Consider the following 57,671-nt stretch of genomic DNA (forward strand, 5'->3'; position numbering starts at 1 on the left):
CGTTTGTTTCTTGAAGAATCGAGTAAAGGAATCAGCAAGGTTTTTCAGGGAGGATTGAAGGGCAATGCTGTCCACTTCTTTTAGCCATACGAATTCCTTTTTTAGTTGCGTTAATTCAGCCGAACAAGAAGAATACGTTAACCCTTTGCCTGTTTCTTGGTAGGTATCGTTCCATTGTCCTAAAAAGCGATTGAATACAAAACGAGAACAGCCGATGGTTTTAGCAATCAGGGTTTCTTGTTCTTTGCTTGGATAGAGACGGAATTTGTATGCTTTGTTGATGAGCATTGTTTTCACCTCAGATAGGAATGTATGTTCTTATTATACCCTAACAAGAATCTCTTTGGCTACCGCCAACCGCCATTCATCTCCCCCTTATCGTTGGGCTTCTCCCTTCACACGATTGAAGAGGGAGTCTTCTGTCGGGAAATGATAAAATGGACTTTATAAGCGTCAACTTGCACTGCATTATTATTTGTATATTTTGAGAAGTCACTCATCATATTGATAATCATAAATATAGTCTACAAACTGATTAAATTGTTCATCATAAATAAATTTAAATGACCATTTGAACATTTTTGTCATCATACTCACAAACCAATTTTTAGGTATCAGGAAAACTTCCACTTGAAAATGAGTCCCGTATTCATTTTTACTGAGCGTATATTTTGTTCTACTTATTCCTTCTTTTGATTTGGATTTAACTTCCGCTAAATAAGGAGGCTGAAATATGTTATATTGCGCTTCCAATATGATAATCTTTTTACCTATTTGTTGTTTTGTTTTATAAGTAGAACCTTCTTTTAATTCCGATTCCTCACCATCATAAATATGCTCCAAAATTTGTGAGTTCCATTCCAGTACATGCCTATCTTCATTTAAACATTCAAAAACGACTTCAATCGGAGCATCAATATCTTTTTCAAATTCATAACATAATATTTCTTTCATTATCATTTCTCCTACTAATCTATTAAATTGAAAATATTAACAATTCATTATACATAATGGTTTATTAATTTACTAGTTTTTTTATTAACAATCGGATGCCTTTACAGAATTTATAAAAGACTTAACAGTATATATGAGAAATTGAGCTCCCCTTCATGATAAAGTCCACACGTTCCTACTGATTTTTGGACGATTTTCTCTCTCCATATAAATTTATTGACACTAAAATTAAATTTATGATATTATAAAAAATTAGACAAGAACACACATATATGATACTCTAAAGAAGGTTACCATATATGGAGGTGGATTATATGTTTCAAATTGGCGATAGCATTATTTATCCAATGCACGGAGCAGGTATAATTGAAGCCATAGAAGAGAAAGAATTCTCAGGGGAAAAACAACAATATTATGTTATAAAAATGTCTATCAGTAATATGCAAGTGATGGTTCCTACGAATAAAACATTAAATTTAGGGGTACGACCAGTAATTGATTTACTTGCATTGAAACACATTATACACATTTTCCAAAATGGGGAATCGGATAGTTCAATGCCATGGAAAGAAAGGTATAAAGTGAACATGGCCAAAATAAAAACAGGTGAAATATTAGAAGGTGCTGAGGTTGTACGTGATTTAATGCGTATGAAGAAAGAAAAAGCACTAAATGCAAGCGAAAAAGAAATGTTGGATAATGCCTATAAATTTTTGATTAGTGAAGTCGGTTTAATTAAAGGAATTACCGAAAAACAAACTAAAAGTTTTAATTAAGGCTCATCATCGATAATGGATTACATTCCGAAAAATACCCTCCATTTTTCGGGAAGACTATGATTAAAAATAATCATTTCAAACACCCAACTTCTACAACTCATTTTTTGAGTGATAACCTCCTTTGTTATTTCTACAATTCTCTCCATTTTTATTTTTAAATTTCTTTTACGAACGTTCGTAGTTTCATCAGATACTTGATTTATGCAATCCTGATTCACACTGGCGCGGCCAAGGAGCCGTAAGGATGAAAGAGAGGTAGGGCTTTCATTGTTTTAGGTACATCTTATTTAAGTCATTATTTCTAGAAGAAAAACCGATTCATCTCACCTCTATCTTGAAGATTTTTTCACTCGTACTACTTCTGTGAAAAATCATTATTTTGCCTCTTTATGTCTAAGAGATGCACATAATAGCAATAGCATATGGTCAACTACAAAAAAGGTTTCTTGCCTAGAAATTATAACAGGTTGTCTCATAACGTCAGCATCTGACCTTATCGAGGGAGCCTTTTTTTGTGTTTTAAGCGGTAAACCCATATACAAACTATTTTAATGAAGTTGAAATCACTTCGATGTTTGACTTTAAAAGATTGAACTGTCTATCAAAGGAGCTTTTAAAAGAGTGATAAAAAGGTATATCTACCCTCTTATCACTCTCTCTTTAGTTACTTTTACGAAACCTCGGTTCCGTTACCATTTTCTTATTTCAGGAAATGGACAGCCCTTCTCCATAATCATTGCTCGATAAGTTACTAGCTCACCCGAAAAGCGGCATGTCTCATTATTTAATAAAGCTGAACATTCCATACAAATAGCGACTCTCTTTTCATAAAGTTCATCAGAAACCACTCTATCATTTTCTATATAAAAATCGATATCTATTTGTCCTTTAGGCACTTGACAGCCTTTACAATATCTTTGCTTCATTTTAACCAATCGTTAACACAGCGACAGACATTGGTGGTAGCTTGACCTCCATTTGACCAGCATTGAAGGAATAATCTCTGAAAGCGACCGGCTTTACATTATCAGGATCTTCGAACGTATTATGTGCATTTGTTTCATTAGCCGTTAAAATTCTTCCGCTTATATCTTTTACTTGCTCTATTAACCCACGAAGTTCTATTGTTAGCCTAGATTCGTCTTGATGGTGAAGATTACATAAACTCACATTCACTTTTCCAGCCTTATCCTTTGAAGCGGATACGCTTACATTAGGAAGCTGCTCTCTGTTCCGAGCATAAATATGACTAAATTCTTCAACATCTAATTTTTTCGCATCTTGATGAACTTTAAACATTTCAAAAACATGATAGGTCGGTGTTAAGAGCATTTTCTCACCTTCTGTTAAAATCATCGCTTGAAGGACGTTGACTGTTTGAGCTATGTTCGCCATTTGGACACGTTCATTATGCTTATGAAAAATATGGAAATGCAGTCCAGCCACAAGTGCATCACGAATTGTATTTTGCTGGTAAAGAAAACCAGGATTCGTTCCAGGTTCAACATCAAACCAGGTCCCCCATTCATCAATAATCATACCAACCCTTTTATCCGGATCATATTTATCCATAATAATAGAATGTTTTGTAATAAGCTCATCGATATGCAAGGCTTTTTGCATCGTTATAAACCATTCATCTACACTCGGGTCTAAGGCAGCTCCTTTCCCCTTCCAAAAATCACCTGGAATCGTGTAATAATGCAAGCTTAAACCATCCATTAGATGACCAGCCTCACGCATGAGCACCTCAGTCCAGTTATAATCATCTACATTCGCTCCACCAGCAATTTTATATAGTTTATTATCTCCATAATTTCGAACATAGGTTTGATATTGTCGGTATAAATCGGCATAGTATTGGGGTCTCATATTCCCCCCGCAGCCCCAATTTTCATTTCCTACTCCAAAATATGTAAGCTGCCACGGCTTATTACGACCATTCTCTTGTCTCCAGTTAGCCATTGGTGATTCTCCATCAAATGTCATATATTCAACCCATTCAGACATTTCTTGGACCGTTCCACTCCCCACATTCCCACAAATATAAGGCTCTGCTTCGAGCAATTCACATAGCCTCATAAACTCATGAGTGCCGAAGTGATTATTTTCTACTACACCGCCCCAATGCGTATTTACCATTCGCTTTCGCTCTTCCTTTGGGCCGATTCCATCCTTCCAATGATACTCATCAGCAAAACATCCACCTGGCCAACGTAGTACAGGGATGTTTAAGTTTTTTAATGCTTCCACAACATCATTACGAATTCCATTTGTATGGTCGATTGTTGAATCTTCTCCCACCCAAAACCCTTCATAAATACAACGCCCTAAATGTTCTGCAAAATGTCCATAAATGTTTTTATTTATCGTCCCTTTTTCAATATCTACATTTATCACAATTCGATTACTCATTTACTCCGCCTCCCATTAAGTTAATTAACGTCAAACTTAACTAGATTCCTTCCGTTTATTCCCACTTTTTAAAATCCTCAGCTTAAATCTTTTCTAATTGAAATTACAAGCATTCTCTCCCTTTCTCTCAAATGATTTGCTAACATGCCAATTGTACGATTCATTCACACAATCACATATCGAAAACAACAACTTGTACGTACATATATAGTTTAAAACGAAAATGGTATTATTTCAAGAAATATCTAAAAAATCAAACAAAAAAATCCTTTATTGCATTTCTTCTGCAATAAAGGACATTCCATTGTGAAATTGCTTATTTATTTTTCTGTTGAAATTTCCTTTGTTGAGCTACGAATGATTAACTCAGGCTGGTATATATAGGACTCTACTTTTTTTCTTTTTTATGATTTTCAACTAAACCAATAATCATCTTTGCAGCCCTCTCACCCATTTCCGTTTTAGGATGGGCAACGGTTGTTAATTTCACCTCTGATGCTGTAGCGAGAAAAGAATCATCAAAGCCGACCATCGAAATATCCTCTGGTACTTGTAATTTCTTCTCCCTTAGCACATCTAGCAGCTGTAAAGCTAACTCATCGTTATAACAAACAATGGCAGTAGGCATCTCATTATGATTATTTAGTAACTTGGTTAATTCTTCCATCGGTTTTGTTTTCTTTTGCTCAGAATTATAATTGATTAAATGATTCGGGTTTATCGGAACTTGGTTCTTACGATGAGCCTTTATATACCCTTTCATCCGTTTAACCCCTTGAATATCATCGGTTTTAAAAAAGCCAACAATATTCCGATGTCCTTTCTGGATTAAATGCTCTGTCTGAACAAAACCACCCTTTTCATCATCGACAATTAAACAAACAGGCTCTAATTCATCATAAAAAGCATTTATCATCATATAAGGAATTTTCATTCGTTCAAAGTTAAAATAGTAGTTTATATTCGGATTAGAAAAGGCACTTTTAGTTGGTTCGACAATAACCCCATCAATATTTTGCGTGATTAAATTTTCCAAAATTCTCTTTTCATTCTCAATATCATTATTTGTACTGTATAAACTAACTTGATAACCATGCTGACTCAAGTATGATTCGGCCCCACGTATAATAGAAGGAAAAATATAATCAGAAATATAAGTCGTCATAATGGCTATATTTTTTTTGACTGATGGGTTTCTGTTTTGATTTTCAGTTCTATCCGCACAGAAAGTTCCTGCTCCTTGTTCACGGTAGAGCCAACCTTCACTCACCAATTCCCCAATCGCGATTCGAATCGTATGACGACTCACTGAAAATTCCTTCATTAATTCGTTTTCCGAACTAATCCGTTGGTTCGGCACATAAGTCCCATCTAAAATTCTTGATTTTATAACTTGTTTTACCTTACTATACTTTGTTTGCATAACAATACCTCAATTCAATGCTTGTCTGGACGAATTTAAGAATAATTCCCATTCACTATATCTTTTTTAAATCATTCAAAGTTTCATTATCGACTTCACTTGTAATATGTATTCCCTTCATTGTACTATAACTCATGTACAAATAGAAAGAAGCTTCTCTTCCTTAAAGCTATTATAATAGTGAATAATAAAGATTTTTACCACTCTATTATTGCTAATAATTCCAAAGTTATTTTTTTGTAAAAAATAACTTTTAATCAAAACATTAGCATTGAAGTATCTAAAATAGAAAAAGTGACTAAACCACCCAAAGTTCTTTAGTCACTTCTTAAAACTAACCTTTAATTTTTTTATCGACCTCGGAGATACAAAAGTCTTTATCAACGACCATCTTCGCTCTTAATAAAGCTATAATGACGATCCTTCTTACAATTTTAATTGAAAATTCTCTTATTTATTGTCAGGTAGTGGTGCTCCAAAGAACGGACGACCTTCCTTGTCCCAAGAAAATACTTGTGCACGTGTATGTCTATTCGGATCATACAATGGGTCTCCTACTATTTTTTTATAGTTACGTGCATGATAGATTAGTACATCCTCTTTCCCATTTTCTGAAACCGTGAAGCTATTATGACCTGGTCCAAACTGCTGATTTTCTTCATTTGTCGTAAAGATAGGCTCCGGATGCTTCACCCAAGAACTCGGGTCTAATAAGGAACTATTTTCATCAGCAGTTAATAAGCCCATACAATAATGATGGTTCGTTGCACTTGCTGAAAATGTGATGAAGATTTTTCCATTTCGTTTAATGACAGCAGGCCCTTCGTTCACATAAAACCCTATTTTCTCCCACTCATACTCTGGTGTGGCAATCATCACTTGTTCACCCTTTAAAGTCCAAGGGTTTTCTAGCTCTGAAATGTACAAGTTAGAATTGCCTTCTATGCTCGGATCCTTTTGTGGCCAGACTAAATAATGAACGCCTAAGTGTTCAAAGTGTGTAGCATCCAGTGCAAAGGTTTCCCATTTTGTTTTAATCTGACCTTTCTCAACCCAGTTCCCCTGCATCGGATCCTCTGATTCATTTTCTAAAACAAACATACGGTGATCAAATAAACCATCCTTTGTTTCTGAGGACTTCGCTGCTGCAAAATAGACATACCATTTATGATTAATATAATGAATTTCTGGTGCCCATATATTGGCACTCATCGGTCCATTTTCATACTTCTCCCAAATAATAATCGAATCCGTTTCATTAAGACCTTGAATTGTTTTTGACTTTCTGAGCTCTATTCGATCATATTCAGGTACAGACGCCGTAAAATAATAAAAGCCATCCGAATGCTTGTACACCCAAGGATCAGCTCGCTGTTCAATGAGTGGGTTTTGATATTGATTGTTCTGTTCCATGTTATTAACCTCATTTCAGTTGATATATTATAAAATGATAAAACTATCCATCTACTTGACCTAATGCCCAACCGGACTAGCTGTTTCTCCGTTTTTAATAAGACGGACTGCTCTATTTTTAGCCAAATAGATAACAAAAGCGATTAAAAATAAAATAAAGCCAAGGATGTCCATAGAGACTAGCTGAATGAGACCCCATATCGCGATCCAAACTATAACACCGTACTGGATCTCGTTATCTTTTAATTTCACAGCAATCAAAAAGGTAACGATCGCTCCTACAAGCATAAAGATCCCAAACATTAAAATCACCTGGAGCACATTATTAACCATTTGAGAGCCGGCTATCATCGTATTCCAATCTTGATTTTCTAATCGTTTAGCTCCTTCTTGGTCAAACCAACTATAGTAACTAAAAATCGTTAATAGTGACGTAATTAAATTCCACGCAGAACCAATGATTAATATTTTTCGTTCCAGTCCTCTTTTGATTGTCACCATCTTAACCATTCCTTATCATGTCTTTTTGATCTCAAACTCTTAAATTATTAACCTTTAATCCCTGCATTTAATTTGATCGCTTGAACAAAATATTTTTGGGCAAAGAAGAATAGTAGCAACGTTGGAATAATCGCTAATATTGCTGACCCCATCAATTGGCCAATCATTCGGTAATTTCCATATACATCTTGCAACAATAGCAACCCAGCGGTAACTGGCATTTTTTGAACATCCGTATAAACGATAACTGGCCAGAGGAAGTCATTCCAGGAACCAACAAAAGAAAACAAACCACAAACAATTAACACCGGCTTTATTAATGGTAAGACAATTCTAAAGAAAATGACAAAATCACTCGCACCATCAACCTTAGCCGATTCATCTAGCTCCTTTGGGATCCCTTTCATAAATTGTCTCACAAGAAAGATATTTCCCATTCCAGCTAACCCAGGTACGATCATCGCCCAAGGCGTGTTCACCCAGCCCAATGTATCAATAATTTTATAAGAAGGAATTAAATTGACCACATTAGGGAAAAACGAGATAGCTAACAACGTAAAAAACAGAACATCTCTACCTTTAAATTTCATACGAGTATACCCATAGCCTGTTATTGAAATCACGACAATAACCAAAAGCGTATGTGTCGTGGCAATAAAAATAGAGTTCCATATCCATTGCAATATCGGAGCACTCGATGTGTTTTCTAATATAGCCATATAATTATCGACGATCCAGTTCACAGGTAAAAGTCGAAACCCTTCATTTACAACCTCTGTCTGTGAACGAAATGAAGTCGTAATCCCAAAGATGACAGGAACCATCCAGATTGCACTTACGATAATCAGAAAGAGATAAGCTAAGTATTTCGAAATTTTAATACGTCCACTCCCTCTTTCCTTAACTGGCTTAGTCGACTTTGTTAATGATGTAGAATCTGAGATTTCCACTCGGTTGTTCATTTCCACCCTCCTCTTCTTTTCTCCATTACACAGCATTACGGTTCATTAAGTAATATTGAATTGCTGATATTACTAAAATGACTAAGCCTAATAATACGGCCATCGCCGAGGCGACACCTGCTATCGACTCTCCGTGACTAAAAGCTAAATCACGAATATACATCATTAACACGGTCGTACTTTGTGTCGGACCTCCGTTTGTCATCATCAACGGCTGAGCAAAGACGTTAAAGGCACCGGCAGTTGTCATCACTAACGTAAAAATTAAAGGGAATCGTATCGATGGTAACGTAATACTAAAAAATTTCCTTACAGGTCCAGCCCCATCAATTTCTGCTGATTCATACAAATCCGGTGAAACCCCATTTATGGAAGCCCGATAAATAATCATATTTCCACCAATTCCAGCCCAAATGGTAATAGTGAGTATCGTAATCCAAGCGTAAGGTTGAGTAGCTGCCCAGACTGGATCCGAACCAAATACATTGCTGACCACACCAAGCTGTTTATTAAAAATCAGGGACCAAATCAGAGCTGCAGCTGATATAGAGATCAAACCTGGAATATATAAAAGGGTCTGAAATAGATTTTTAAACTTAACATCTTTATGTTCTAATGAAACAGCTATTAATAAGGGAATGATAATCATTAATGGAACACTAGCAAAAACAAAAATAAACGTATTTTTCATCCCATTATAAAATTGGTGATAAAAAGTCGAATCTTCATTGAACAAAATCGTTCGATAATTATCTAAGCCAACCCAAACGGGATCTCCAACAAGATTCCATCTCGTAAAAGACGCATAAATCCCATATATAGTTGGTATCAAAATAAAAACGATAAACAGGATAATATGGGGACCAACAAAGAAAAGAGGACCTAAGTTTATTTTCTTAAACAATACTCTTCAAACTCCTTTGGGTAAGAGGGATGTGCCACTTTATCAATGGCACATTCCCCTCCTTTTTCTAATTATCGTTTTCTTCTTCTTCATTTATTACATTCTCTAAATCTAATGCTCCTTCAGAAACCTTATCTTCTACAAATCGTTGCATCTCTTCTAATCCTTGATCAATATCTAGTTCTCCATGAACCATATCAGCTGAATAAGTATCTAAAGCCTCTGCTATATAAGGGTAATGTCTGTACGTATAAATATATAGTGAATCTGTTTGCTCTTCTGTTGATGTAAAAAATGATTGAAGATAACTGTCGTAGTTGGAATCCTCAATGACGTCAATACTTGCGACAATTTGTCCAGCTTCAGCCCATTCCATTGAATTTGCTCTCAAATATTCTAAAAACCTGGCAATCCCTTCTTCTTTTTCATCCGTTCTTTCATCACTTGTTAGCATCGCAAATAAATGAGAGGATGCTCTATTATGAAAGATCTCTGGTTCAAAAGCGTAAACATTCGTTACACCAAAATCTAAACTTTCAACTTGTGCATGCCCAATAGAGCTCCACGTCCCATCAGTCGAGAATAAAACGTTTCCAGATTGGAACATCAAATAGCCATCTTCTCCATATGGAGTCATTAATCCAGCATCCTTAATTTCTTTAATCGCTTCGATCGCTTGCTTCATTTCAGGTGTATTAACGGCAGGGTTTCCATTCTCGTCTTGAATGTCTCCCCCTAAATTTTGAATCTGAGCGAAAATAACCCAACTTAACAAAGCATCATTCACAACATAATCACCTTCATCTAATTGACCTTGCAATGAAAGTATTTCTTCAAAAGTGACAACGTTGTCATCTAAAAAGTGCTCGACATTATACTTCGCTAACAATTCCTTGTTGTAATACATCGCACTTCCATGAATATCTAAAGGAATTGTATACTGGGTTCCATCGACATTTCCTGAAGTCCAAGCTTCTGTTAAATAATTCTCTTCCTTTAATTCTGGTTCAATTGCCATAATCTCAGTCATTGGCTCAAGTAAATTTTGATCAACAAAATTCGGGACTCGATCCGCATGAATGATCGATAAATCTGGAATACCTCTTCCTGAATTTAAAACTGTATACATTTTTGTGTACATATCTGATGTAATAACGTGATTGACTTTATATTCCGGCTCAGTCTCATTATACTCCTTGACAATCTGATCCATATTCGCCCCATCATCCCCAGTTAAAGGAGTCCAGAACTCGATCGTGAATTCATCATTCCCTCCACACCCAACTAACAGAAACGAGAACAACAAAAGCATCATTAACCTATTTAATTTACTCATCCATATCCCCCTCATTAAAAATTAATAGTTTAATAACTTCAAAGCAAAGTAGAATTTGATCACAAGATTTGACAACGGTTACAAATCAGAAAAATTAAAATTTTTAATTCAGTTCCTCCTTTTTAATGTTCGAAGCCCCACCTTTGTACGAACATGATAAAAAAAATTACCAATAATATTAAATTTGTACGTATAAGATGATTCATGTAAATTATAACTAACTTCCCTTTTATTTTCAACATTTTTTTCAGCTTTATTGACCATTCTTAGCTACTATTCCTTCGCTTTATAAAGCGAAAACTAAAGATCAACAGCAACTGATCCGTACGATTTTTCACTCTCGAATTTTATTAAAATTTAATTATGATTAAATAAGTGTTTAATCTCGTTTTCAGAAAGTGCCCCCTCATAAATTCTCAAATCATCCATTAATCCTACAAAAGGAGCGTCCCACCAATTCACTGCTAAGCTGAAATCTGCCTTCATCGTCGTAAAAACATTCGGAAAATCCTCTCCACTAAAATGACTACTTCCATTAATGAACACTTCAACTTTTCCTTTATTATAAGTAAACGCAAGATGCGACCACTTTCCCTTTTTGATTGAAAAACCAGTTGTCGCTTCATACCATTGTGCACTACCTGACCAGAGCATCGTTTGCTCTTGAATCGGCCCCCTCGGAAGCAAACTAATCCAATTATTCTCATCTCTTGCTCCAAAAAAAGTCGTCGTAAAAGTCGTCAACTCATCAGGCTTAACCCATAAAGACACCGAGTACTGATCAGACGCGATTAAACCTTTAGGCAATCGCACGCCTGAGCCCCCATCAAAGACGACCGCTTCCTGATTGACTCCTGTTTCATATGAAAGACTACCACCTGTATAAGTAATTCTTTCTCCTGTTATCGTACCTTCTCCGAAATTCCCTGTCCGATCCGTTAAATCACGATCAAATGGATAATGAGCAATTAAGCCCTTTTCCCGATATGGTAAAACCCGAATTTCAAATGTTTTTTTAGCCGTTTCTTTTCCATGTGTAATTGTTGCCGTTAATGTTGCCAATTCCTCATCTTCACCAGCAGCTGGTCTTGTCACTTGACCTGTACTTGTAATAATAGCCGGGTCTGAGCTTTCCCATGAAATGACCGCATTACGCGTTCCCTCAGTCGGGAGTGTCAAATCTGAAATGACTTGCTCGGTATCGCCTAATGTCAAATCCTTTAAAACATCCTCAGTCACTTCTTTACTAGAACGCTCCCCTAGCTGACTGCCCCAAATCATTTCACCATCTTTTGACATCAAGGTAAAAGTGACGACATCCCTTTCTAAGCCAGGATTATATTGCTTTAAAAACACTCCTTCATAAACTTTGCCCTCAATTGTCAATTCAGCCAAGTTATGAGCAGTCCTCTTCCATGAACCTTTCACATCACCAGTGACTTTATTATTTTTCGTTAACGTAATATATTTCTGTTTTTCAATCTCTGACGTAATTTCTTTGCCGTGTTCAATCAGATAATAGTCACCAATGACCTCTTTCCGGTGAATCTTCTCTAATGTTTCGCCTGTATGCCGGTAAGGAGCAACGACTGGCCAGCCATTTTTATTCATAAACATTTGATGAACCCTAACTTCATGCATTTCTCCTCTGTCCGGAAAACGTGTATGGAAAACAAGAAACCGCTCACCTGTTTCCTCGCTCATATACACAGAGTTATGTCCAGGAGAGACATACCCATAATCTTCTCCAGTCCCTTCGTCACCGACTTTATGCTCAAAAAGGAAATTGCCGATCATTTTATTACCAAATTCCGCATGCTCATAACTATCGACCTTATTCCGAACGGTTCCATCATCAAGTGAATCCGGAAATACGGCCATTTTTCCTGCTGCATCTTCATAAGGACCGTCCGGATTTTTTGAGCGAAACGTTCGCATTTGATAACCTCCACTCGAGCTTAATCCGCCGTATGTGGCAAATAAATAATAATACCCCTCAACATCATCATAATAAACATAAGGTCCTTCTATTGAATGTCCATAACCACCCGCAATTTTAGTTCCAAAATAACGATCGATTAATCGACCATCCTCTGTCAAACCATCCTCACCTGGGTAGAGAGGTTGTCCAGTTTCCGGATCAACTTCCATAATAAAAATTCCACCAGCCCATGAACCATAGGTCATCCAAAGCTTTCCTTTTTCATCAAAGAAAAGATTGGCATCGATTGAATTCGTGTATATCCGATAATTATAACCTCCTTGCTCTGTAAACCAATTTGGATTCGGTTCATCTATTATCCCATCCTCAATTAAACTCGGAATGTTCGTATGGATCCAATTCTTATTGACATCACTATTTGGATCGTACGCGTCATGATCATAAAAGCCCGAATACATAATCGTGTCTACATACTCAAACGGTCCTTCTATCTCTTTTGAAACGGCATAACCAACGGCTGACCGGATATAAGTAGAAGAAACACTATAATAAATCATATACGCCCCTTTACTTCCATCCTCATTAAGATAATGCTCATTCCAAATGACTTCCGGTGCCCAAACCGCATAACCTCCTTGACTATCTGCATCATTCTCTCCTGCCCATTCAAAAGATTCTGCTAGATTAGTAGAAAGGTCACCAAAAATGGTATTACCAGGAGTTGTATATCCATTCGTATAATTTTCCCAATTGATTAAGTCCGTCGACTTTGCCCCATCAATATGTGACCCAATGACATAATAAATATTATCTGCTTTTACGATCGACGGGTCATGTACCGAAGCATTATAAAAACCTTGGATGGACTCATTTTCTTTTATTGACATCGTCACTTCAGCCTCCTGCTCAATAGAAGCTCCACTTCCGTCTTTCACTCCAACAAGGACTACAAGTACTAGCAATAACATAAAGGCCGAAACTTTCCATATTCGTGCCATACAAAAAACCTCCCTCATTTAATTAGTTACTAGCATTAATCGTTCAAATTCTCTCGGAGCATTTTAATTCCATAAACACCTCCCGCCACCTTTCCATAAGAAGAACTAAACTTCACTTCAACGATTTGTTTATCTTCTGTTAAATAATAGGGGATCTCATAAATGTCTTGAACTAGCTCGTGTTCGTACCCATCCGCTTCAAGCCGTTTTTCCGCAATAGGTACCTCATCAATCGCAATCGTAAAATGACGGATATATTGACTACCATCAATAAAAATTTCGCGATCTCCATTAAAAAAATCAATAGACAAATACATCTGTTTTTCTGGTTCCACCTTCATCTTATAACTAAAAAACCATCATCCCGACAATCTCTCCAGCCTCTTCTAACCGTATTTAAATACCCTGAACGAGAGTTTTTTTTCTGAATAAAATGTTCGATTTCTTCCTGTTGTTCATTCGGTTGAACGACATCAATTGTTATTTGTTTTAATCTCGTTTCTTTCTCTTTTTCTAAACTCTTTAAAGCCTTAAATGAATTCTCATCCATGACAGACCAATAAAGACTGTAACGTTCATGATGTAATTGATAAAAGGGAATAAGGGTCACCCTTTGATTACCCGGTTGCCCAACTGGTTCCGTTTCAAATTGAATCGGTAAGCCATCCACCCGTTTTATCCAGTTCCACGGCCTGTCCTTATCCGCAATAAAGACGGGTACATCGATTAAAGGATGGGCATTTAAGCTCAAGTGATTTGCTTGAATGTCTGTTTCAGGGAAATTTTCTCTCCCTAAGGCACCAGCTAGCACAATAGGTCCATACATAAAACCAACTTTGTTTGGATCGTCTTTTGCTATATATGAATGAAGTCCAAGTGGAAAATCCACCTCAACTCTATCTCCCGCCTTCCACCTCCTTGATAGAGTCACATAGCCTTTTTTATCGGTTAAAAAGGTTTGCTTTTTATTTACAAAAATCGATACCTTTCCATTGATCCAATAAGGTATTCGAAGATGGATAGATAAAAACCGTCCATCACCCTCTTCTACCTTTAATTGAACTCGGCCAGAATGAGGAAAATCAGTCTCTAATTTTAATCTTAATTCCTTTTCTTCTAACTGTAGCTGTGAAGCAATAAACAAATTAACGAACAATTCATCGTCTCTTTGGTAATAGATATGTTCAGAATAACGAGTTGGATTTTCCATCCCGGTTCCTGTACAGCACCAAAAAGAATCTTCCGGTGAATGATACACTTTAAAATGACCTGGCTCTGTTGAAACAAAATAGGCTTTCATACCTGAATCAGGATCTTGCGAGGCTAAAATATGATTATAAAGAGCCCTCTCGTAAAAATCGTAATATTCTGACTTCTGTTCCCATAAAAACAAATGAGCTGTCAACTTGAGCATATTATACGTATTGCATGTTTCCGTTGTTTGAACCCCTAATGTTTCATCTGAGACTCGGCCAAAATGCTCATTGATGCTATTTCCTCCAATAATGTAAGAACGCACCCTCGTTACTTCCTGCCAAAAAAAAGTGGCCGCCGTCTTATACTTTTCCTCTTTTGTAATATCATATAATTTCGCAGCACCTATCACTTTTGGTATTTGTGTATTTGCATGCTTTCCCTCTAAAAGATCCCTTCTGTTTGATAACGGCTCTAATATTTGCTGCTCACAAAACCTAATCGCTAATTGTAAATACGTTTGATTTTGAGTTAACAAATAGAGCTCAGCCATCACATCATTCATACCACCATGCTCACAAATGAGCATTTTTTGAAACTGTGCCTCCGTTAAACGCACCGTCCCGCTCTCCACCCAATCAGCTAGCTTTGTCACAACCGATAAAGCCTTTTCATTTTTCACTAATTTATATACATCAATTAGCCCCGCAAAAAGTTTATGCATGCTATACCAAGGGACCCAATGACCTGCCAATGTAAAATGATCAACCTCGAAATTGCCTGTAAATACCTTTTCAAAGCAGGTACTTGGAAACCCACCGATAAAGTTACGGTCATGAACGCTCTGAATGTATTCAAGCTCGTCAATTGCTTTATTAATTTTATCTTTTAATGCCCGATTCATCGTATTTCGATACATATAAGCAGCTGCCGATAACCAATGCCCTAAAGAATGACCAGAAATGCCTGTTTCCTCCCACCCCCCATATCGCTGTTTCTTTGGAGCTAAACTGGCCGCTTCATAAAATGGAGCTACTAATCGATCGATATCTAAAAACAATAAATAGTCCATTCCTTTATCCGCTGATTCTTTAAAAATACCATCTAGCAATTGAACCTGAACCAATGCTTACCATCCCTTCCCTTCGATGACTTTTACACACTTTCGTTCACTCAAAATCTAAAATAAAATGACAAAAGAGACGATACCTCAAATGCAATGATGATCGTCTCTATTAAAGTCACAAAAAACTTACCCTTTTCGAACAAACTCATTCCACTTTAATTCATTCCGAAACGTTACTAAATCTGTTCGTTTATTGATTATTACACACTCAATATCTGTCATTTCCGCCCAATCATAAAGTTGTTCAGGTGTAACAACATAGGAGAAGACCGTATGATGTGCTCCTCCAGCATGAATCCAGGCTTCAGCTGACTCACTTAAAGATGGTTCCGGCTTCCATAACACTTGAGCGACAGGTAGCTTTGGCATTTCTTTTTCGGTCTCCACCGCATCAACTTCATTGACGACTAATCTAAATCGGTTTCCCATATCAATCAATGATGCATTTAGAGCCTTTCCAGCCGCTCCGTTAAATACCAACCGAGCTGGATCCTCTTTACCACCAATCCCTAAAGGATGAACCTCTACCTTAGGCCTCGTCGCAGCAATCGAAGGACAGATCTCTAACATATGAGAGCCGAGCACTAATTCATTGCCTTTCTCAAAATGATACGTATAATCTTCCATAAAGCTCGTGCCTTTTCCATCAGCAAGGATTTTCATCATTCGAGTTAAGCCAGCCGTCTTCCAATCGCCTTCTCCACCAAATCCATAGCCTTGAGCCATTAATCTTTGCACAGCGAGACCAGGTAGTTGCTGCATTCCATGAAGAGTCTCAAAATTAGTCGTAAAAGCACTATATCCACCATCTTGCAAAAATGCCTTCATCCCTAGCTCAACTTTTGCTTGATAAAGGATCGAATCGCGATAATCGTTAGAAGAAAAAGCTTTTGCATCTATTTCATATAAATCATGATATTCGTTAAATAACTCATTCACTTTTGCTTCTGTTACGTCATTTATATAAGTTGTTAAATCACCAATTCCATAACCATTTGTTGTCCATCCAAACTTAATTTGAGCCTCTATTTTATCTCCTTCTGTAACCGCAACATTTCGCATATTGTCACCAAAGCGAGCGATTTTTAAAGATAATCCATCTGTTACGGCAACAGCCGTCCTCATCCAAGAGGCTATGCGGTCTCGAATAAGCTCATCTTGCCAATGTCCAACAATGACCTTTCGCGCCAGGTTAAGTCGTGCTCCAATATAGCCAAATTCTCGATCGCCATGGGCCGATTGATTCGTATTCATAAAATCCATATCAATCGTTTCCCAAGGAATTTCTCGATTATATTGTGTATGCAGATGCAATATAGGTTTCCTTAACTCTGTCAACCCAGCAATCCACATCTTTGCTGGAGAGAAGGTATGCATCCATGTGATAATCCCTGCACAACTTTCATCAGTATTCGCTTCTAAACAAAGCTTTCGAATCGAATCTGCCGTTGTCAAAACAGGCTTTATCACAATTTCAAACGGAATTGCTGAATCGTGATTTAGCTCTCTCACTATTCCTTTTGAATGCTCCCAAACCTCTTCAATTGTTTCTGGTCCATATAAATGTTGACTGCCAGTCGCAAACCAAAAGTTATACTTTTTTACTTCCAACATCTAGTTTCCTCCTAAAAATAATTAAAGTGATCAAGATAAACAAATCTATTTATATGATTTCAGTCGTTTCATCACGTCATTGGCACCACGACCAAAATAATCGTGAAGCGTGTTATATTCTTCAAATAACTTATCATAAATGGCAACGTTTTCAGGTTTCGGCTTATACGTCCTCTTTTTCACTCGTCCCATTTTTTGGGCGGCTTCATGAATCGTATCAAATCCACCGTTTTGACTTCCAGCTGCTACTGCTGCGAACATTGCTGCACCTAAAGCAGGTGTTTGTTTCGAATCAGCTATTTTAATTTCACGATTTGTCACATCCGCATATATTTGCATAAGCAAGTTGTTTTTTTGCGGTAATCCACCACAAGCGTACAACTCATTAACAGGTACACCATTGTTATGAAAAGCGTCTATAATCTTTCGCGTTCCAAACGCTGTAGCTTCTAAAAGAGCCCGATAGATTTCTTCAGGTTTTGTAAGTAGGGTAAATCCAAGGATAAGTCCTGTTAAATCCGTATCCACTAAGACTGAACGATTTCCATTCCACCAATCTAAGGCAAGTAATCCTGTTTCACCAGGCTTATAATTAGATGCCTTTTCTTCAAGGAGTTGATGAATGTCTTTCCCTAAACGGTCCGCTTCAACTTTTAATCCCTCCGGTACACCGTGTTCAACATACCAAGCAAAAATGTCTCCGACGGCGGATTGGCCAGCTTCATAGCCTAAAAATCCAGGAATGATGCCATCTTCTACCACTCCACACATCCCTTCTACATTCCTTTCTTCTGTCCCAAGCAACATATGACAGATTGAGGTCCCCATCGCCATCACAAGCTTTCCAGGCTCAACAACTCCAACAGCCGGTACAGCCGCATGAGCATCGACATTCCCTACCGCAACCGCAATTCCTTCCTTTAACCCCATTAAATTCGCCATTTCTTTTGTTAACTCACCTGCTTTTGAACCTAATGGAAGGACATTACCGCGAAGTTTTGTCTCGACTAAATCTCCTAATCTACTATCTAAAGATTCAAAAAATTCTTTCGGAGGATAGCCGTTTTGTTTATGCCAAATCGCCTTATAACCAGCCGTACAACTATTTTTAGTGAGTTGACCAGTCATTTGCGAAACAACCCAATCAGTTGCTTCCACAAAACGATCCGTGAGCTGATAGATTTCTTCGTCCTCATTTAGAATTTGCCATATTTTTGCGATCATCCATTCAGAAGATATCTTCCCCCCATATCTTTGTAAAAAAGACTCTCCTCGTAACGCAGCTATTTCATTAATTCGGTTCGCCTCATCCTGTGCGGCATGATGTTTCCACAGTTTTACCCAGCTATGAGGCCGTTCCTTTAAATCATTCTTTAAACAAAGTGGTTCTCCATGTGAATCAATCGGCAACATCGTACAAGCAGTAAAATCAATCGCAATCCCAATAATGTCTCGAGGGTCAACGCCAGACATTTTTACAACGGTAGGGACAGATTTTGTTAAAACCTCAATATAATCAAGTGGGTGTTGAAGAGCCCATTCATGCTCAAGCATAACCTTCGAGCAAGGTAAGACCTCATCTATTACTCCATGTGAATATTTCGTCACATGATCAGCTATTTCAGTTCCATCTGTAAGGTCAATTAGAACAGCTCTTCCCGATTCAGTCCCATAATCAACACCAATTGTATAGCTCTTATTCATCTAATCCCACTTCCCTTTTCACCTTGACCATAATAGGCATTTTCTCCATGTTTTCTTAAATAATGTCTGTCTAAAAGAACTTGCTCCATCGGACTCGTCCTTGGATTGATTGTCAGCGTTCTCCAAGCCATTTCTGCGACCTCTTCTAACACGACCGCATTATGAATCGCGTCTTTTGGACTTTTCCCCCAAGCGAATGGTGCATGAGAATGAACTAAAACACCGGGTACTTGAATTGGATCTAAAGCTTTTTTTCGAAAAGTTTCAATGATAACCTTTCCTGTTTCAAGTTCATAGTTCCCATTAATCTCTTCTCTCGTCATTTTACGTGTACATGGAATTTCTCCATAAAAATAATCCGCTTGAGTTGTTCCAAAAGAAGGGATTGGTCTACCCGCTTGGGCCCAACTTGTTGCACAAGTAGAATGTGTATGGACAACCCCTCCGATTTCAGGAAAAGATTGATAGAGAGCAATATGGGTAGCTGTATCTGAAGAAGGCTTGAAATTCCCCTCCAATACTTGACCTTCGAAATCAACGACAACCATATCATGGCTCGTCATCTCAGAATACTCAACCCCACTAGGCTTAATGACTACAAGACCCTTTTCACGATCAATTCCACTTACATTGCCCCAAGTAAAAGTGACAAGTTCATACTTCGTCAGAGCTAAATTCGCCTTAAACACTTCCTCTTTGAGTGTTTCTAACATCTCGGCTCTCCTCCTCTTCAAAACTATAATCTCTATCTTTATTATACACATGTACGTACAAATTTCTATATTTTTTTGAGTGAAATTATAAGTTTTTTTGAAATCGAGATTATTATCTATATTCATTCGTACAAATCACATCTTAAATCAGGCTTTTTGGTTGCGAATAAATTGATTATAAAAGGATAAAAAAGTAGACCTTTCCCTTAATAAATGGGCATTTTGTAAACTACTTTCGATAAGTTCTTCAGAAATCCCTAATGATTGTGGGTTCAATTCGCCTCCTAACCCTCGAACCATTTCCTGTATTTGTATAGAAGCGGGCATCTTCATTAAAATATCTAAAATTTTTTCTTCGTTTATTTTCAAACGCTCCATTCTTTTATCACTAAACTGAATTGAACCCTTTTTTAATTCAATAAGTGCTGTTTTTATCGTCGTTTGATAAAATTTTGAAATAAGGCAGGTTGAAATACTAACTTTTTCCCCATGTAGCACTTGCCTTTTCTGTTTTTTTATAAAATCCATTTCCCAATAATGGGATAGATGATGCTCAGCTCCTGAAGCTGGGTGAGACTGACCAAAACGAAGCATAGCCAGACCAGATAAAATTAAAGACTGCATCAAAATCTTTATTCCCTCTTCCTCTCTATTTGCAATCTTTTGAAAATGAATCAAGCACTTTTCTAATGCTTGTTCAGTCATTTGAAAAACTAATGGACAAAAAGGCTCTTCATCGATTAAATGTCCAAATTGCCAATCGGCTAAAGAGGTGGTTTTTCCTAACATATCTCCAAAGCCTGCCGCTATCATTTTTTTAGGTGCCTCCATTAGGATATCTAACTCGGCAAATACAGCTATCGGAGCTTGAGTTTGATACGTTTTTTTATTTCCATTTACAATAATCGGAGCACCCATAGAAGTAAAACCATCAACAGAAGGGGCTGTTGGTATCGAGAGAAAAGGTTTCCCCATCTTATAGCTAACAAAGCGGACAATGTCATGAATCGTGCCGGCACCAATCGCGATAATAATCTCGGTATTTGCTGAGACTGAAGTCATCACTTGTACGATAGACTTCTCATCTGCTATTACTTCAGAATCGTTTTCATAACCTACTAGACAAGTCTCCGTTAAGATTTTTAGTTGCTTAACCGCCTGTAAAAACGAACGTCCTGCCACTTCATACGTATTACGGTCTGCCACAATCGTGAGCTTTTGATAGTTTTTTGTTTCTAAAAAAAGGACCGCTTCTTTTAAGGCACTCCTCTCAATAACTATTTGCTCAATCGTCATATCAAAATGGGGGTTCCCACATTGACAATCCCTTGAAATCCATTCATCTAGATTCAACTCTTCCATTATGCCCAACACAACCTTTCCAATTTTTCTTCTCAGTAAAAGTGAGTAAATTTGTACTAAACTTATAAAATCATATCATCAAACTTGTACGGATAACTGAATTATATGGCTCGAACCTTACAAATATCAAGTGTAGATTCGTACATTTTGAAAATGGAGCTTATTAGTTTTAAGGAGACAAAATTGGGTTAAGACCACCACGACGGGAATCTGGGGATTGTTAGGGAGCAAATATCAGGGAGGTGAGCAAGAAGTGGACTCTTTCTTCTCTTTCTCAGCCTTTTGCCCCTGATTGATCTTTCACGACTTACAAATGATATTAACCATTTATTCATTTAAGTCATTTTGACATTCTTTGATTTTTTTTACATAAATATAGTGTAAAATATTTAATAAGGGGGGCTGGGGAATGGATCCTTTAGAATTTTACGGTTTAATCTTTTTTATTGTTTTATGTTTAATTGGACTTACCCTTTTTGCTTTAACAAAAGGGAAAAAGAGATTCATTACAATCATTTTAACGAGCTCATTTCTTTTCATTGCTATTCTATTTATATTTGGAGAACCTATTAATATAGATGCTGATATAGAGAAAAGAATCGAAATTCTCGAACCTTACTTACAAAAAAATTTCCCTACTGAAACATGGGAGTATGCAATCATTCCATATAAAGAAGAAGGTTATAACTTAAACCCCAAATATATTGGCGTCATTTTTGAAAGTGAGCCAAATGTGATCTATTATTATTTTTCAGATAAAGAGGGAAATATTACTCTAGAGGCAACTTACGACCATGCACCTGAAGATAAATAAAAACAAATGAAAGCTCGACATCCATTTTCATCTATGTTACTCCTCTACAGCCAGTCGAGTTAATAAATCTCTTAACGAAAATCAAAATTAAATAGAACATTATTGTAAACAATTTAATTTCCCCATTTCCTGTAATGATAACAACTTAATGATTGTTTTCCAGTAATTGGAGCAAAAATAACTCCTTTTTCTTTCATTATCTTTTTAACATCCTTATACAGTTCTCTGTTAAAATCACCATTATTATTCAAAAACGTTCCATCCATATCAGATACCACTAATTTAATCATAAGAATTCTCCTCACATCTTATTATAGTTCACTAAGTCGATATACGTTTTTAATTAGATACGACAGCTCTTCTTCTTAGTACGGCATTTAGTTGTTCTGAGCATAGGAGCATCACCACTATATAAACAACGATAAAAAATGGGAAAATTCCGATTGTTGTATTTGATGCAAGGAAACCAAGAAGAGGTGGCATAAAGGCACTACCTGTATATGCAACAGCCATTTGATAACCCATAATAGTCTGTGAATGCGTTTTACCGAAACGAGCAGGTGTTTCATGTAACATACATGGAAAAATCGGTGCTAATCCAAATCCCACCATGATAAAACCTACAAGTGAAACGATAGCTGGCAATGGTAGGACCAGAAGTATGGCACCAATAAGTGCTATGAGTTGTCCTGTTCGAATGAGCATGCGGTTACTCATTTTAAACGTAACAAAACCAGTTAGAAATCTACCAATCGTTAGTCCACCCCAGTAGAATGAAACCCACTGTGCGGCTACTGATGCTGGTAACTCCTTAACATTTACGAGAAAGCTACTCCCCCAAAGCCCGACTGTTGCCTCAACCCCACAATAAAACAAGAAGGCAAACATCGATAACTTCACCCCTTTAATTTGCAAAGGCTTTATAGGCTTTATATCTTCACAAGAAGTTTCAGCATGGATGGGTTCTGAATTTTCATTTAACGCTATGTTACTGTTTTTCGATATTCTATTCCATAATGGTAAAGAGAATAGCAGGATAGCTGCTAACGTAAACTGAATGACCGAGATTGTGAGATAACCACTTCTCCAAGCATGTTGACCTGAAATAAACTGGGCCATGATGAGTGGACCCAAGGTGGCTCCTACACCCCAAAAACTATGTAACCAGCTCATATGATGTGCCTTATAATTGTTAGCAACATAATTATTAAGTGCTGCATCCACAGCTCCTGCACCTAGCCCAAGAAGGATTGACCATGCAACCAACCACATGATCGATGGAGCAAAATAAAAACCTAATAAAGCACTAGCCGTCATTAAACCACTAAAAAAAGTGACCTTTCCAGTACCAAATCGCATAATTATTCTTCCACTAACTAAACTTGAAACAATAGTGCCTCCTGCAATCGTCATAAAAAGGAATCCAGCTGCTTCGAGCGGTAACCCCAATTCCTGTTGCATTACGGGCCATGCAGCTCCTAATAAGGGATCAGGCAACCCTAAGCTAATAAATGCCAAATAAATAATAACCAAAAGTAATAGTGTCATGTTTACATGTTTTCTCCTAACTGTATTTTTTCTAAAACAACTTATTAAAATGATTTAATAAGTCAATAAAAATTTCAGCATTCATACTCCTATAGATGAATGCCTACAGCAATTGTACGTTTATCATTAGTTGTCACTTATCTCATCAATCATTACATCCAGGCAAAGAGTTTGTAATCCAAATAAATAGTCTTGTTCCCAATCACTAGCTTCAAACTCTGGAAGATGCTCTGGAGGAATATATTTTGAGCTTACAACTTTAATTTTGTCTATTATTGTTCCATCCACTTCATCCTCACAAAAAATGAAAACGTGAGGATTAATAATCGCAACAAACGAGGCTACTAATCTACTAATGGCATCAACCTCATACTCCTCACTAATCATTTCTTTTCTCGTTCCATTTCCCCTATTTAAAGCCTGTTGAAAATTTTGGTCATTATATTGAGGAATAAACTGAACCTCGCCGGAGAAAAACGTACTTCCACGAACGACATGTCCGTTTAACATAATCCCTGTACCTGGGCCATTTTGTCCAGAATATAAATATACAAGCGATTGCTCCTTCATGTTCCTATTTTTGTAATAGCCGAGAATAGCGGCATTCATATCATTTTCCACTGCAACAGGTATAGAAAAATGCCTCTCATAGTACCCTTTTAAATCTATATTTTGAAAATGCTCGTATCCTGGAATATGAAAAATCCGACCATTATCAACCGCACCAGGAACGCCAATCGCGATCGAATTGATTTTTGGATTTGCGTTTCTGATGTTTTCAATATAGGTAGTTAATATATTTAACCCACCATCCGTTAGTACACTTGGAAGTTTTCCTTGATCCTTTATTTCTCCCAAACAATTAAATATTGTATAGTTTGTCTCTAACCTCTCTAAGAAAATAGCAAGACCTAGCATATACTCAGGATTGTACCTATACCTTTTTGCTCTTCTGCCACCACTAGATTCATCAAGACCAACTGAAATAATTTCTCCATTGTTCTCCATCTGTGTTAGGCTCTTACTTATTGTTGGAAAACTAATTTTCAATTTATTACATAGTTCTACTTTTGTTGCACTTCCAAATTCCAAAAGAGTTGTACGAATCCCCCCGTAGGATCATCTTCTTCATAGATTTTGGATTAGTCAATTTTTCATCCACTATAGATCACCCACCTAAAGCACTTATTAAATCTCTTTAATAAGTTATGGTGAAAATATACCATACTTATTTTTTTATAACAATGAAAAATTAGTTCCCTTTTTCAAGATTAACGCTCTTTACATTCAGACTTTAACAAGTCCTCTAAATGAAGATTTTTTGCTTCGCAGTGTGAGTCTATTGCTTAGCAAAAAATCTATTTATAAATGGACTACATTTCCAACTAAACTAGCGAATACTTTTGCATAATGCTTACAAACTTAACTAATTTACTCAACTTTCGCATCAAGAAAATCCGTTCAACTAGTTGGCAGAGCGAATAGAAGCTCTTAAACAAATGCCATTGACACGTTTGAAAAGCGAGAACGTACTATCACACCAAACGGATAAACTGTGCATTAAGAAAAAAATAGACAATGTACAATGCCCTTCGGCTATCGCTCCCAAACAGACACTCCGCTCCTTGCCAAGAACCTCATGAGCCTCCTCAGCACGCTTGCAGGGTCTCATTGGACGGTTTATTCCTGCGGGAGTCTCCGTGTCTGTTTGTCCGCTAGATTGATACTATGTCAAGAAAATAGACACAGATTTTTCTTGACATAGTATCATTCTTTTTGTTTCTTCCCACTGTATCTACATAGAAACCTCGACACCAAAACTTCCTGTTCCCATAGCGATACTTTAGATTGGCATGTCGATCAAAATATCATGAGACTGCTTTTTCCTTTTAAATACCCCATAAATTGAGACACACTTAACTTAGGCGGAATACTCACTAACATATGGATGTGATCCGGACAAGCATTTGCTTCGTGAATCACCACACCTTTTCTTTCACATAAATCTCTTATGATCTGTCCGATACTTTTTTATATTTTCCATAGATGATTTGTCTTCTGTATTTTGGTGCAAAAACGATATGATACTTACAATTCCACGTTGTGTGTGCTAAACTATTCATGTCCTTCACAGGGCATACCTCCTTCTTTGGTGAGATGAAGCGGTCGGGAAACCAACTTTATCCTACCATGAAGTGAGGTTTTTTTAATACCACGCTTGAAGCTCTTTTGAACCCCCGGCATAGCCAGGGGTTTTCGAAACCACAAACCAACAAAAACCCTCAACGTCAGTAACGTCAAGGGTTTGATCTTCTTAATAGTTCTGCATATACTGGTCACGTTCCCAAGGGTGAACTTGTGTGCGGAACATATCCCATTCGATTTCTTTTGCTTCGATGAAGTGCTCGATAGCGTGCTCACCTAATGCTTTCACTAGAACTTCGTCTTTGACTAATGTGTCAATTGCGTCTTTTAGTGTTGCTGGTAAGTCATTGATTCCTTCTTCGATGCGCTCTTCTTTGCTCATGATGTAGATGTTACGATCTGTTGCTGCTGGTGGAGTGATTTTTCTCTTAATTCCATCAAGACCAGCGGCAAGCATTGCGGCCATAGCTAAGTATGGGTTCGCTGCTGGATCTGGGCTACGAACTTCGATACGGGTACTTACACCACGAGAAGATGGGATACGTACAAGTGGGCTACGGTTACGCATAGACCATGCTACATATACAGGTGCTTCATAACCAGGAACTAAACGCTTATAAGAGTTAACAATCGGGTTTGTGATAGCTGTAAAAGCTTCTGCATGCTCTAAAATTCCACCTAGGAATTGCATTGCTGTTTCACTTAATTGTGATTCTGTTGATTCATCAAAGAAAACATTTCCTTCTTTATCAAATAAAGACATGTTACAGTGCATCCCAGAACCGTTTACACCAAATAGTGGTTTCGGCATGAAAGTTGCGTGTAACCCGTGCTTACGAGCAATTGTTTTTACAACTAGTTTAAATGTTTGAATATGGTCACAAGCTGTAACCGCATCAGCATATTTAAAATCAATCTCGTGCTGACCTGGTGCTACCTCGTGGTGAGATGCTTCGATATCAAAGCCCATATCTTCAAGCTCTAATACGATATCACGACGGCAGTTTTCTCCTAGATCTGTTGGTGCTAAATCAAAATAGCCACCTTTATCGTTTAATTCTAAAGTCGGTTCGCCATTTTCATCATTTTTGAATAAGAAGAATTCTGGCTCTGGTCCAATGTTAAAAGCTGTGAAACCAAGATCTTCTGCTTCTTTAAGCACTCGCTTCAAAATACCACGTGGGTCTCCTTCAAATGGAGTTGGTTCTTCGCCAGGCTTTCCTGGAAAATAAATATCACAAATTAAACGGGCTACCTTACCTTTTTCAGGAGTCCATGGGAAAATAACCCATGTGTCAAGATCTGGATATAAATACATATCAGATTCCTCGATACGAACAAAACCTTCAATTGATGAACCGTCAAACATCATTTTGTTATCTAATGCTTTTGTTAATTGGTCAATTGGAATCTCGACGTTTTTAATCGTTCCTAATAAATCTGAAAACTGCAAGCGAATAAAACGGACGTTGTTTTCTTGTGCATTTTGAATAATGTCTTCTTTTGTAAACTTAGCCATTCTATGTAAGCCCCTTTCAATCCTAATTATATTGAAAAGATTTCCTCAAGAATCAGAAATCTATTCCATCCATATTTTACGTATTAAAAAAACGAGAAAGTTGTCCTTGTATAAGCGACGTTTTGCCGAGCTTTCCGGCATCTTGTAATTCCTTCTTTAATAATCTGCGTAACTCTTGATCCGATAGTTCTTTTTTCGGTGTAGAGCTGTTCTTTTTTTCGTTTTCTTTTTCTTCTAAAAAATGTTTGATTGCGGAAATATTAAAGCCTTTTTCCAACATCTCTTTAATTTCCAATAGGCGATCAACATCATTAAAAGAAAATAAACGCTGATTACCTTTTGTACGAATTGGATGAACCAATTTATTTTCCTCATAGTAACGAATCTGTCTTGCGGTCAAATCGGTTAGCTGCATCACAATTCCAATTGGAAACAATGGCATATTACGACGATCTTCTATTTTCATACCGTCACCTCCGATTCCATACTATTAGACTACTAGATGTAAGAATCAATGTCAACTAATGTTACATTACCTAACATCAATTTTCTTCATTGACAATTTTTAACGAATCAATTGCTTGAATAACTGCGATTTTTACATGTTCATATGTTAACCCACCTTGGACATAAGCGACATACGGTGGCCTAATCGGGCCATCTGCTGTTAATTCAATACTTGCTCCTTGAATAAATGTTCCCGCTGCCATAATAACATCATCTTCATAACCTGGCATTGGGCTTGGATGAGGAGTGACATGGGCATTAACTGGTGAAGCGGCTTGAATCGCTTGGCAAAACTTAATCATCGCTTCTGCTGTTGGAAAACGAACAGACTGAATTAAATCCGTTCTTTTATCATTCCAACTAGGCGAAGTGCTCATTCCTAAGTCCTCTAAACAAGCAGCTGTAAAAGTCGCACCCTTTAATGCTTGAGCGACAACATGTGGCGCTAGGAAAAAACCTTGATACATCTCTTGTAAACTATATAGGCTAGCCCCTCCTTCACGTCCAATACCCGGAGCCGCTAACCGATACGAAGCTAACTCAATTAATTCTTCCTTACCGACAATATATCCACCCGTTTTAACAATTCCACCACCTGGATTTTTGATAAGCGAACCAGCCATCAGATCGGCTCCAACCTGACACGGTTCCATCTCCTCAACGAATTCCCCATAACAATTATCAACAAAAATAATGACGTCTTCTTTAATCGTACGTATAAATTCGATCATTTTTTTGATTTCTGAAATGGTAAAGGACGGGCGAGCGTCATAACCTTTAGAACGTTGAATTCCGATCACTTTAGTCTTTGAAGTAATCGCTTGAGTGATTTCCCTCTCATTAATCCAACCATTTTCTAAAAGGGGAATCGCTCGATAATCAATCTGAAATTCTTTTAACGAACCATGCCCATTGCCTCTTATACCGACAATTTCCTCAAGTGTATCATACGGTTTTCCCGTAATATAAATTAATTCATCACCTGGCCTTAAAACCCCAAATAAGCAAGTCGCAATTGCGTGAGTTCCGGAAATGATTTGCGGGCGTACTAACGCTGCTTCCCCACCAAAAACATCCGCATAAATCGCTTCCAATGTATCGCGGCCGACATCATCATAGCCATATCCAGTCGAGGGTGTAAAATGAAAATCTGCCACCTGATGTTTTTTATAAGACTCCAACACTTTTGCTTGATTGACCATCGCTACATAATCAAATTGTTTATGAACGGAATCTATTTTATCCTCTACCCGCTGAATTAGAGCTTGAAACTTTTCATTTTGTAACAGTTGCATAAATTTCTCCTTTTTTCATAACAAATTCAGATCATTTTATTATAACATTTAGCCCTCTCAAGCAAAAGCAACCCAAACTAAAAAGGACCCCTACAGCAAGGTCCTTTTACCGTGTATTCACTCTTGATGAATGAAAATTAAAGTCTTCCGCTTCTAACGTTTCAAGATGCTTTCGTTCAAAGTTCCCTAAACGTAATAGTCTAACCGCCTGTAAGCGGATTGCTTCTTCAATCAAATTCCGGATATATCGCCCATTACTAAACGCACGCTCTTGTTCAATCCGTATTTGCTTAAGATGTTCACGGATATGGCGAATCGCTTCCGTTGTTAACTTATATTCCCTTTCATGGGCCATGCCAATTAAAATTTCAATGAGCTCCTCTAACGTGTAATTAGGAAAATCCATCGCAATCGGAAAACGTGAGGGCAATCCTGGATTTAACGATAAAAAATAATCCATTTCGCGTGAATAGCCTGCTAGGATAAGCACAAATGAATGTTGTTGATCCTCCATCGCCTTCACTAATGTATCAATCGCTTCCTTGCCAAAATCCTTCTCCCCACCTCTTGCCAACGAATAAGCCTCATCGACAAATAACACACCACCATGAGCTTTTTTAATAACCTCTCTTGTTTTCTGAGCCGTGTGGCCAATATATTCTCCGACTAAATCGGCCCGCTCCACTTCTAGTAAATGCCCTTTTTCTAAAACATTCATTTCATGAAAAAACTCTGCAATAATTCGGGCGACCGTTGTTTTTCCTGTGCCAGGGTTACCTTTAAAAATCATATGCAACACTTGCTTTGACACTTTTAAACCATTTTGCTCACGACATCGATTGACATATAGCCACGCATAAATTTCGTTAATTAATTTTTTAACATCCTTTAGTCCGATAAAATCCTCCATACGTTTTTCAAATCGTTTTAAAATTTCATGTTTTTCTTTATCTTCCTCGGAATAATAAACGAGTGACTGGGGTTCCTTCAATTCATACCTCGTTTGGTTTAACACCACATTAATACGTCCATTTTTCCTCGTGTTAATCGGGTTACTCATGCTGCTCACCCTTCCATCCATTACTCCCTTATGTTAATCATACGCTACAAATTAAAAATTGTGACAAATGCCTATAAAAACATTCAAATACCTACACTTAAATGTATAATATGAGAAAAGCGGAGGTGATGTTTATATGACCGATTCCTCTTTTCCGACATTCGTCCATTCCTATTTAGATAATTTGTATATAAAAGGAAGAAAAGCTTCAACGATTAAACGATACGAGCATGATTTTAGCTTATTCTTTCGATGGCTTTCTCAGCAAACGAAAGGCCGAACAATCGAGAGTGAATGGATGAATATTACAAAAGAACAGGTCCAGCAATTTATAACCTATCTGTTTGAAGAAAAAGAACACCAAATTCGAACCGTCAGAAGAATCCATTCAGCACTCAAACAGCTAGCTAAATATTGTATAGAAGAAAATTTCTGCAAAGAGCATCCCTTTGCTTTTTCAGGCGCACCTGAGCTGATTCTCACCCCTTTAAAACCGTCAGAATGGGTCTCATCACAGGAAGTTTCACAATTTATCCAAACACTACGGTCAAACAAAAATTTAAGTGAACAGCAGCTAGAAGTTCGTCCCTTATTAAAAGCACGTAATGAATTCATTGTGAAATTATTTTTGCATTATGGACTTACCTTACAAGAAGCTGTTGATCTAACCATGACACAAATGAAGTTTGAATCGGGCACGATTGAAATAAATGGAGAAGCAGATAAGCGTTCCATCCATTTAAGTCAGCCTGACCGACAACTTGCTTTTTCTTATTATCAAAAGATCCCTGAACCGGTCAGACCGAGATTACATGAGAATGACCCTTTTCTCGTAGCCTTTGATTTTCAAAGAAAAACATATCGCTGGTCTTACGAAGAGGACAAGCCAAAACAGTTAACGAACATCGCCATCCAAAAAATGATCCGACTCGAAGTGGCAAGAGGCGAGCTTCGCAAAGGGATATCGGCTCAACATTTGCGGAATCGCTATATTTTACATGCTCTACTGCAAGGCGAATTAACTGAAAATGTCCAAAAGAAATTAGGTTTAAAATCACCCTTATCATTCCACCGATACGTGCTCACCATTGATAAATTAACCGAAGAACAAAGGCACGATCTACTACAGCAATACGGTCGAAAAGATTAAGTCAGCCATTTATTCGTATTGATTCACTAGATTTTATTTGGCAACATTAGGTTAAAGTCTGCTACTAAGGAGCTTTTACTCATAACTTTTCACTGCAAAAATCAAAAAAAGACTCTTCTATGATTCAACGAGAAGAGTCTTTTTTTTCAAGCTATTATCGGTACCCTAAAACAACTAGTATATTGTCATTACTATTCGGGAAAACCGTTATGTAAGGTCTGATTCACTTTTTAGCTGAACATTACGTTGTGGTGCAAAGGTTGAAATCGCGTGTTTATACACCAACTGTTGCTTACCTTCTGTTTCTAAAATAATTGTAAAGTTATCAAAACCTTTTACGAGTCCACGTAATTGGAATCCATTTAAAAGGAAAACAGTTACGGAAATGTTGTCTTTTCTTAACTGGTTTAAAAATTGGTCCTGAATATTAATAGTTTTCATGATTCTGTCCCCCTCATTTTAGCTATCTCTTTATTTCGATATATTTTTTAGATTTCCTTCCACAAACTCAGATATTTGCAGAAAAACTTTTTCTGTTAACCCTTCTGATACATCAAACCATGTAGTATTCGTTTTATTTCGAAACCAAGTATACTGTCTTTTCGCATATCGTCTAGAGTTTTGTTTCAATTTTTCAATCGCTTCTTCTAATGAATACAACCCGTCAAAATAACTGTATAACTCTTTATATCCAATCGCTTGCACACTTTGAACATCCTTAATGCCTTGGTTATACAGGTGTTCGACTTCTTCAATTAAACCGTTTTTGACCATCATATCGACACGACTATTAATTCGCTCATACAGTTGTTCACGAGGCATCGTTAATCCAATCATCGCTAAGTGATAACGTTCTTCCTCTGGCATGTTCTTTTGCTGCTTAGTAAAAGAAATTCCTGTTACTTTAAACACTTCAAGAGCCCGAATGACACGGCGGATATTATTCGGATGAATGACCTCTTTTGCATCTGGATCAACTGAAAGAAGTTGAGTATATAATGCCTCAACACCATGAACAGACACAAATTGTTCTAGTTCTTTTCGATACGTCAAGTCTTCTTCCGTCTCTGAAAACTGATAACCTTTAATAATCGAATTCACATAAAGCCCTGTTCCACCCGTTAAAATCGGCACCTTCTTTTTTTGATTGAGCCTTGTTATTAAAGGTACCACAAGTTCTTGGAAGTCTGCTACTGAAAAGGCTTCATTTGGGTCTTTAATATCAATTAAATGATGAGGAATCCCTTGCATCTCTTCCTCATTTACCTTCGCGGTCCCAATATCCATTCCACGATAGATTTGCATGGAATCACCACTAATGATTTCTCCACCATACTTTTTTGCAAGTTCAATACTAAGTGCCGTTTTTCCGACGCCTGTCGGACCTACTATCGAGATTAAATCTTCCTTCATCATCTTCTCCCTTTTTTGAGCTTTCCAAACCTAATCATTAAGATCTTTTTTATTCATATCCAAAAAACCGTAATGAAAGGTTGCATGACCTCGTTTTAATACAGAAAATTGAAATTGCGAAAAGCGACTACTTTGCCAATGATCTTTTAAAACAACTCGATGTTTCGCCACTCGTTTCGCTTCTTGGATCGCCTCTTCACTAATCGTGCCATAATGAGCCAGACTTCTTAAGCCACTTATGCCCTTTGATTCAAGTATCGCTTGTTCAAACATCGGGTCAAAATAGACAACGTCAAATGAGTTATCCGGTTGTTCTTTTAAATAATCGAGGTGATGAGCATGCCCTACTGTGATTTTTTTCATTAAATCAAGTAAGTCCGCTCGTCCGTCTGTCCAAGAGTTCAAACCGATTCGAACGAGTGTTGCGATTACAAAATTTTCTTCTACCCCGATAACTCGACCACTCTCTCCTACTAAATATTGCGCCACTAAACTATCAGAAGCTAGTCCAAGCGTACAATCGAGAAAACTCATACCTGTTTGAAGCTCTGAGGCTGCTTTTAATGGTTCAAGCTGATTTTTTTCGATTTGTTTAATTCGGACAAATGCAGAATTAGGATGATAAAAAAATGGCTCTGCTGAATCTTTAGGGAAAAATTGAATCTTTTCGCTCCCAACGACAATCATGTCCTGTAAAAATCGTTGTTGCAGTGTTCGAACAGATTCACCACCGCGTTCGACAAATTTCCCCTTCAGTATTTCCGCAAGTTCATTTGCTTTTTGTTCTAATCTTTTAGCGTTTTTTCGCACCGTTGTTACAATCACACTGTTCTCTCCTCATTAACCAATCCATTACATAACCCGTTTGAACATCTTTTCTAATTCATATGTTGAAAAATGGATCAATATGGGACGCCCATGTGGACATGTAAATGGATCACTGCTTTTTCTTAACGTCTCTAACAGTGCAAAAATCTCATCATGTCGTAAATGTCGATTCGCTTTAATCGCTGCTTTACACGACATTAAAATAGCTGCCTCTTCGCGCAAAGTTCCGATATCCACTTTATTTGTTGATAAAAGCTGTTCAATAATTTCACGAATCGTTTCTTCTTCTAAACCTTTAGGTAACCAAGTCGGGTGAGAACGCACTATAAACGTATGAGGGCCGAATTCTTCTAAAAACACTCCAACCTGCCTTAATTTATCGATATGTTCTACTATCATTGCCATCTCTTGCTGAGTGCATTCAATTGTAAAAGGCACGAGTAAATCCTGAACATTCGGTTCGGTCTCTTTCACCTTTTCACGAAAAAATTCATACTTAATTCGTTCTTGGGCAGCATGTTGGTCAATTAAATACATTCCATGTTCATTTTGGGCGATAATATACGTCCCATGCATTTGACCGACCGGATAAAGAATTGGCACTCTTGAAGGCTCAAGCTCTTGTTGAACTTCAACTTGTTCAGCCACTGATTCCTGTTCTATTAAGTTTGAGCGCTCTGACTCTTTTACACTCTGTTCAAACTCCGTCACGCCCCGTTCTTCTTCGTCACTTAACTCTGATGCAGTAAAGGGGCTTGATTCTAGCTGCGGTGCTTTTTCATTTACAACTTCTGGCTCCAAACATTTTTCTTCACTTTTTGTTTCAGAAAAGGATGGCGTTTGGTAGCTATCAACTTGTGGAAAGGGTTCATAAACTTGTTTGCTCTGAGCTTCTTTCCCTATTTCGTTTATTTGGGCTTGCTGCTTTGTTTCAAAATCAAGCGATAACTGTTCACTCGCTAGTTTTGTCGCCTTTTTAACATTCGCTTCTGGAATTAACGTTTGTTTTTTGAAGATAGAAACTACGGACTCCGTTATCAGCTGACTAAGCTCAGCTTCTTTGCTTAAACGAACTTCTAATTTAGCCGGATGAACATTGACATCGATTAAAAGTGGGTCCATCTCAATCGAGAGCACCACAATCGGAAAACGACCAATTGGCAACAGCGTATGGTAACCCGCTTGAATTGCCTTGGCGAGGACAAAATTTCGAATATAGCGCCCATTGACGATAATCGAAATATACTGTCTTGAAGCTCTCGTTATTTCTGGCCTGCACACAAAGCCATGTAAAGAATAATCGAGGGTTTCTCCTTTTATTTCGAGCATTTCTTTCGCAATGTTACGTCCATAAATCGCCGCGATGACTTGTTTTCGATCGCCATTCCCTAATGTTTTTAAGAGCAATTTACCATCATGAAACAATTCAAACGCAATATTAGGATGAGCCATCGCCAAACGATTCATAATATCACTAACATTTCCCGCTTCTGTTGTAACTGTTTTTAAATATTTTAAACGAGCCGGTGTATTAAAAAATAAGTGAGTAACTTTAATTTCGGTTCCTTTTCGTGTCGCAGCTGCTGTTTTTTCAACAATTTCGCCGCCTTCTAATTTAATTTCTGTACCAGCCCCAATACCTGTACTCGTTTTTAAAGTTAAGTGAGCAACGGAGGCGATACTTGGCAAAGCTTCCCCACGAAAACCGAGCGTTTTAATATGAAACAAATCGCGGTCGGTTTGAATTTTACTCGTGGCATGCCGCAAAAATGCTGTCTCAACATCGTCATTTTCCATTCCGTCACCATTATCGACAATCCGGATCGAACTTAAGCCACCCTCTTCAATTTCAACGAGGATATGAGAACTGTTCGCATCAATCGCATTTTCTACTAGCTCTTTGACAATTGAAGCAGGACGTTCAACAACCTCACCTGCCGCAATTTTATTCGATAAACTATCGTGTAGCTGTTTAATTTTCCCCATTGTATGCCTCCTCTCCACTTATTTTAAACTCTTTTGCCATTCATACACTTTTTGCATCGCTTCAAATGGTGTCAAATGAAGAACATCCACTTCTTTTATTTTTTTCATTAATTGTTTTTCTGCTTTTGTTAACGACTCTTCTTTTTTTATTTCTACAGCTGGTTCCGGGAATAAAGAAAGCTGTGTTGGCTCTTCTTTTGCCACGGCCACTTCTTCTTTGACCGTTTCAACAAAAGGAGTCGACGCAGCAACAGGCATTTGTTTCATCCCTTGCTCCAACTGGAATAAAAGCTCCTCGGCTCGACTCGTCACAGCTGTTGGCATCTTCGCAAGCTCGGCAACATAGATTCCATAACTTCTATCCGCTTGTCCATCAATCACTTTGTGTAAAAAGACGACATGACCATCCTCTTCTGTTGCAGAGACGTGAACATTTTTTAAATGATCTAAGCTTTCTTCTAAGCTCGTTAATTCATGATAATGGGTCGAAAATAAGGTCTTCGCCTTTACCTCATCATGAATATATTCAATGATTGATTGGGCTAAAGCAATTCCATCATAGGTTGACGTTCCTCGGCCAATTTCATCTAATAAAATTAAACTATTTTGTGAAGCTTTAGTTAGTGCATATTGAGTTTCAAGCATTTCAACCATAAATGTACTTTGACCACTTGCTAAATCATCGGCCGCCCCAATTCTCGTAAAAATTTGATCAAAAATCGGCAACTCGACCGCTTCTGCCGGAACATACGAACCGATTTGTGCCATCACCACAATTAAGGCGAGCTGACGCATATACGTACTTTTACCTGCCATATTTGGACCCGTAATAAGAAGCATTTCTCTTTCTGCTTGCATCTGTACATCATTGGCGACATAATCCCCTTTTGGAATAACACTTTCCACAACAGGGTGCCTCCCCCCAACAATATTGACTTTATTTTCAGTTGAAAAGTGTGGTTTCGTATAGCGATTATTTTCTGCAACCGTTGCAAATCCAATCAAAACATCGATCTCACTAATCGATTTGGCGAGTTCCTGAATCGAAACGACATATTTTTTCGCTTCATCACGAATCGTCAGGAACAGCTCATATTCAAGTTGCTCCATTTTCTCTTCTGCTCCAAGAATAATCGCTTCTTTTTCCTTTAATTCCGGTGTAATATAACGCTCAGCATTCGTCAACGTTTGTTTTCGTTCATAACGTCCTTCTGGTAACAGTTGAACATTCGCTCTAGTCACTTCGATAAAATAACCGAACACTTTGTTATACCCAACCTTTAACGTCTTAATCCCCGTTAATTGACGTTCCTTCTGTTCAAGCTCAGCAATCCAACGCTTCCCGTTCACACTAGCATCACGATACGTGTCTAGCTCTTCATGAAAACCAGCTTTAATTAACCCACCCTCTTTGACTGAAATCGGTGGGTCCTCCACTAAACTTTTATCTAGTAACGCAATTAGCGGTTCATAGCTCGTAGACTGAGAAAACCAGCGCTCACTATAGTTTTTACTCATTTTTTCAAGGATCGATTTTACGGCCGGTAATTTCTCTAACGAACGCTTTAACTGCAGGAGCTCTCTCGCATTCACATTCCCATAAGCGATTCGACCTACTAATCTTTCTAAATCATAAACCTCTTTTAATTCATCTCGTAACTCTTCCCTTTCAAAATAAAAAGAGGAAAAGTTTTCGACAATATTTAAACGTTCTTCAATCACTTCTTGTTGAATTAACGGCTGCTCGACCCACTTTTTTAACATTCTTCCGCCCATTGCCGTAACGGTTTGATCAATTACGCCAATTAAAGAGCCTTGTTTCTTTTTATCTCGTAATGTTTCGGTTAGCTCTAAGTTTCGTTTGGAATGGCGATCAATTTTCAAATAAGAATTTGCCGGATAATAAACGACTGGCTGTAAGTGATTAAGTGCTCGCTTCTGAGTTCGAACTAAATACTGACACATCCGCCAAAAAGTCGTTTGTAGTTTCTTTTGCTCCAACGGTTCAGTCAATGTCACGTAATCCGAAATGATATCGGCATTCTCTTCATAGGACACCGTCACATGGATCGCTTGTTTAATTTGAGCAAGCTTCTCCTCGGCAAACTGTGGATCAACAACAAGCTCTTTGGAACGAGAAGATGTTAACTCTTGGATAATCTCTTGAACGTCATCATTTAATAACGTCACTTCATTTTCGCCCGTTGACAAGTCCGTCCGAATAAAACCAATTGTCCCATCCGCAAAATCCGTAATTGAAGTAATAAAGTTGTTTTCTTTTTCTTGGATCATACGTTTATCGACAACCGTTCCAGGAGTCAAGATCCGAACAACCTCTCGTTTAACGACCCCTTTAGCGACAGCTGGGTCTTCTACTTGTTCACAAATCGCAATTTTATAGCCTTTTTCAATTAGCCTGACCATATATTGTTCTGCAGAATGATGGGGAACCCCGCACATTGGGATCCGCTCATCGCCTTTTCCACGACCTGTCAAGGTAATTTCAAGTTCCTGTGCCGCTTTTATCGCATCCTCATGGAATAATTCATAAAAATCCCCTAAACGAAAAAATAAAAAGGCATCTGCATGTTGTGCCTTAATCTCTAAATATTGTTTCATCATTGGTGTTTGTTCAGCCATCATAAACCTCCGCCGTACGTATTTCAGATGATCAATATTATACCATATAGCTAGGATACAGCCTAATAGATTCATCGCAATTTTATAGCAAAACAGCAGTCAGGTCGTATTACCGTATACGACTCGGATTATGCTCTCAAACACAATTAGTGCGCTATTAAAAAGTCATTAACTGAATTCCTTCCCTAAACCCCTCCTAATTTTTATTTCATTCTATTTTCACCTATCCATTTCCAGCAATTAGCCATTGATAAACCCAAGCCGCGAAAAAAAGATAAAAAAAAGAACCAGAAAAAATCCGGTTCGTATTATTTCTTATGCATTTCTTGATGTAAAAAGTTTGGATCTAAGCGTTCAAACTCTTCATCACTCACATCATCTTCTACGTCATCTGCAGAAAAATCACGAATGACACCGTCTGGATTAACCGCAACAGCAATTTTGGTTTCCCCGATACATTCAACAACAAACTCTCTTTCGACTTGGACGGCTACACGATCACCAGCCTCTGTTATTGTTGCTTCTAATGTGTTTGGTTGTTGGACCGCTCGAGCGATCACTTCCATCTCCTCGGAAAGCACATTTTGATCTCGAACAGTTAATTCGACAATATCCGTATAAGGTACCGTTTGCGATGCCACTTCTGTTTTTGTATTGTCGTCATAAGAAAACCAAACGTTAATGTCATAGCTTCCTGTTACTTCAACATTCTCGCCTTTTTTTGCTGCATCAAATTTGTGATTAATAACCCAGCAACCGAGGATGCTTGAAGGTTTGTTAGAAGGTTTAATATGATGGGTGTTTTCTGAGAATTTTTGTCCCTTCCCACATACGGCCTTCGTTATGATCTCGCGAAAATTAAAATCATTTTGAGCCATGAAACATTACCCTCCTCTTTCTCATTTCAATCTAAGTAGTTGGTCGCTTTGATGGCTTCCGCCTCGTTCGCTCCGCCAAACTATTCACTCCCATCCTATGCAGGACAAATGACTAGTGTGCAAATAGTTCCAAACTAGCTTAAATCCTTATCTCTTACACGATATGAGAAAGTGCGTTGAAATAGTACGTGTTTTCCAATGAAAAAATATTTTTAATTACTTTTTTATTACTAACTCAACTTTCGCATCAAGAAAATCGGTTCAACTAGTTGGCAGAGCGAATAGAAGCTCTTAAACAAATGCCCTTGATACGTAAGAAAAGCGAGAACGCAAATCACACCAAACGGATAAACTGTGCATTAAGAAAATATTATAGACCCTCCGGCTGTCGCTCCCAAAACCATACTCCGCGTTCTGCGGGAACCTGGCGAGCCTCCTCGGCAAGCCTTGCGGGGTCTCGCTCCACGGTTTATTCCCGCGGGAGTCTCCGTATGGTTTTGTCCGCTAAGTGTGGTGGAGAGGTTTGATGATATCGCCATTCTCAATTAGCTATTTCTAAGGCAGAAGAACCTTCTTCTTCACTTCATTTTACTGAATAGTTTCCTTCAACAGCCTACGAAGAGATGTGTTCAGACTGTCAACGATTGAACCGATCGTGTAAAGTCAATTGGAGTATTGTATCGCCCTAAAGTCAATCTCTATCAACGGTTAACGGTTAACGGTTAACGGTTAACGGTCAATCATACACTGCGAAAGTTGAGTTACTAAAATAAAAACTCTGTCCCAACAAAGCTTCCTTTGCTTAAGACAGAGTTCCTTTTTCCTCATTAACAATGGTCTTGGATTAATGGATTTTTTGTTGTTGTTCCTCTTAACACATCTCCACCCATTGAAGTAATGATTTCTTCCGTGATTTTTTTTGTAATCGTATTAGACACCATTTGCAAAAGATCATTTACATCAACTTGACTTTGTTGAAATTCTTGCACTAATGGGATTTGTTCAATTTCATCTTGAAGCTCATCAATTTTTGCTTCTGTTTGTTTTAATGCCTCTGATTTATTATAGTGTTTTAAGTTTACTGCTTCTTTTTGCAGCTTTTTAATTTGGGCAATTAATTCTTGTACACGTAAATGCTCATTAATTTGCTTTTCGGCTTTTTTGAAAAAATCTACTTCTTCCGTTTCTGCCATCATCGACGCTAGCTCTTTTGCTTTTGTAAGGACTTCTTGTCTTGTATATTTTGCTTCCATTATTTTATAACCTCCGCTGATTCAACTAATTCTCCATTTAATGACCATGTTTTGGCATCATTTATTTTAACATAAACGATCGTTCCGATGGCTGATTTAGGACCTCTAAAATTAACAAGACGATTCGTTCTAGTTCGTCCAGCTAATACTTCTGGATTCTTTTTACTTTCGCCTTCTACTAATACTTCAACGACTTTCCCTTGATACTCAAGATTTTTCTTCGCTGAAATTTCATTAACGAGGGCATTTAGTCGAGCAAGACGCTCACGCTTTACTTTATCTGGTACATTATCTTTCATTTTCGCTGCTGGTGTTCCTTCACGTGGTGAATAAATATACGTAAAGGCACTATCAAATTCGATTTCACGCATTAATGATAATGTATCCTCAAATTGCTCTTCTGTTTCGTTTGGGAAACCAACAATAATATCGGTTGTAAACGACGCATTTGGAATCGTATTTTTTATTTTATTCGCAAGCTCAATATATCTTTCACGCGTATATTTACGTGCCATGAGCTTAAGAATTTGTGAGTTTCCGTGCTGGACTGGCAAATGAATATGCTCAACCAGATTCCCACCTTTTGCTAACACTTCTATTAGATGGTCATCAAAATCTCGTGGGTGACTCGTTGTAAAACGGACACGCGGAATATCAATTTTGTGAATTTCATCCATCAAATGACCGAGTCCGTAATCGATGTCATCAAAATCTTTGCCGTACGCATTTACATTTTGCCCGAGTAAGGTTACTTCTTGATAACCTTGGCGAGCTAAGTCTCTTACTTCAGCAATGATATCTTCAGGACGTCGACTTCTTTCTTTCCCACGTGTATATGGCACAATACAGTACGTGCAAAATTTGTCACAGCCATACATAATATTAACCCAAGCTTGTGTTTTCCCTTTTCGCGCACGAGGCATATTTTCAATAATATCGCCTTCTTTAGACCAAACTTCAATTACCATTTCCTTGCCAAAGATGGCTTCTTTTAAAAGGTGTGGAAGACGATGAATATTATGGGTTCCAAAGATTAAATCCATATGCTGGTGTTTTTTCATAATGCGATTGACGACATTTTCTTCTTGTGACATACAGCCACAAATGCCTAAAATCAATTCAGGCTTTTCTTGTTTTAACGTTTTTAAATGACCAATTTCACCAAATACTTTATTCTCCGCGTTTTCACGAATCGCACAGGTGTTTAATAAAATGACATCCGCTTCAGTTGTATCTTCTGTTTCTGAAAAACCCATTTCAAGCAAAAGACCTGTCATGTTTTCAGAATCGTGAACATTCATTTGGCAGCCATATGTCCGAATTAAAAATTTCTTCCCTTGGCCAATCGTTTTCATGTCATCAGGAATTAACGTGTCTGGTCGGATGACTTGCACATCTTCTTTGCCGCGACGTTTTCCTTGTTTATAATCAGGCTGATCTAAAATCGAAATCTCTCGCCCTTCGATTCGAATCACCTTTTTATTTCCTTCTTCGGAAATGACCTTTGCATTAGAAAAATCGAAATACTTACTATAATCTTTGCTTTTTCCGTTCAAGGATTTTACGTCCTTTTCGGAAGCTTCGTTTGTATTCCCTTGTTTCCCTAATCTTTGCTCTTCATTCATCGAAAAAACTCCTTTACCGAAAATAAAACATTCAATATTATATTATACTTGTCTTCCCATTTAAAAACAATGAAACTTCCATGGCGATACGGCAAACATTCTAAAGAATTCACTTCTTAAAAATAAGACTAGCTAAAATGAGGAAAGTGTTTGAATCTATCTTTCGTTTCTTTAATGACCTAAAATCATTGCACATGAAAAAACTGCCTAACCATAAAAGATTAGACAGTTCTTATTCGTTATCTAGGCTCAATGATTAATTTAATCGCTGTTCTTTCTTCGCCATCGATTTCAATATCTGTGAAGGCAGGGATACAAACTAAGTCAATTCCACTAGGTGCGACAAACCCTCTTGCAATGGCAATCGCTTTAATCGATTGATTAAGTGCTCCAGCTCCAATTGCTTGGATTTCGGCAGCACCCCGTTCTCGAATCACACCTGCTAGAGCACCAGCGACAGAATTTGGCGTAGATTTTGCTGAAACTTTTAAAACTTCCATTTCTTGTACCTCCTTTTATTACGACTAATATTGGTTCTAGCTAAGACGTGGAAAAAAGGTGATCACTCTTAACCTATGACTCCTGATGTCAATGTACAAGAGATGCTAATAGTTAATAGTATTTCGCAAAATCAATTCATATTCCTGCTTTCAAAAATAATTTCTAAAGAATCATTCTTTAGTCGGATTATAGATGAAAGAAAGGGTGGTCATCATTAATGAGAATGCGTTGAATTGATTTTGCTAGACCCGTTTTTGGATCGACATCAATGATCACTCCATTTAATTGTTCCCTTCCTTGTGTCACTTCAAACCTCGCTGGCAAACTTGTTAAAAATCTTTGAATAATGACTTCTTTCTCAACCCCTAAAATGCCATCATATGGCCCAGTCATCCCAACATCTGTTATATACGCCGTTCCGTCTGGCAAAATTCGCTCATCTGCCGTTTGAACATGGGTATGTGTCCCGACAACTGCCGTCACTCTACCATCTAAATACCAACCCATCGCCTGCTTTTCACTTGTCGCTTCTGCATGAAAGTCTACAAAAATATAAGGCGTTCTTTCCATAATTTCCTCTAAAATCTCATCGATCTTTCGAAACGGACAATCAATAGCCGGTAAAAAAGTCCGTCCCATTAAATTAACAACAGCCACTTCGATTTGATTGATTTTTACAAATGTGTATCCTTTCCCTGGAACACCTTCTGGATAATTAGCCGGTCGTACCAACGATTTTGCTCGATCAATAAACTCAAAAATATCTTTTTTGTCAAAACTATGGTTACCAAGTGTGACTGCTTGAGCCCCGGCATCCATAAAACCTTTATATATTTTTTCAGTTATGCCTTTTCCAGACGCTGCATTTTCACCATTAATAATCGTAATCGTCGGTTTATAGGTCTTTTTCAGCTTTGGTAAGTACTCATCCACCATATTTCTACCAGGTGATCCAACAACATCACCAACAAATAAAATTCTCATATTATCCTCATTTCTATTCATACAGTCTTGTTTATCTTTATTAGTATAAAGGAATAGACTAGCCGCTGTCACCCTTTGTTCTAAACTCCCTGCTTCCTATTGACCCTTTTAATCAAAATAAAAAAGCAGCCGAAGCTACTTTTTTATTTTGCATACTCAACTGCCCGTGTTTCACGAATGACGGTCACGCGGATATGACCTGGGTAGTCAAGTTCATCTTCAATTTTCTTCGTAATATCTCTTGCTAATTTATGGGCAAGAACATCATCTACGACATCAGGGCGAACCATAATTCTCACTTCGCGACCTGCTTGAATCGCATACGTCTTTTCAACGCCTTCAAACGACTCAGAAATCTCTTCAAGCTTTTCAAGACGTCTAATATACGTTTCTAGCGTTTCACGACGAGCACCCGGACGTGCTGCTGATAAAGCATCAGCTGCTGCGACAACAGTCGAAATAACTGAAGTTGACTCCACATCACCATGATGAGAAGCAATCGCATTGATAACCACTGGGTGTTCCTTGTACTTTGTCGCAAGTTCCACACCGATTTCAACATGACTTCCTTCCACTTCATGGTCAATCGCTTTACCGATATCATGTAATAGACCCGCTCTTCTAGCAAGCTTAACATCTTCACCTAGTTCAGAAGCCATTAATCCTGCTAAATAAGCGACTTCCATTGAATGCTTCAAGACGTTTTGACCATAGCTCGTTCTAAACTTCAAACGACCTAAAATCTTGATTAAATCAGGATGCAAACCATGGATACCCATTTCAAATGTAGCTTGCTCACCGTACTCACGAATTGATTCGTCTACTTCTCTTCTAGATTTATCGACCATCTCTTCGATTCTCGCTGGGTGAATCCGTCCATCTTGAACGAGTTTTTCAAGAGCCGAACGAGCAATTTCACGACGAATTGGATCAAAGCCTGATAAAATAACCGCTTCAGGAGTATCATCAATAATTAAATCAATTCCTGTTAATGTTTCTAAAGCGCGGATATTTCGTCCTTCACGCCCGATAATTCGGCCTTTCATCTCATCATTTGGAAGAGTGACAACAGAGACCGTTGTTTCTGCCACATGATCAGCTGAGCAACGTTGAAGAGCTAATGATAAAATTTCTCTTGCCTTTTTATCAGCTTCTTCTTTAGCTTGCATTGTGCGTTCTTTAATTAAGACCGCTGATTCATGTGCAAGCTCTTGCTCTAATTCTTCACGGATTGATGCTCGTGCTTCTTCACGAGAATATCCGGAAATGCGTTCAAGTTCTTCTTTTTGTTGTTGTACGATTTCCTCAACTTTACTTTCCATCTCTTCAACTTGTCGTTGTTTTTTGGTGAGAGAATCCTCCCTTTTTTCCAAAGCTTCTTCTTTCTTGTCCAAAGTTTCACTCTTACGGTCTAGGATCTCTTCTTTTTGTACCAAACGATTCTCTTGTTTTTGAATCTCATTTCTTCTTTCACGAACATCACGTTCAGCCTCGGTACGAATTTTGTGAATCTCATCCTTTGCTTCAAGGATCGCTTCTTTACGACTTGACTCTGCGTCGCGTTTCGCGTCTTCAATAATTTGTTTCGCGGCTTGTTCCGCACTAGAAATTTTCGCTTCTGCAATGGATTTTCGAACAAGATATCCAACAACTGCACCAATGATTGCAGCGACAACAAGCAAAGCAGCGAAGAGGAAACCATTACTTAAAATATCCACTCTTTCACCTCCTCTTGCTATCTAATTGTTGGTTCCATACATGCATTTTTGTCATGTTAATCATGTTTCAAACAATTTTTGGTTCGAATGCGGAAAGAATTAAATTAATACCGCATACCATATAATTGTAAAGCTCGTATACATGATTGTCAAGAGTTGTCAAGAACGATCAACTCACTGATGCCATCACGAATCGAGACTTGATACGCCTTATCACCTGATTCAGCTAGATGCTGATTGTGAGTAATCATAATAACTTGCCGTTCAAACATCATACTTAACGACTTCAAAAAATCGTATAAATAATGCACATAATCGCCTGAAACATGTTTACCTGGCTCGTCTAAAAGGAGAGGTCCGTTCATTTTTGGTTGGATCGTTTCGATTAAAGCAACACGTAAAGCAAGTGTCACAATATCGACGACACCGCCCCCCCTTGAATCTTGAGGTTTTGTTTTAATTTGAACCCCTTCATATTCGGTTACAACATAAAATTCAGCGACCGCTTTGTTCCCATGCTCTTCAATTTCAATCACAAAAGAAAAAAGCGGGCCGAATACATATTGTAAGGCATTGGTGACAAGTGTTTCCATTTGCTGCTTCGCCTGTTCCCTTGCATATTCAGCTGATTGCTGTAAAAGCACACGGGCTTTTTCATAAACATCAATTGTTTCTTGATATTCATTCAGTTCGTTTTGCTTTTTTGCGAGCTGTTCTTCTAACAGGACTCGTTTCGCATCAAGTCGAATCCATTCATTTTTAGTTTCCGTTAGTTGACGTTCTAGCTCAGCTATTTTGCCTCGATTATCTAGCATCTTTCATAAGTTCCTTTGGAATTAACGACCAAGCTTCATTTATGGCTTGCTCTATATGCTTTTCAAGTGCTTCAATCTCTTGATCCAACTCCTCTGGTTTTACACCAAGTTCATTAAGCTCTGCTAATAGACGTTTCTCTTGATTTTCTAATTCTTCTAATTTCGCTTCAGCCCGGTAACGCATATCCTTTGCTTGCTCAATCGTTTTTTTCATTTTGGCCAAATCTTGTTCAATATGTTCATGGTTCATTTTTTTCTTCCTCCTATTCATGTAAAAAAGTCATTACTTTTTCTTGATTCACTTCATGGCCACATAGAGGGCATGTTCCTTCGTTCACTAAAGCTTGTTCGTATTCCTTTTCAAGTTTAGATAAATCGACTAATGTTTTTTCTATAAAGGTTTTTCCCTTATCAATACGGTTTTTTAAATCCTCATATTGAACTCGTTTTTGTTTCAAAGTCTCCATTGTTGCAACCTTTTTATCAACAAAACCTAACTGTTCATTTAATGGATCAATTTTTTCTAACGACTGTAATTGTTTTTTTAGACTACTTAGTTCTATATGCAAACCCTTTTTTTGAATAGATAAATTCGATAACTGGCGTAAACGTCTCGTTTGTTCATGAACTTGCCCAAGTTGTTGAATTGGCTCATTTAATACAAATTCCGTTTGTTGTAACCGGTCTTTCAAATCTTGTTGTTCCTTTTTAAGCTGCTGATAACTCGATGAAAGTTTCCCTAATTGTTCTCTTTTTTGTTCATTGGCAACGATTTTTTCAAAAATATCTTGAACGGTTTGGACGTGCTTTGTTTTTTCAATCCATTGTTTACACACAATGATTGCGGTTTTAGTCTCCTGTACATATTGCTGCTTTCGCTTCAATTCTTTCAAGCGATACATCGCGTTTTGGATATTTTCCAGCTTGACTTCCCAGTTTAATGCTCCTGAAACTAATTGTTTCGTCCGTAACATTTTCGCTTTTTCCTGTTGTTGCTCTTTGTATTCAGCTTGCAAGCTTTTCCACTTTTCAAGTCGTTCTTGTTTGGCTTTTAATTGTGCCATAAAAGCTTCTGCTTTGTTAATTTTTTCTTTAGAATCATTGAGAGCTTGATATGGTTCAAGCTGATGCTGTAATTGTTCGACCTCTTCTTGGCCGTGCTTTTTTCTTTGTTGCAATTGAGATAAATCCTTTGACGTATCACGAATCGCCATGTCTAAATAATGAGCCCCACTTATCCGACCAATTGTTTTCGCTCGCACCGACCCTGTTTGCTCTAATAAAAATGGGCCATCTAATTGCTGAGCAAGGTGGAGGTGCAATTCATTATCTCGATCGACTCGTAACGGAAACATACCATGGGCTTCGAGCACTTCTTTCGGAACTTGGGTACCAAATCCTTCTAAAACGAGCTCTTCATCATTTGCTTTTTTTATTATATAGCGGTTTTTGGAGCTTTTTCGCTCCCTAATAATTGTGGCTCCATTTTCAAACTGGATCGTTACTCGTACAAAGTTCGCCCCAACTCTGACAAAGTCCGTTCCTCTTGGCAAGTTAAATAGGACCCAACGAATCGCTCTAATAATCGCCGTTTTACCGCTGTCTGATTGACCAACAATGACATTTAACCCTTTATCAAAATCAACCCATGTATCTAAATGAGATTGAAAGTTTTCGAGTCTAACAGAGAGTATGTTATTCATACTCCTCCCCCTCCCAGCTTTCTTCTACAACGGTAATCCTTCGTAACGCCTCTTGTTTGACCTCGTCCTCAACATTCGATAAAGAAGCGAGTTCTTGGATAATATCAGACATTTGTAAGCTTTGAAAATCAGATTGTTCTTTTACTTGTTGAATAAATTGATGGAGTTTTTCTTCTTGATGGACCGCTTTTTCTAAAAAACTACGATCGAGTACTTCTTCCCCTTTTTGAGCGGTTTTTAATACTTGTTCGACTAAATCTATTTTTTCTTTCGATAGTTGACCGATGATAACTTTTGGGAGGCGATTAAGCTCTGACCAATGATTGTTAACACGAGCTATTGCTCCTGGATTACAAATAAACTTTCCTTCTCGTTCTTTAATTCCAAAACCACCATGATAATGTCCTGTAAATAAAATATCAGCCGTTGTTCCCCAAATATGATCAATTAATGTGTGAGGGATTCCTTCTGGTAAAGCCTTTTCTACAAGCATACTATGGACAGTATGAATCATAAGATCTGCTTGATGTTCGTTAATTGGGTAATAATCTAACTTTGGGTCACGTTGATCTAAATCGTAATGATAAGGTTGTCCAGATAATTGCACCTTTAGACCGTTTTTTTCAAGTAATAGCGGAGCATCTGGCTGAATAATCGTCATTAAACCAAACGAATCTAATAAACCTAACATCGTACGAGAGAGAGTATTTGGATTATGACCATATGTGTCATGATTACCTGAAATCGCGTAGATTGGCATTTGAGCTGCTCGAAAGATTTTCGCAAATTGGCCGACCACATTCGGCGATAAATCAGGTCTATCAAAAACATCACCACCATGTAAAATAAAATCAACTTGGCGTTCATTAGCGATTTCAATAACCTCTGTTATTTTCATTTTTAATGTTTCAACAAAATCATCTAATCGATTTTTCGGGGAAGTTCCACGAATATGGGTATCGGTAAAATATAAAAATTGCAAGTTCTTCTCCACCTCCCGTAAATAGAAAAGTCGACAAAGTTATAATTAAGCCTTTGTCGACATCTTCAAACCCTTTACAAAATGGGCTTTTTTTATATTATATCCTTATTTTAAATCTAATGGAAGTTCATCGATTTCCTCTTCCGTTGGAGCATCTACTAAAATTTCACCATCTAAACCGTGATGCTGACGGATTTTACGTTCGACTTCTTCTGTAAGATTCCCATTCTCTTTAAAGAATTGTTTCGCATTTTCACGGCCTTGGCCAAGTCTTTCTTCATTATAAGAATACCAAGCTCCACTTTTTTGAACAATATCAAGTTCAGCCGCAATATCTAAGATAGAACCTTCACGGGAAATTCCTTCTCCATACATAATGTCCACTTCTGCTTGTTTAAACGGTGGAGCGACTTTGTTTTTGACTACTTTAATTTTTGTTTTATTTCCGACCATTTCATTACCTTGTTTTAAGGTTTCAGCACGACGTACTTCTAAACGAACAGAAGAATAGAACTTCAAGGCACGTCCACCTGGAGTCGTTTCCGGATTACCGAACATAACCCCAATTTTTTCACGAACTTGGTTAATAAAGACCGCAATCGTTTTAGATTTATTAACTGCACCAGATAGTTTACGAAGGGCTTGAGACATTAAACGAGCTTGTAAACCGACATGGCTATCGCCCATTTCCCCTTCAATTTCCGCTTTTGGAACTAATGCAGCAACAGAGTCAATAACGATAATATCAATCGCACCACTTCTTACTAATGCCTCAGCAATTTCTAATGCTTGCTCCCCTGTGTCTGGTTGGGAAAGAAGAAGTTCATCAATATTAACGCCTAATTTTTGGGCATATACTGGGTCAAGAGCATGCTCCGCATCAATAAAAGCCGCTTGCCCACCTGTACGTTGTACTTCTGCAATCGCGTGTAGAGCAACAGTTGTTTTACCAGAAGATTCTGGTCCGTATACTTCAATAATTCTTCCACGTGGATATCCACCTACACCTAAAGCAATATCAAGGGCTAATGAACCACTCGAAATTGTCGATACACGTTGATCTGTTTGTTCACCTAACTTCATAATGGAACCTTTCCCAAATTGCTTTTCGATTTGGCGTAATGCCATATCAAGGGCTGCTTTACGTTCACTCATTTTACAATCTCTCCTCTATCCATTTAATTTAAATTTCATTTATTCAAATCATGTCTTCACATAAAGATGATCGGTTATCGCACTTAAAAATTCAAAAAGGCGAATCTATGTTTCCTATGATCTATCATAACGCTTTTTTCTTCATTTGCCAATAGTTTTTACGAACATTTATTCGGTTTATTGGAATATGTTGAAAGAGAGGGTGGTAGGACTGATCACATCAATCCTACCATCATTAAATTAAGAACGTGTGGGTGTTCTTCTTTCGCGTTTTGGTCGAGGTTTAGCAGGCTCTAGATTAACTCTTGCTCCATTGATTCGAGAATAACGTAACGCTTCATAGACGAATGGGGCAACTTCCTCAGGTACTTCAATAAAAGTAAAGTTTTCAAAAATATCAATTCGGCCAACTGCCTTGCTCGGAATCCCAACAAGCTCAGCGACTTCTTCCGATAAAATTTTCGGTGTTAAGTTCACATTACGACCAACATTGATAAAGAAACGAATCATTCCTTTAGCACCGCCCGTTTCACCGAAATTATAGCCGGCTTCTTCATTAGGCGTTTCCGTTGAGAAATTCATCTTTAATAAAGCCGAAACAACATCTTCTGGTGAATGAACTTCTAAAATTTCTTTGACAAGAGGAGAAAACAAATCAAATTCTTTCCCGCGTGCCTCAATTGTATCGGTTACTCGTTTTTTCCATGAATCATGTTGCTTTTCCACAACTTCTTCAATCGTTGGCACATCTTGAGAAGGAATGCTCATTTTGATTTCATGTTCAATCGAACGTAAATGCTTCATCTCTCTTGGTGTTACAAGTGTTAGAGCTAATCCCTGCCTACCTGCCCGTCCTGTTCGCCCAATACGATGAACATAACTTTCAGGATCTTGTGGAATATCATAGTTAATAACATGTGTAACATTATCAACATCAATTCCTCTTGCTGCTACATCTGTCGCAATCAAAAATTCAATTGAAGAGTCACGGAACTTTTTCATAACTGAATCACGCTGGGATTGCGTTAAATCACCATGAAGACCGTCCGCCAAGTAGCCACGTGCTTGTAGGGCCTCCGTTAATTCCGCAACCCCTTTTTTAGTACGGCAAAATAAAATTCCTAAATCAATTTCTTCACTGTCAATAATCCGACATAATGAATCAATTTTATTTCGCTCTAAAACCTTAAAGTAAATTTGATTAATTAAAGGTGCAGTAACTTCTCCTTTATTAATCGTCACCATTTTCGGGGTCGTCATATATTTTCTTGATAGTTTTTTAATAGCTGGAGGCATTGTGGCAGAGAAAAGTAACGTCTGCCTTACCCCTTTTACTTCTCTTAAAATATGTTCAATATCATCGATAAAGCCCATATCTAACATTTCATCTGCTTCATCTAATACAATCGTATGTACACTGTCTAGCTTTAAAGTTTTTCTTCTTAAATGGTCAAGGATACGACCTGGAGTACCAATTACAACTTGTACACCTTGTCTTAAAGCTTTAATTTGATGACCAATAGACTGCCCACCGTAAATTGGCAATGTGCGAATACGTTTATGCACAGAGAGCTTCTGTAACTCTCCTGAAACTTGAATCGCTAGTTCTCTTGTTGGTGTTAAAATAAGGGCTTGAACATACTTTTCATTCGTTACTTTATCGACAACAGGGATACCAAATGCGGCTGTTTTTCCCGTTCCCGTTTGAGCTTGCCCAATTACATCTCCACCTTCTAAAATGACCGGAATTGCTTTCGCTTGAATTGGCGATGGTTCTTCAAACCCCATATCCTTAATTGCTTTTTTAATTGAATCTGATATTTCGAAGTCATTAAAATATGTCATTACTGCTCTTCCACCTTTTCATTTCATTAAGCAAATAATAGCAGCCGTACTTCACAGCTCTATCTCGAATTGCATTACGGGATCCATGAAGGGATAATGTATATCCATTTGCAATCCCTGATTTCCCGACAATTGATATGTAAACCGTCCCTGGGTCCTTCCCTTCCTGCTTGTCTGGTCCCGCGACACCTGTAAAGCTAATGGCAATATCACTTTCATAAAGTTTTTTTGCACCAAGTGCCATTTCTTTTGCACAGCTTTCGCTCACAACTCCATCTTGCTTGATTACTTCTTTCGACACTTGAAGTTGTTTTTCCTTTTCTTTCGTCGAATAAGCGACAGTTCCCCCGCTAAAAATTTCTGAAACACCAGAAAAACTCGTTAATTCACTTGCAAACATACCACCTGTTAAACTTTCAGCGCATGAAATTGTCCATTTTTCCATTTTTAGCTGTTGGACAACTTGTTTCATTAAAGAAGTCTGATCATACCCATAAAAATAATCGCCTACAATCGCTTGAATTTCTTTTTCAGTGGCATCTAATAAGCGAATCGCTTCTCCATCATCTTCATGTTTAACCGTTAACCTTAACGTCACTTCACCATTGCCAGCGAGCGGAGCAATCGTTGGATTCGTTTGATTATCAATAAGAGTTTCGAGGCGTGTCTCTAAAGCGGATTCACCGATATTAAAGAAGCGTAATACTCTCGATGTAATCTTGCCACGATTTAAGAGCATTTTTTCGAGTAATGGAACCAATTCTTTGACAAACATCGGCTCCATTTCTTTTGGAGGACCAGGTAGAAGAATGATCATTTTTTTATCTTTTTTAAATAACATTCCCGGAGCCATTCCATTCCGGTTCACAAGTACTTCTGCCCCTTCTAAAATAAGGGCTTGTTTTTTGTTATTTTCCGTCATCTTCATCTTTCGTTTAATAAAATATTGTTCAATGCTAAAAAGAGCATTTTTGTCATAAACAAGCTTCGTCTGAAATAGTTTTGCGACCGTTTCCTTCGTTAAGTCATCCTTTGTTGGCCCAAGCCCCCCGGTTAATATAACAATATCAGAACGCTGACTAGCTAAGTTTAAACTATCATAAAGTCTCTTTTCATTATCTCCGATGACGGTCTGATAATAAACATCTATTCCTAAAATCGCTAATTGCTCAGAAATAAACTTTGCATTGGTATTTAAGATTTGACCTAAAAGAAGCTCCGAACCAACCGCCAAAATTTCTGCTCTCATAAAATCGCCCCTATTAGCCTTGTTTGGCTAAAATATGTTTATTTTTCACAAAATAATCAATACCAGAAACAATCGTTAGAATCGTTGCAATCCAAATCATGATTTGATCAAAGGGAAATGAAATCGCTGAAAATGGTATATTGTAAAGCATTAACGCGGAAATTCCGATAATTTGAAAGACTGTTTTTAATTTACCTAGTGGACTTGCCGCAATCACATCACCATCTGCCGCTGCAATTAAACGAACCCCTGTCACCGCAAACTCACGACTAATAATAATAATCGCTATCCATGCCGCTAGTAAATCTAATTGGACTAAACCAATTAAGGCTGCTGTAATTAAGAGCTTGTCTGCCAAAGGATCTAAAAACTTACCAAAGTTCGTCACGAGATTTAACTTTCTTGCATAATAACCATCAAGCCAATCTGTGGCTGACGCAAAAATAAATAAGCAAGCGGCGATCAAATGTCCAACAGGGATCACAGTCCCAAACATTTCAATCGTACCAAGTGGTAAATCCGCTAACATAAATACCATAAAAACAGGAATTAAAATCATTCTAGATACTGTAATTTTATTAGGTAAATTCACTACATTAACCTTCCTTCTAAACAATTAACTAACGCATATTGACAAACTGAAGAGCAAAGTCAAAATCCTGCTCCTTCAAAAGGTGAATAACCGTTTGTAAATCATCAATACTTTTAGCAGTGACTCTTACTTGCTCACCTTGAATTTGAACTTTTACTTTTAAATTGGCATCGCGTATCACTTTTGAAACTTTTTTCGCTTTATCAGTCGTTAACCCGTTAATCAATTGGATTTGTTGTCGAACAAGTCCACCTGAAGCAGATTCTACCTTTCCTAAATCCATTGACTTTTGCGATAACCCTCGCTTAATAAATTTTGATTTTAAAACATCAAGCACGCTATTTAACTTGTATTCATCGTCTGAGATAACGGTAATTTGTTCGTCACCCGATCGTTCAATTGAGCTTTTTGAGCCTTTAAAATCATATCGGTTCGTTATCTCTTTCACCGCTTGATTAATCGCATTATCAACCTCTTGTAAATCAATCTCAGAAACAACATCAAATGAATGTTCTTTCGCCATCACCAAAAACCACCTTTCCTTGAAACCATTTCAAAATCGTCAAAATTATCTTATATCCTTATGGACTTGTTGATCATTGTATCATAAAAGGACCCTTGAAATAAAAAACCATCCTATCCTTTAACTACTGTCCAAATTGAAAATATAAATAAAGAAGACCTAACCGTATTCTAATATATTCCACCAATTATTGCGATTATTATCGATAAAAATGATAAAAAACACTACCATCTCACATACCAAATTTATCCTTTATTAATGGACAAAAAAAGTGAACATTTTGTTCACTTTTTATTCGTCACTAGAGAAACTAATATGAATATATTGATGAACTGCATCTAACTCATATTCAATCAGCTCACCATTAATATAAACCTCAACATTGTTTGAAGCTCCAATATTAATTTCAATTTCATTCTCTTCACTTAAATCAAACTCTAGTTCTACATCCTCATTAGATGTATTTGGTTGACCACTATGTAAAATAGTTCTAGAGTCATCCTTAATATCATAGTAAGAAGAGCTACCACTAAAATGAAGTTCAACCATTAATTCATCTGTACCTGTAAGCTCATAATAAGCTCTGGTTCCTTGTGTTTCTGTTAAGGTAAGTACTGATTGAGATTCCTCTACGGCTTCTTCTTCCTCAGTACCTTCTGAATCACCTTCATTATTGTCTTCTGTTTCATTGTCTGCTGCATCTTCTTTATCATCTAGAAAGTCTTCGGCAAACTCACTTTCTCCTAAATTATCCTCAGGAGGAATAGGCTCACTGCTAGTCCGATCCAATGACTGCATGACAAGCCATACGAGGGCAGCAATTACGACAATCGTCAGCAACCCAGCAACGAGTGGAATAAGCGGACTTTTTTTACCGGGTCGACTCGGTTTTACGGACGATTTTGATGAACGCTCGCGACGAGAAGGCAAATTAGTGACCTCTTTTTGTGGATTCGGTAACTCATTTTTATATTGATCAAATAATTCCTCGGGATCGATTCCAACTGACTCGGCATATGTTTTAACAAACGCCCTTGCATAAAAAAGACCTGGGAGCGTTTCAAAACGACCTTCTTCAATCGCAACTAAATAGCGTTTTTGAATTTTTGTTGTCGCTTGTAAATCTTCTAATGTAATTCCTTTTTCTTCACGAACTGTTTTTAAATGTTGACCAAGCTCTGACATACTAACACCTACCTACTACTTTAACTTATATCAAAAGACGAAAACCCTGATTCAACTGAGTCATATGTAATTTCCTCTGAGTCATCATTCCTTAATTCGATAATACAATCAAAATCCTCTAATTCATATTCAGTTTCGCGCACAAAAATATCTGGATGCTCAACGACCTTTACCGCAGGCAATTGCATAATGTCTCTCACAAGCTGACGATGCTTTTCTGTTGCTCTCATCGTTGAAACAATCCCATCAATAATAAAAATATGGTCGCTCCCTTGTTCATCATCATTTAAATGAGTTCGAACAGTTTGTCTCAGTAATGTTGAGGAAATAAACGACCAGCGTTTATTAGCACAAACACTTGAGGCAACGATCGACTCGGTTTTTCCTACACGAGGCATTCCACGAACACCTACGAGGAAATGACCATCTCTTTTATATAATTCGGCCATAAAATCAACTAATAACCCTAATTCTGAACGAATAAAGCGAAATATCTTTCTGTCATCTGCGTCACGTTGAATGTATTTGCCATGCCTAATCGCTAATCGATCACGTAATCTCGGTTCACGAAACTTCGTAACCGAAATGCTATCGATCGTTTTTAAAATGGCAAGAAATCGTTTGATTTGGTCATCGTCTGAGCTTTTTATTAGCATTCCCCGATTTTTATCATCAACCCCATTTATGGTGACAATATTAAGTGAAAGCATTCCGAGTAAGGAAGAAATGTCACCAAGTAAGCCTGGACGATTTTTTACGATTTGATATTCTAAATACCATTCTTTTAACGTCATACAAAACACCTTTCTTATCACTAAACACTAGTAACGAGCACTATGTGGATGATTGTCAATATTAGGCGAACTTAATCTTACTTGTTTATCATAATTGATCTTTCTCATAATTGAAAGGTGTTTATCGGATCATTTTCATAAAAAAGACATTCATCATATTGATTCGATAGATTCCATACATTTTCATAGTTTTTTACATATTTTTTTTGAGAAGCTTTAAGAAAACATGGCTGTATACTTCCGGGTCACTAAAAATAGGCTACTCGTTAAAATAGGGGTTCATAAATTAGTTGTACTCCGCCAGCTCCATACCCTACGCGTTCCGCGGGTGAACCGGGAGCCTCCTCGCTCCGCTGTGGGGTCTCCCGTGTTTCACTTTTCCCGCAGGAGTCTCCGGGTATTGCGCTGGCTCCGTTTTGGATCATCAAAAAACGTTTGATGCTATGATTGACACTCTAATAAATAATCTGATTTCCTAGGGGGCTTTCTCGCCACAGTTAAACTTGAGACTTCTTCAACAACCTTGTATACCTCCGGGATGTGAAACAAAAGGACTTCGCTTTTGCGAAGTCCTTCGTTTATTAATGATCGTGTTGCACGAGTTTAACCATCATATTCGCAATGGCATGCTGCTCACTTTCATCTGCCACTTTCCACAATTCAGCTAACACTCGCTCTTGTTCGTTTTTCGGTTCAACTTGCGCCGCCAAATACTCACCAACTTGATAAGCAACATCACTGATAACATTATGGTTCATTCCTTCGCTCTCAGCTTGATGAAGACGCTCACCTAGGAAGTCTTTCCACTGATCCCAATTATCGAGTACAGACATGTAAACCCCTCCTTCAAAAATGTAATGCTTCGATTTATATCATTCCTCGATTCCGCCCATAATATGCATAGAATTTTTTTTAACAATACCAAGCACCGTTTACAGAAATAATTTGACCATTCATATAGGAGGTTTTTTTGGATAGTAAAAAAGAAACGAGCTCAGCCACCTCTTCTGGTTGTCCCAATCGACCTGCTGGGATCTCCTCAATTAAAGCTTTTTTTTCTTCATCCTCATAACGGTCAAGCATTTCGGTGGCAATCGCTCCCGGTGCAATCGCATTAACTTGAATATTACTCAGAGCCACCTCTTTCGCTAATGCTTTAACAAAACTATTAACTCCTCCTTTAGCAGCAGAATAAATCACTTCACAGGAGGCTCCAGTTAATCCCCAAATTGAAGAAATAAAGACAATTTGTCCTGACCGTTCTCGAATCATTGCAGGTAAAAGAGTGCGAGTTATTTTTATTGGGTTATGTAAATGAATATTCATGATTTTTGTTAACTCATCATCGCTCGTATCTGAAAATAGCTGAATGGAATCAATTCCAGCATTATGAATGACGGCATCGACTTGACCGGTTATTTGACGCAATAGCTCACTTGCCCCATTATGCTCGCATAAATTTGCTTTCACTAAGACAACCTCTGCCCCTAATGCCTCACATTGCTCTTTTAACAAATGAATCGCTTTTTCATTACGATAATAATGCAAAAAGAGGGTACGCCTAGGAGTGGCAAGCGATTTTGCAATCGCTTGACCAATCCCTCCAGACGCCCCTGTTAAAAGC

The 57,671-nt window shown here is 37.7% G+C and carries 49 protein-coding genes and 3 pseudogenes (1 of these 52 running past the window's edge); 3 read left to right on the forward strand and 49 right to left on the reverse strand.

The genetic code is table 11. The features are described 5' to 3' along the window. Both BALCAV_RS03560 and BALCAV_RS03565 read right to left on the reverse strand, forming a co-directional pair. Positions 1 to 288, reverse strand: a 288-nt coding sequence (locus BALCAV_RS03560; RefSeq protein ID WP_040323522.1) for a helix-turn-helix domain-containing protein, incomplete at its 3' end; no start/stop codon positions are given. 204 nt (positions 289 to 492) lie between these two features. Then, the gene (locus BALCAV_RS03565) at positions 493 to 954 is read right to left on the reverse strand and encodes an SRPBCC family protein (protein WP_004428230.1); all 462 of its coding nucleotides are present in this window, start codon (positions 952 to 954) and stop codon (positions 493 to 495) included. A 314-nt stretch (positions 955 to 1,268) separates the two neighbouring features. Between BALCAV_RS03565 and BALCAV_RS03570 the strand changes: the two genes are divergently transcribed. Next, positions 1,269 to 1,730, forward strand: coding sequence for a CarD family transcriptional regulator (locus BALCAV_RS03570; protein ID WP_040323524.1), 462 nt, complete (start codon positions 1,269 to 1,271; stop codon positions 1,728 to 1,730). 692 nt (positions 1,731 to 2,422) lie between these two features. On the opposite strand, the gene BALCAV_RS03575 is transcribed toward BALCAV_RS03570, so the two are convergent. The 15 genes and pseudogenes from BALCAV_RS03575 to BALCAV_RS03645 all read right to left on the reverse strand — a co-directional run bounded on the left by BALCAV_RS03575 (position 2,423) and on the right by BALCAV_RS03645 (position 21,340). Continuing rightward, positions 2,423 to 2,659: a DUF6171 family protein gene (locus tag BALCAV_RS03575; protein ID WP_040323525.1), complete on the reverse strand. Its 237-nt coding sequence runs from the start codon at positions 2,657 to 2,659 to the stop codon at positions 2,423 to 2,425. 1 nt (position 2,660) lies between these two features. Then, entirely contained in the window at positions 2,661 to 4,148 is a 1,488-nt protein-coding gene (locus BALCAV_RS03580; protein WP_004428223.1) for an alpha-N-arabinofuranosidase, read from the reverse strand. Positions 4,149 to 4,468: 320 nt separating this feature from the next. Continuing rightward, positions 4,469 to 5,571 (reverse strand): annotated as a pseudogene (locus BALCAV_RS03585) (substrate-binding domain-containing protein). A 450-nt stretch (positions 5,572 to 6,021) separates the two neighbouring features. Continuing rightward, a complete protein-coding gene (locus BALCAV_RS03590; RefSeq protein ID WP_004428218.1) occupies positions 6,022 to 6,984 on the reverse strand; it encodes a glycoside hydrolase family 43 protein in 963 nt (320 codons plus the stop codon). Positions 6,985 to 7,044: 60 nt separating this feature from the next. Then, the gene (locus BALCAV_RS03595; protein WP_004428216.1) at positions 7,045 to 7,485 is read right to left on the reverse strand and encodes a DUF4064 domain-containing protein; all 441 of its coding nucleotides are present in this window, start codon (positions 7,483 to 7,485) and stop codon (positions 7,045 to 7,047) included. A gap of 47 nt (positions 7,486 to 7,532) precedes the next feature. Then, positions 7,533 to 8,447 carry a carbohydrate ABC transporter permease gene (locus tag BALCAV_RS03600; RefSeq protein ID WP_004428213.1) on the reverse strand — a complete coding sequence of 305 codons (915 nt, stop codon included), beginning with the start codon at positions 8,445 to 8,447 and terminating at the stop codon, positions 7,533 to 7,535. A 25-nt stretch (positions 8,448 to 8,472) separates the two neighbouring features. After that, a complete protein-coding gene (locus tag BALCAV_RS03605) occupies positions 8,473 to 9,351 on the reverse strand; it encodes a carbohydrate ABC transporter permease (protein WP_004428212.1) in 879 nt (292 codons plus the stop codon). A 67-nt stretch (positions 9,352 to 9,418) separates the two neighbouring features. Continuing rightward, positions 9,419 to 10,687: an extracellular solute-binding protein gene (locus BALCAV_RS03610; RefSeq protein ID WP_004428209.1), complete on the reverse strand. Its 1,269-nt coding sequence runs from the start codon at positions 10,685 to 10,687 to the stop codon at positions 9,419 to 9,421. A 357-nt stretch (positions 10,688 to 11,044) separates the two neighbouring features. Beyond that, positions 11,045 to 13,627 carry a LamG-like jellyroll fold domain-containing protein gene (locus BALCAV_RS03615; RefSeq protein WP_004428206.1) on the reverse strand — a complete coding sequence of 861 codons (2,583 nt, stop codon included), beginning with the start codon at positions 13,625 to 13,627 and terminating at the stop codon, positions 11,045 to 11,047. Between the two features lie 35 nt (positions 13,628 to 13,662). Further along, positions 13,663 to 13,944, reverse strand: coding sequence for a DUF6805 domain-containing protein (locus BALCAV_RS23210; RefSeq protein WP_326938285.1), 282 nt, complete (start codon positions 13,942 to 13,944; stop codon positions 13,663 to 13,665). Positions 13,945 to 13,964: 20 nt separating this feature from the next. Further along, positions 13,965 to 15,947 (reverse strand): beta-L-arabinofuranosidase domain-containing protein, encoded by a 1,983-nt coding sequence (locus BALCAV_RS03625; protein ID WP_040323526.1) that lies wholly within the window; start codon positions 15,945 to 15,947, stop codon positions 13,965 to 13,967. A gap of 126 nt (positions 15,948 to 16,073) precedes the next feature. Further along, complete coding sequence (gene araA / locus BALCAV_RS03630) at positions 16,074 to 17,561, reverse strand: L-arabinose isomerase (protein WP_004428201.1); 1,488 nt, start codon at positions 17,559 to 17,561, stop codon at positions 16,074 to 16,076. A 45-nt stretch (positions 17,562 to 17,606) separates the two neighbouring features. Continuing rightward, the gene (locus tag BALCAV_RS03635; protein WP_004428198.1) at positions 17,607 to 19,265 is read right to left on the reverse strand and encodes a ribulokinase; all 1,659 of its coding nucleotides are present in this window, start codon (positions 19,263 to 19,265) and stop codon (positions 17,607 to 17,609) included. Beyond that, a complete protein-coding gene (araD, locus tag BALCAV_RS03640) occupies positions 19,262 to 19,978 on the reverse strand; it encodes an L-ribulose-5-phosphate 4-epimerase (RefSeq protein WP_004428190.1) in 717 nt (238 codons plus the stop codon). Before araD ends, BALCAV_RS03635 begins: the two co-directional genes overlap by 4 nt. A 147-nt stretch (positions 19,979 to 20,125) precedes the next feature. Next, positions 20,126 to 21,340, reverse strand: a complete 1,215-nt coding sequence (locus BALCAV_RS03645) for a sn-glycerol-1-phosphate dehydrogenase (protein ID WP_004428187.1) — start codon at positions 21,338 to 21,340, stop codon at positions 20,126 to 20,128. Positions 21,341 to 21,749: 409 nt separating this feature from the next. On the opposite strand from BALCAV_RS03645, the gene BALCAV_RS03650 reads away from it, so the two are divergent. Continuing rightward, on the forward strand, positions 21,750 to 22,154 hold the full coding sequence (locus tag BALCAV_RS03650; RefSeq protein ID WP_004428183.1) for a hypothetical protein: 405 nt from the start codon (positions 21,750 to 21,752) through the stop codon (positions 22,152 to 22,154). Between the two features lie 113 nt (positions 22,155 to 22,267). On the opposite strand, the gene BALCAV_RS21970 is transcribed toward BALCAV_RS03650, so the two are convergent. From BALCAV_RS21970 to spoVK, 8 genes and pseudogenes are all read right to left on the reverse strand, one after another. Further along, a complete protein-coding gene (locus tag BALCAV_RS21970) occupies positions 22,268 to 22,444 on the reverse strand; it encodes an HAD hydrolase family protein (protein WP_004428180.1) in 177 nt (58 codons plus the stop codon). Positions 22,445 to 22,493: 49 nt separating this feature from the next. Then, entirely contained in the window at positions 22,494 to 23,702 is a 1,209-nt protein-coding gene (locus tag BALCAV_RS03655) for an MFS transporter (protein ID WP_004428176.1), read from the reverse strand. 126 nt (positions 23,703 to 23,828) lie between these two features. Beyond that, positions 23,829 to 24,864: pseudogene (locus BALCAV_RS03660) on the reverse strand (ROK family transcriptional regulator). 610 nt (positions 24,865 to 25,474) lie between these two features. Beyond that, positions 25,475 to 25,825 (reverse strand): annotated as a pseudogene (gene tnpA, locus BALCAV_RS21490) (IS200/IS605 family transposase); the annotation flags it as partial. 191 nt (positions 25,826 to 26,016) lie between these two features. Then, entirely contained in the window at positions 26,017 to 27,366 is a 1,350-nt protein-coding gene (glnA, locus tag BALCAV_RS03670) for a type I glutamate--ammonia ligase (RefSeq protein ID WP_003323769.1), read from the reverse strand. Between the two features lie 76 nt (positions 27,367 to 27,442). Next, the gene (locus tag BALCAV_RS03675; protein ID WP_003323768.1) at positions 27,443 to 27,832 is read right to left on the reverse strand and encodes a MerR family transcriptional regulator; all 390 of its coding nucleotides are present in this window, start codon (positions 27,830 to 27,832) and stop codon (positions 27,443 to 27,445) included. A 76-nt stretch (positions 27,833 to 27,908) separates the two neighbouring features. Beyond that, the gene (locus BALCAV_RS03680; protein ID WP_003323767.1) at positions 27,909 to 29,168 is read right to left on the reverse strand and encodes a methionine gamma-lyase family protein; all 1,260 of its coding nucleotides are present in this window, start codon (positions 29,166 to 29,168) and stop codon (positions 27,909 to 27,911) included. Positions 29,169 to 29,274: 106 nt separating this feature from the next. Further along, complete coding sequence (spoVK, locus tag BALCAV_RS03685) at positions 29,275 to 30,228, reverse strand: stage V sporulation protein K (protein ID WP_003323766.1); 954 nt, start codon at positions 30,226 to 30,228, stop codon at positions 29,275 to 29,277. A 136-nt stretch (positions 30,229 to 30,364) separates the two neighbouring features. Here spoVK and BALCAV_RS03690 point away from each other — a divergent pair, with 136 nt between their 5' ends. After that, a complete protein-coding gene (locus BALCAV_RS03690; RefSeq protein WP_003323765.1) occupies positions 30,365 to 31,378 on the forward strand; it encodes a tyrosine-type recombinase/integrase in 1,014 nt (337 codons plus the stop codon). Between the two features lie 207 nt (positions 31,379 to 31,585). Here the strand turns inward: BALCAV_RS03690 and hfq are convergent, their stop codons facing one another. The 24 genes from hfq to ymfI form a co-directional block, all read right to left on the reverse strand. Continuing rightward, positions 31,586 to 31,819 carry an RNA chaperone Hfq gene (hfq, locus tag BALCAV_RS03695; protein WP_003323764.1) on the reverse strand — a complete coding sequence of 78 codons (234 nt, stop codon included), beginning with the start codon at positions 31,817 to 31,819 and terminating at the stop codon, positions 31,586 to 31,588. Positions 31,820 to 31,849: 30 nt separating this feature from the next. Beyond that, positions 31,850 to 32,791: a tRNA (adenosine(37)-N6)-dimethylallyltransferase MiaA gene (gene miaA / locus BALCAV_RS03700; RefSeq protein ID WP_003323762.1), complete on the reverse strand. Its 942-nt coding sequence runs from the start codon at positions 32,789 to 32,791 to the stop codon at positions 31,850 to 31,852. A 30-nt stretch (positions 32,792 to 32,821) separates the two neighbouring features. Beyond that, positions 32,822 to 33,616: a class I SAM-dependent methyltransferase gene (locus BALCAV_RS03705; protein WP_003323760.1), complete on the reverse strand. Its 795-nt coding sequence runs from the start codon at positions 33,614 to 33,616 to the stop codon at positions 32,822 to 32,824. A 27-nt stretch (positions 33,617 to 33,643) separates the two neighbouring features. Further along, positions 33,644 to 35,605, reverse strand: a complete 1,962-nt coding sequence (gene mutL / locus BALCAV_RS03710) for a DNA mismatch repair endonuclease MutL (protein ID WP_003323759.1) — start codon at positions 35,603 to 35,605, stop codon at positions 33,644 to 33,646. An 18-nt stretch (positions 35,606 to 35,623) separates the two neighbouring features. Next, a complete protein-coding gene (gene mutS, locus BALCAV_RS03715) occupies positions 35,624 to 38,245 on the reverse strand; it encodes a DNA mismatch repair protein MutS (protein WP_003323758.1) in 2,622 nt (873 codons plus the stop codon). Positions 38,246 to 38,553: 308 nt separating this feature from the next. Beyond that, a complete protein-coding gene (locus BALCAV_RS03720) occupies positions 38,554 to 39,123 on the reverse strand; it encodes an outer spore coat protein CotE (protein WP_003323757.1) in 570 nt (189 codons plus the stop codon). An 827-nt stretch (positions 39,124 to 39,950) separates the two neighbouring features. Then, positions 39,951 to 40,376 (reverse strand): YlbF/YmcA family competence regulator, encoded by a 426-nt coding sequence (locus BALCAV_RS03725; protein WP_003321351.1) that lies wholly within the window; start codon positions 40,374 to 40,376, stop codon positions 39,951 to 39,953. Beyond that, on the reverse strand, positions 40,376 to 42,001 hold the full coding sequence (gene miaB, locus BALCAV_RS03730) for a tRNA (N6-isopentenyl adenosine(37)-C2)-methylthiotransferase MiaB (protein ID WP_003321352.1): 1,626 nt from the start codon (positions 41,999 to 42,001) through the stop codon (positions 40,376 to 40,378). Before miaB ends, BALCAV_RS03725 begins: the two co-directional genes overlap by 1 nt. Positions 42,002 to 42,240: 239 nt before the next feature. After that, positions 42,241 to 42,501, reverse strand: a complete 261-nt coding sequence (locus BALCAV_RS03735) for a stage V sporulation protein S (protein ID WP_003321353.1) — start codon at positions 42,499 to 42,501, stop codon at positions 42,241 to 42,243. Positions 42,502 to 42,688: 187 nt separating this feature from the next. Next, positions 42,689 to 43,486 carry a TIGR00282 family metallophosphoesterase gene (locus BALCAV_RS03740; protein ID WP_003321354.1) on the reverse strand — a complete coding sequence of 266 codons (798 nt, stop codon included), beginning with the start codon at positions 43,484 to 43,486 and terminating at the stop codon, positions 42,689 to 42,691. Between the two features lie 143 nt (positions 43,487 to 43,629). Then, complete coding sequence (gene rny / locus BALCAV_RS03745; protein ID WP_003321355.1) at positions 43,630 to 45,204, reverse strand: ribonuclease Y; 1,575 nt, start codon at positions 45,202 to 45,204, stop codon at positions 43,630 to 43,632. A gap of 149 nt (positions 45,205 to 45,353) precedes the next feature. Next, on the reverse strand, positions 45,354 to 46,019 hold the full coding sequence (locus BALCAV_RS03750; RefSeq protein WP_003321356.1) for an AAA family ATPase: 666 nt from the start codon (positions 46,017 to 46,019) through the stop codon (positions 45,354 to 45,356). Beyond that, positions 46,009 to 46,269, reverse strand: coding sequence for a hypothetical protein (locus BALCAV_RS03755; RefSeq protein ID WP_003321357.1), 261 nt, complete (start codon positions 46,267 to 46,269; stop codon positions 46,009 to 46,011). Before BALCAV_RS03755 ends, BALCAV_RS03750 begins: the two co-directional genes overlap by 11 nt. Positions 46,270 to 46,282: 13 nt before the next feature. Continuing rightward, positions 46,283 to 47,722, reverse strand: a complete 1,440-nt coding sequence (locus tag BALCAV_RS21060; RefSeq protein ID WP_003321358.1) for an AAA family ATPase — start codon at positions 47,720 to 47,722, stop codon at positions 46,283 to 46,285. Beyond that, positions 47,715 to 48,704, reverse strand: coding sequence for a metallophosphoesterase family protein (locus tag BALCAV_RS03765; RefSeq protein WP_003321359.1), 990 nt, complete (start codon positions 48,702 to 48,704; stop codon positions 47,715 to 47,717). Before BALCAV_RS03765 ends, BALCAV_RS21060 begins: the two co-directional genes overlap by 8 nt. Positions 48,705 to 48,809: 105 nt before the next feature. Then, positions 48,810 to 49,859: a recombinase RecA gene (gene recA / locus BALCAV_RS03770; RefSeq protein ID WP_003321360.1), complete on the reverse strand. Its 1,050-nt coding sequence runs from the start codon at positions 49,857 to 49,859 to the stop codon at positions 48,810 to 48,812. 240 nt (positions 49,860 to 50,099) lie between these two features. Next, on the reverse strand, positions 50,100 to 51,704 hold the full coding sequence (locus BALCAV_RS03775; RefSeq protein WP_003321361.1) for a DEAD/DEAH box helicase: 1,605 nt from the start codon (positions 51,702 to 51,704) through the stop codon (positions 50,100 to 50,102). After that, positions 51,691 to 52,953 carry a competence/damage-inducible protein A gene (locus BALCAV_RS03780; protein WP_003321362.1) on the reverse strand — a complete coding sequence of 421 codons (1,263 nt, stop codon included), beginning with the start codon at positions 52,951 to 52,953 and terminating at the stop codon, positions 51,691 to 51,693. The genes BALCAV_RS03775 and BALCAV_RS03780 overlap by 14 nt, the downstream gene beginning before the upstream one ends. Positions 52,954 to 52,966: 13 nt before the next feature. After that, entirely contained in the window at positions 52,967 to 53,545 is a 579-nt protein-coding gene (gene pgsA / locus BALCAV_RS03785) for a CDP-diacylglycerol--glycerol-3-phosphate 3-phosphatidyltransferase (protein ID WP_003321364.1), read from the reverse strand. 28 nt (positions 53,546 to 53,573) lie between these two features. Further along, positions 53,574 to 54,068: a YajQ family cyclic di-GMP-binding protein gene (locus tag BALCAV_RS03790; protein WP_003321365.1), complete on the reverse strand. Its 495-nt coding sequence runs from the start codon at positions 54,066 to 54,068 to the stop codon at positions 53,574 to 53,576. Positions 54,069 to 54,359: 291 nt separating this feature from the next. Continuing rightward, a complete protein-coding gene (locus tag BALCAV_RS03795) occupies positions 54,360 to 55,253 on the reverse strand; it encodes a helix-turn-helix domain-containing protein (RefSeq protein ID WP_003321366.1) in 894 nt (297 codons plus the stop codon). Between the two features lie 20 nt (positions 55,254 to 55,273). Beyond that, on the reverse strand, positions 55,274 to 56,047 hold the full coding sequence (locus BALCAV_RS03800) for a YmfK family protein (protein WP_003321367.1): 774 nt from the start codon (positions 56,045 to 56,047) through the stop codon (positions 55,274 to 55,276). 581 nt (positions 56,048 to 56,628) lie between these two features. Continuing rightward, on the reverse strand, positions 56,629 to 56,880 hold the full coding sequence (locus tag BALCAV_RS03805) for a DUF3243 domain-containing protein (protein WP_003321646.1): 252 nt from the start codon (positions 56,878 to 56,880) through the stop codon (positions 56,629 to 56,631). A 79-nt stretch (positions 56,881 to 56,959) separates the two neighbouring features. After that, positions 56,960 to 57,671 carry the 3' portion of an elongation factor P 5-aminopentanone reductase gene (ymfI, locus tag BALCAV_RS03810; RefSeq protein WP_003321647.1) on the reverse strand. The gene runs 20 nt beyond the window's last position, so 712 of the gene's 732 nt are visible here — the last part of the coding sequence; the start codon falls outside the window, past its right edge — the gene reads right to left on this strand; the stop codon is at positions 56,960 to 56,962.

The sequence above is a fragment of the Alkalihalobacillus alcalophilus ATCC 27647 = CGMCC 1.3604 genome (assembly GCF_000292245.2).
GTDB classification, from domain to species: Bacteria; Bacillota; Bacilli; order Bacillales; family Bacillaceae_D; genus Alkalihalobacillus; species Alkalihalobacillus alcalophilus.

What these genes read in the sequence shown, in the direction of transcription:
- BALCAV_RS03565 (WP_004428230.1), bottom strand. Translation starts at nt 954, where the DNA reads ATGAAAGAAATATTATGTTATGAATTTGAAAAAGATATTGATGCTCCG.
- BALCAV_RS03570 (WP_040323524.1), top strand. Translation starts at nt 1,269, where the DNA reads ATGTTTCAAATTGGCGATAGCATTATTTATCCAATGCACGGAGCAGGT.
- BALCAV_RS03575 (WP_040323525.1), bottom strand. Translation starts at nt 2,659, where the DNA reads ATGAAGCAAAGATATTGTAAAGGCTGTCAAGTGCCTAAAGGACAAATA.
- BALCAV_RS03580 (WP_004428223.1), bottom strand. Translation starts at nt 4,148, where the DNA reads ATGAGTAATCGAATTGTGATAAATGTAGATATTGAAAAAGGGACGATA.
- BALCAV_RS03590 (WP_004428218.1), bottom strand. Translation starts at nt 6,984, where the DNA reads ATGGAACAGAACAATCAATATCAAAACCCACTCATTGAACAGCGAGCT.
- BALCAV_RS03595 (WP_004428216.1), bottom strand. Translation starts at nt 7,485, where the DNA reads ATGGTGACAATCAAAAGAGGACTGGAACGAAAAATATTAATCATTGGT.
- BALCAV_RS03600 (WP_004428213.1), bottom strand. Translation starts at nt 8,447, where the DNA reads ATGAACAACCGAGTGGAAATCTCAGATTCTACATCATTAACAAAGTCG.
- BALCAV_RS03610 (WP_004428209.1), bottom strand. Translation starts at nt 10,687, where the DNA reads ATGAGTAAATTAAATAGGTTAATGATGCTTTTGTTGTTCTCGTTTCTG.
- BALCAV_RS03615 (WP_004428206.1), bottom strand. Translation starts at nt 13,627, where the DNA reads ATGGCACGAATATGGAAAGTTTCGGCCTTTATGTTATTGCTAGTACTT.
- BALCAV_RS23210 (WP_326938285.1), bottom strand. Translation starts at nt 13,944, where the DNA reads ATGTATTTGTCTATTGATTTTTTTAATGGAGATCGCGAAATTTTTATT.
- araA (WP_004428201.1), bottom strand. Translation starts at nt 17,561, where the DNA reads ATGTTGGAAGTAAAAAAGTATAACTTTTGGTTTGCGACTGGCAGTCAA.
- BALCAV_RS03635 (WP_004428198.1), bottom strand. Translation starts at nt 19,265, where the DNA reads ATGAATAAGAGCTATACAATTGGTGTTGATTATGGGACTGAATCGGGA.
- araD (WP_004428190.1), bottom strand. Translation starts at nt 19,978, where the DNA reads ATGTTAGAAACACTCAAAGAGGAAGTGTTTAAGGCGAATTTAGCTCTG.
- BALCAV_RS03645 (WP_004428187.1), bottom strand. Translation starts at nt 21,340, where the DNA reads ATGGAAGAGTTGAATCTAGATGAATGGATTTCAAGGGATTGTCAATGT.
- BALCAV_RS03650 (WP_004428183.1), top strand. Translation starts at nt 21,750, where the DNA reads ATGGATCCTTTAGAATTTTACGGTTTAATCTTTTTTATTGTTTTATGT.
- BALCAV_RS21970 (WP_004428180.1), bottom strand. Translation starts at nt 22,444, where the DNA reads ATGATTAAATTAGTGGTATCTGATATGGATGGAACGTTTTTGAATAAT.
- BALCAV_RS03655 (WP_004428176.1), bottom strand. Translation starts at nt 23,702, where the DNA reads ATGACACTATTACTTTTGGTTATTATTTATTTGGCATTTATTAGCTTA.
- glnA (WP_003323769.1), bottom strand. Translation starts at nt 27,366, where the DNA reads ATGGCTAAGTTTACAAAAGAAGACATTATTCAAAATGCACAAGAAAAC.
- BALCAV_RS03675 (WP_003323768.1), bottom strand. Translation starts at nt 27,832, where the DNA reads ATGAAAATAGAAGATCGTCGTAATATGCCATTGTTTCCAATTGGAATT.
- BALCAV_RS03680 (WP_003323767.1), bottom strand. Translation starts at nt 29,168, where the DNA reads ATGCAACTGTTACAAAATGAAAAGTTTCAAGCTCTAATTCAGCGGGTA.
- spoVK (WP_003323766.1), bottom strand. Translation starts at nt 30,228, where the DNA reads ATGAGTAACCCGATTAACACGAGGAAAAATGGACGTATTAATGTGGTG.
- BALCAV_RS03690 (WP_003323765.1), top strand. Translation starts at nt 30,365, where the DNA reads ATGACCGATTCCTCTTTTCCGACATTCGTCCATTCCTATTTAGATAAT.
- hfq (WP_003323764.1), bottom strand. Translation starts at nt 31,819, where the DNA reads ATGAAAACTATTAATATTCAGGACCAATTTTTAAACCAGTTAAGAAAA.
- miaA (WP_003323762.1), bottom strand. Translation starts at nt 32,791, where the DNA reads ATGAAGGAAGATTTAATCTCGATAGTAGGTCCGACAGGCGTCGGAAAA.
- mutL (WP_003323759.1), bottom strand. Translation starts at nt 35,605, where the DNA reads ATGGGGAAAATTAAACAGCTACACGATAGTTTATCGAATAAAATTGCG.
- mutS (WP_003323758.1), bottom strand. Translation starts at nt 38,245, where the DNA reads ATGGCTGAACAAACACCAATGATGAAACAATATTTAGAGATTAAGGCA.
- BALCAV_RS03720 (WP_003323757.1), bottom strand. Translation starts at nt 39,123, where the DNA reads ATGGCTCAAAATGATTTTAATTTTCGCGAGATCATAACGAAGGCCGTA.
- BALCAV_RS03725 (WP_003321351.1), bottom strand. Translation starts at nt 40,376, where the DNA reads ATGGAAGCAAAATATACAAGACAAGAAGTCCTTACAAAAGCAAAAGAG.
- miaB (WP_003321352.1), bottom strand. Translation starts at nt 42,001, where the DNA reads ATGAATGAAGAGCAAAGATTAGGGAAACAAGGGAATACAAACGAAGCT.
- BALCAV_RS03735 (WP_003321353.1), bottom strand. Translation starts at nt 42,501, where the DNA reads ATGGAAGTTTTAAAAGTTTCAGCAAAATCTACGCCAAATTCTGTCGCT.
- BALCAV_RS03740 (WP_003321354.1), bottom strand. Translation starts at nt 43,486, where the DNA reads ATGAGAATTTTATTTGTTGGTGATGTTGTTGGATCACCTGGTAGAAAT.
- BALCAV_RS03750 (WP_003321356.1), bottom strand. Translation starts at nt 46,019, where the DNA reads ATGCTAGATAATCGAGGCAAAATAGCTGAGCTAGAACGTCAACTAACG.
- BALCAV_RS03755 (WP_003321357.1), bottom strand. Translation starts at nt 46,269, where the DNA reads ATGAACCATGAACATATTGAACAAGATTTGGCCAAAATGAAAAAAACG.
- BALCAV_RS21060 (WP_003321358.1), bottom strand. Translation starts at nt 47,722, where the DNA reads ATGAATAACATACTCTCTGTTAGACTCGAAAACTTTCAATCTCATTTA.
- recA (WP_003321360.1), bottom strand. Translation starts at nt 49,859, where the DNA reads ATGAGTGAACGTAAAGCAGCCCTTGATATGGCATTACGCCAAATCGAA.
- BALCAV_RS03775 (WP_003321361.1), bottom strand. Translation starts at nt 51,704, where the DNA reads ATGACATATTTTAATGACTTCGAAATATCAGATTCAATTAAAAAAGCA.
- BALCAV_RS03780 (WP_003321362.1), bottom strand. Translation starts at nt 52,953, where the DNA reads ATGAGAGCAGAAATTTTGGCGGTTGGTTCGGAGCTTCTTTTAGGTCAA.
- BALCAV_RS03790 (WP_003321365.1), bottom strand. Translation starts at nt 54,068, where the DNA reads ATGGCGAAAGAACATTCATTTGATGTTGTTTCTGAGATTGATTTACAA.
- BALCAV_RS03795 (WP_003321366.1), bottom strand. Translation starts at nt 55,253, where the DNA reads ATGTCAGAGCTTGGTCAACATTTAAAAACAGTTCGTGAAGAAAAAGGA.
- BALCAV_RS03800 (WP_003321367.1), bottom strand. Translation starts at nt 56,047, where the DNA reads ATGACGTTAAAAGAATGGTATTTAGAATATCAAATCGTAAAAAATCGT.
- BALCAV_RS03805 (WP_003321646.1), bottom strand. Translation starts at nt 56,880, where the DNA reads ATGTCTGTACTCGATAATTGGGATCAGTGGAAAGACTTCCTAGGTGAG.